At 61.9% G+C, this 57671-nt stretch carries 51 protein-coding genes (2 of these 51 cut by a window edge); 20 read left to right on the top strand and 31 right to left on the bottom strand.

The window, feature by feature from the left end; translation table 11 throughout:
- The 4 genes from VJ464_09695 to VJ464_09710 all read right to left on the bottom strand — a co-directional run.
- On the bottom strand, positions 1-19 hold the beginning of the coding sequence (locus VJ464_09695) for a hypothetical protein (GenBank protein HKQ05394.1). The gene continues 536 nt to the left of window position 1, outside the view; 19 of the gene's 555 nt are visible here — the first part of the coding sequence; its start codon is at positions 17-19; the stop codon falls past the left edge of the window.
- Positions 20-117: 98 nt separating this feature from the next.
- Positions 118-768: a VTT domain-containing protein gene (locus VJ464_09700; GenBank protein HKQ05395.1), complete on the bottom strand. Its 651-nt coding sequence runs from the start codon at positions 766-768 to the stop codon at positions 118-120.
- 97 nt (positions 769-865) lie between these two features.
- Positions 866-2077 (bottom strand): SpoIID/LytB domain-containing protein, encoded by a 1212-nt coding sequence (locus tag VJ464_09705; protein ID HKQ05396.1) that lies wholly within the window; start codon positions 2075-2077, stop codon positions 866-868.
- Between the two features lie 87 nt (positions 2078-2164).
- Positions 2165-3349 carry an AAA family ATPase gene (locus VJ464_09710; protein ID HKQ05397.1) on the bottom strand — a complete coding sequence of 395 codons (1185 nt, stop codon included), beginning with the start codon at positions 3347-3349 and terminating at the stop codon, positions 2165-2167.
- Between the two features lie 109 nt (positions 3350-3458).
- Here VJ464_09710 and VJ464_09715 point away from each other — a divergent pair, with 109 nt between their 5' ends.
- Positions 3459-3830 carry a hypothetical protein gene (locus tag VJ464_09715; GenBank protein ID HKQ05398.1) on the top strand — a complete coding sequence of 124 codons (372 nt, stop codon included), beginning with the start codon at positions 3459-3461 and terminating at the stop codon, positions 3828-3830.
- Here VJ464_09715 and VJ464_09720 read toward each other — a convergent pair.
- The 5 genes from VJ464_09720 to VJ464_09740 form a co-directional block, all read right to left on the bottom strand.
- Positions 3811-4239 (bottom strand): hypothetical protein, encoded by a 429-nt coding sequence (locus tag VJ464_09720; GenBank protein ID HKQ05399.1) that lies wholly within the window; start codon positions 4237-4239, stop codon positions 3811-3813. The genes VJ464_09715 and VJ464_09720 overlap by 20 nt on opposite strands.
- 170 nt (positions 4240-4409) lie before the next feature.
- Positions 4410-5483, bottom strand: coding sequence for an alpha/beta hydrolase (locus VJ464_09725; protein HKQ05400.1), 1074 nt, complete (start codon positions 5481-5483; stop codon positions 4410-4412).
- 204 nt (positions 5484-5687) lie between these two features.
- The gene (locus VJ464_09730) at positions 5688-5819 is read right to left on the bottom strand and encodes a hypothetical protein (GenBank protein HKQ05401.1); all 132 of its coding nucleotides are present in this window, start codon (positions 5817-5819) and stop codon (positions 5688-5690) included.
- Between the two features lie 31 nt (positions 5820-5850).
- Positions 5851-6915 carry a TIGR03118 family protein gene (locus tag VJ464_09735; GenBank protein HKQ05402.1) on the bottom strand — a complete coding sequence of 355 codons (1065 nt, stop codon included), beginning with the start codon at positions 6913-6915 and terminating at the stop codon, positions 5851-5853.
- Between the two features lie 332 nt (positions 6916-7247).
- Positions 7248-8093 carry a DUF5602 domain-containing protein gene (locus VJ464_09740; protein ID HKQ05403.1) on the bottom strand — a complete coding sequence of 282 codons (846 nt, stop codon included), beginning with the start codon at positions 8091-8093 and terminating at the stop codon, positions 7248-7250.
- A gap of 126 nt (positions 8094-8219) precedes the next feature.
- On the opposite strand from VJ464_09740, the gene VJ464_09745 reads away from it, so the two are divergent.
- Positions 8220-9041 carry a DUF1206 domain-containing protein gene (locus VJ464_09745; GenBank protein HKQ05404.1) on the top strand — a complete coding sequence of 274 codons (822 nt, stop codon included), beginning with the start codon at positions 8220-8222 and terminating at the stop codon, positions 9039-9041.
- Positions 9042-9229: 188 nt separating this feature from the next.
- Positions 9230-10753, top strand: a complete 1524-nt coding sequence (locus VJ464_09750; protein HKQ05405.1) for a transporter substrate-binding domain-containing protein — start codon at positions 9230-9232, stop codon at positions 10751-10753.
- A 141-nt stretch (positions 10754-10894) separates the two neighbouring features.
- Here the strand turns inward: VJ464_09750 and VJ464_09755 are convergent, their stop codons facing one another.
- Positions 10895-13549, bottom strand: coding sequence for an ABC transporter permease (locus VJ464_09755; GenBank protein ID HKQ05406.1), 2655 nt, complete (start codon positions 13547-13549; stop codon positions 10895-10897).
- A 3-nt stretch (positions 13550-13552) separates the two neighbouring features.
- Positions 13553-13894, bottom strand: a complete 342-nt coding sequence (locus VJ464_09760) for a PadR family transcriptional regulator (GenBank protein ID HKQ05407.1) — start codon at positions 13892-13894, stop codon at positions 13553-13555.
- A gap of 169 nt (positions 13895-14063) precedes the next feature.
- On the opposite strand from VJ464_09760, the gene VJ464_09765 reads away from it, so the two are divergent.
- The 5 genes from VJ464_09765 to VJ464_09785 all read left to right on the top strand — a co-directional run bounded on the left by VJ464_09765 (position 14064) and on the right by VJ464_09785 (position 22940).
- Positions 14064-14396 carry a PadR family transcriptional regulator gene (locus VJ464_09765; protein ID HKQ05408.1) on the top strand — a complete coding sequence of 111 codons (333 nt, stop codon included), beginning with the start codon at positions 14064-14066 and terminating at the stop codon, positions 14394-14396.
- A gap of 13 nt (positions 14397-14409) precedes the next feature.
- A complete protein-coding gene (locus VJ464_09770; GenBank protein ID HKQ05409.1) occupies positions 14410-17073 on the top strand; it encodes an ABC transporter permease in 2664 nt (887 codons plus the stop codon).
- Positions 17074-17377: 304 nt separating this feature from the next.
- Positions 17378-20596 carry an amidohydrolase family protein gene (locus VJ464_09775; GenBank protein HKQ05410.1) on the top strand — a complete coding sequence of 1073 codons (3219 nt, stop codon included), beginning with the start codon at positions 17378-17380 and terminating at the stop codon, positions 20594-20596.
- Positions 20597-20738: 142 nt separating this feature from the next.
- A complete protein-coding gene (locus VJ464_09780; GenBank protein ID HKQ05411.1) occupies positions 20739-21137 on the top strand; it encodes a response regulator in 399 nt (132 codons plus the stop codon).
- Between the two features lie 126 nt (positions 21138-21263).
- Positions 21264-22940: a M20/M25/M40 family metallo-hydrolase gene (locus VJ464_09785; protein ID HKQ05412.1), complete on the top strand. Its 1677-nt coding sequence runs from the start codon at positions 21264-21266 to the stop codon at positions 22938-22940.
- 102 nt (positions 22941-23042) lie between these two features.
- Here VJ464_09785 and VJ464_09790 read toward each other — a convergent pair whose 3' ends face one another.
- Complete coding sequence (locus VJ464_09790; protein HKQ05413.1) at positions 23043-24446, bottom strand: NAD-dependent succinate-semialdehyde dehydrogenase; 1404 nt, start codon at positions 24444-24446, stop codon at positions 23043-23045.
- A 228-nt stretch (positions 24447-24674) separates the two neighbouring features.
- Between VJ464_09790 and VJ464_09795 the strand changes: the two genes are divergently transcribed.
- The gene (locus VJ464_09795) at positions 24675-25523 is read left to right on the top strand and encodes an amidohydrolase family protein (GenBank protein ID HKQ05414.1); all 849 of its coding nucleotides are present in this window, start codon (positions 24675-24677) and stop codon (positions 25521-25523) included.
- A 71-nt stretch (positions 25524-25594) separates the two neighbouring features.
- Here VJ464_09795 and VJ464_09800 read toward each other — a convergent pair whose 3' ends face one another.
- From VJ464_09800 to VJ464_09815, 4 genes are read right to left on the bottom strand one after another with little or no spacing between them, the layout of a single operon-like run.
- Positions 25595-26077 carry a hypothetical protein gene (locus VJ464_09800; GenBank protein ID HKQ05415.1) on the bottom strand — a complete coding sequence of 161 codons (483 nt, stop codon included), beginning with the start codon at positions 26075-26077 and terminating at the stop codon, positions 25595-25597.
- A 46-nt stretch (positions 26078-26123) separates the two neighbouring features.
- The gene (locus tag VJ464_09805; protein HKQ05416.1) at positions 26124-27110 is read right to left on the bottom strand and encodes a Rad52/Rad22 family DNA repair protein; all 987 of its coding nucleotides are present in this window, start codon (positions 27108-27110) and stop codon (positions 26124-26126) included.
- Positions 27107-27289 (bottom strand): hypothetical protein, encoded by a 183-nt coding sequence (locus VJ464_09810; GenBank protein ID HKQ05417.1) that lies wholly within the window; start codon positions 27287-27289, stop codon positions 27107-27109. Before VJ464_09810 ends, VJ464_09805 begins: the two co-directional genes overlap by 4 nt.
- A complete protein-coding gene (locus tag VJ464_09815; GenBank protein ID HKQ05418.1) occupies positions 27273-27467 on the bottom strand; it encodes a hypothetical protein in 195 nt (64 codons plus the stop codon). Before VJ464_09815 ends, VJ464_09810 begins: the two co-directional genes overlap by 17 nt.
- A 133-nt stretch (positions 27468-27600) precedes the next feature.
- Between VJ464_09815 and VJ464_09820 the strand changes: the two genes are divergently transcribed.
- Complete coding sequence (locus tag VJ464_09820; GenBank protein ID HKQ05419.1) at positions 27601-28029, top strand: helix-turn-helix transcriptional regulator; 429 nt, start codon at positions 27601-27603, stop codon at positions 28027-28029.
- A complete protein-coding gene (locus VJ464_09825) occupies positions 28022-28654 on the top strand; it encodes an ImmA/IrrE family metallo-endopeptidase (protein HKQ05420.1) in 633 nt (210 codons plus the stop codon). The genes VJ464_09820 and VJ464_09825 overlap by 8 nt, the downstream gene beginning before the upstream one ends.
- 439 nt (positions 28655-29093) lie before the next feature.
- On the opposite strand, the gene VJ464_09830 is transcribed toward VJ464_09825, so the two are convergent.
- The 6 genes from VJ464_09830 to VJ464_09855 all read right to left on the bottom strand — a co-directional run bounded on the left by VJ464_09830 (position 29094) and on the right by VJ464_09855 (position 33913).
- Positions 29094-29363, bottom strand: a complete 270-nt coding sequence (locus VJ464_09830; GenBank protein HKQ05421.1) for a CopG family antitoxin — start codon at positions 29361-29363, stop codon at positions 29094-29096.
- Positions 29350-29634, bottom strand: a complete 285-nt coding sequence (locus tag VJ464_09835) for a BrnT family toxin (protein ID HKQ05422.1) — start codon at positions 29632-29634, stop codon at positions 29350-29352. The genes VJ464_09830 and VJ464_09835 overlap by 14 nt, the downstream gene beginning before the upstream one ends.
- A gap of 79 nt (positions 29635-29713) precedes the next feature.
- Positions 29714-31087: a Gfo/Idh/MocA family oxidoreductase gene (locus VJ464_09840; protein HKQ05423.1), complete on the bottom strand. Its 1374-nt coding sequence runs from the start codon at positions 31085-31087 to the stop codon at positions 29714-29716.
- A gap of 45 nt (positions 31088-31132) precedes the next feature.
- The gene (locus VJ464_09845; protein HKQ05424.1) at positions 31133-32182 is read right to left on the bottom strand and encodes an amidohydrolase family protein; all 1050 of its coding nucleotides are present in this window, start codon (positions 32180-32182) and stop codon (positions 31133-31135) included.
- Between the two features lie 79 nt (positions 32183-32261).
- A complete protein-coding gene (locus tag VJ464_09850) occupies positions 32262-32414 on the bottom strand; it encodes a hypothetical protein (GenBank protein HKQ05425.1) in 153 nt (50 codons plus the stop codon).
- Positions 32411-33913 (bottom strand): sodium:solute symporter family protein, encoded by a 1503-nt coding sequence (locus VJ464_09855; protein ID HKQ05426.1) that lies wholly within the window; start codon positions 33911-33913, stop codon positions 32411-32413. The genes VJ464_09850 and VJ464_09855 overlap by 4 nt, the downstream gene beginning before the upstream one ends.
- A gap of 299 nt (positions 33914-34212) precedes the next feature.
- On the opposite strand from VJ464_09855, the gene VJ464_09860 reads away from it, so the two are divergent.
- Both VJ464_09860 and VJ464_09865 read left to right on the top strand, forming a co-directional pair.
- The gene (locus VJ464_09860; protein ID HKQ05427.1) at positions 34213-35280 is read left to right on the top strand and encodes an alpha/beta hydrolase-fold protein; all 1068 of its coding nucleotides are present in this window, start codon (positions 34213-34215) and stop codon (positions 35278-35280) included.
- 108 nt (positions 35281-35388) lie between these two features.
- Positions 35389-35799: a nuclear transport factor 2 family protein gene (locus VJ464_09865; protein HKQ05428.1), complete on the top strand. Its 411-nt coding sequence runs from the start codon at positions 35389-35391 to the stop codon at positions 35797-35799.
- A 74-nt stretch (positions 35800-35873) separates the two neighbouring features.
- On the opposite strand, the gene VJ464_09870 is transcribed toward VJ464_09865, so the two are convergent.
- From VJ464_09870 to VJ464_09890, 5 genes are all read right to left on the bottom strand, one after another.
- Positions 35874-39320, bottom strand: a complete 3447-nt coding sequence (locus tag VJ464_09870; GenBank protein HKQ05429.1) for a TonB-dependent receptor — start codon at positions 39318-39320, stop codon at positions 35874-35876.
- 112 nt (positions 39321-39432) lie between these two features.
- On the bottom strand, positions 39433-41913 hold the full coding sequence (locus VJ464_09875) for an exo-beta-N-acetylmuramidase NamZ domain-containing protein (protein HKQ05430.1): 2481 nt from the start codon (positions 41911-41913) through the stop codon (positions 39433-39435).
- A 5-nt stretch (positions 41914-41918) separates the two neighbouring features.
- Positions 41919-43439: a sodium:solute symporter gene (locus VJ464_09880; GenBank protein ID HKQ05431.1), complete on the bottom strand. Its 1521-nt coding sequence runs from the start codon at positions 43437-43439 to the stop codon at positions 41919-41921.
- Positions 43440-43645: 206 nt separating this feature from the next.
- Positions 43646-44659, bottom strand: a complete 1014-nt coding sequence (locus tag VJ464_09885; protein HKQ05432.1) for a BadF/BadG/BcrA/BcrD ATPase family protein — start codon at positions 44657-44659, stop codon at positions 43646-43648.
- Positions 44660-45006: 347 nt separating this feature from the next.
- Positions 45007-45768: a hypothetical protein gene (locus tag VJ464_09890; protein HKQ05433.1), complete on the bottom strand. Its 762-nt coding sequence runs from the start codon at positions 45766-45768 to the stop codon at positions 45007-45009.
- A gap of 325 nt (positions 45769-46093) precedes the next feature.
- On the opposite strand from VJ464_09890, the gene VJ464_09895 reads away from it, so the two are divergent.
- Positions 46094-47125 (top strand): hypothetical protein, encoded by a 1032-nt coding sequence (locus tag VJ464_09895; GenBank protein HKQ05434.1) that lies wholly within the window; start codon positions 46094-46096, stop codon positions 47123-47125.
- Between the two features lie 40 nt (positions 47126-47165).
- Here VJ464_09895 and VJ464_09900 read toward each other — a convergent pair whose 3' ends face one another.
- On the bottom strand, positions 47166-48854 hold the full coding sequence (locus tag VJ464_09900) for an ATP-binding protein (GenBank protein HKQ05435.1): 1689 nt from the start codon (positions 48852-48854) through the stop codon (positions 47166-47168).
- Positions 48855-48945: 91 nt separating this feature from the next.
- Here VJ464_09900 and hutI point away from each other — a divergent pair, with 91 nt between their 5' ends.
- On the top strand, positions 48946-50220 hold the full coding sequence (gene hutI, locus VJ464_09905; protein ID HKQ05436.1) for an imidazolonepropionase: 1275 nt from the start codon (positions 48946-48948) through the stop codon (positions 50218-50220).
- 112 nt (positions 50221-50332) lie between these two features.
- On the top strand, positions 50333-50947 hold the full coding sequence (locus VJ464_09910; protein ID HKQ05437.1) for an RDD family protein: 615 nt from the start codon (positions 50333-50335) through the stop codon (positions 50945-50947).
- Here the strand turns inward: VJ464_09910 and VJ464_09915 are convergent.
- Positions 50935-51078 carry a hypothetical protein gene (locus tag VJ464_09915; protein ID HKQ05438.1) on the bottom strand — a complete coding sequence of 48 codons (144 nt, stop codon included), beginning with the start codon at positions 51076-51078 and terminating at the stop codon, positions 50935-50937. The genes VJ464_09910 and VJ464_09915 overlap by 13 nt on opposite strands.
- Before the next feature lie 25 nt (positions 51079-51103).
- Here VJ464_09915 and VJ464_09920 point away from each other — a divergent pair, with 25 nt between their 5' ends.
- From VJ464_09920 to VJ464_09935, 4 genes are all read left to right on the top strand, one after another.
- Positions 51104-51598: a hypothetical protein gene (locus VJ464_09920; protein ID HKQ05439.1), complete on the top strand. Its 495-nt coding sequence runs from the start codon at positions 51104-51106 to the stop codon at positions 51596-51598.
- A 266-nt stretch (positions 51599-51864) separates the two neighbouring features.
- Positions 51865-52479 carry an RNA polymerase sigma factor gene (locus VJ464_09925; protein ID HKQ05440.1) on the top strand — a complete coding sequence of 205 codons (615 nt, stop codon included), beginning with the start codon at positions 51865-51867 and terminating at the stop codon, positions 52477-52479.
- A complete protein-coding gene (locus tag VJ464_09930; GenBank protein ID HKQ05441.1) occupies positions 52476-53282 on the top strand; it encodes a hypothetical protein in 807 nt (268 codons plus the stop codon). The genes VJ464_09925 and VJ464_09930 overlap by 4 nt, the downstream gene beginning before the upstream one ends.
- Positions 53283-53366: 84 nt before the next feature.
- Positions 53367-54446 (top strand): hypothetical protein, encoded by a 1080-nt coding sequence (locus VJ464_09935; GenBank protein ID HKQ05442.1) that lies wholly within the window; start codon positions 53367-53369, stop codon positions 54444-54446.
- A gap of 156 nt (positions 54447-54602) precedes the next feature.
- On the opposite strand, the gene VJ464_09940 is transcribed toward VJ464_09935, so the two are convergent.
- Positions 54603-57050: a beta-propeller fold lactonase family protein gene (locus tag VJ464_09940; protein ID HKQ05443.1), complete on the bottom strand. Its 2448-nt coding sequence runs from the start codon at positions 57048-57050 to the stop codon at positions 54603-54605.
- 42 nt (positions 57051-57092) lie between these two features.
- Positions 57093-57671, bottom strand: partial view of an FAD-dependent oxidoreductase gene (locus VJ464_09945; GenBank protein ID HKQ05444.1) — the end only. The gene runs 1050 nt beyond the window's last position; only the last 579 of its 1629 coding nucleotides appear in the window; its start codon lies off the right edge, out of view — the gene reads right to left on this strand; its stop codon occupies positions 57093-57095.

The following is a 57671-nucleotide window of genomic DNA, read 5'->3' on the forward strand; positions in this document are numbered from 1 at the left end:
AGACGATTGCGTTTCTCATGTATGGGCCAGTTACTCCTCCCCAAAGTTACCAATGCTAACACACGCCTTGCGGCGGACGGAAGTTCCTTTTTATCCGCTAATTCATGGGCCCCACGATTATTCGATTGGCGGCTGAAGCTCCGGGGCCGTAAGGCCGCGAGCGCGGCGTGATCGTAGGATGTTGAAGACAATCAGCAAGGTTGCAACAATGGCAACCGCCAGCAGGACTTTCAAGCCATGCCGCTTGATCTGTTCACCCGCTGCCTCGCCAAACGCGATGGCCAGCAGGCCTTCAATCGAGAAGCGCACCAGGCGGCCCGCGAAGACGGCGATGATGAAGCGCGACAGCCTCAGCTTGAAGACGCCCGCCGACAGCACAAACGGCTTAAACGGGAATGGCGGCGGCAGAATCGCTGTCGCCATAATGGCCAGCATATCATAGCGCCCAAGCAGGTTTTCGATGCGGGCGCGGCGCGCCGGCTCGATCTTGCGGAGCGCCAGCATCCCTGCGCGCCGCGCCACCCAGTACATGACCGTGCAGCCGATGGTCGAGCCGAAGCTCGCGGCGACGGCGTAAAGCGGCACCAGCGCATGGCTTCTGGCGCTCAATAGAATCATCACGGCGTCCGGCCCGCCCGGCAGCGGCAGGCCCGCCGAATCGATCAGCGAGATGGCAAACAGGCCGAACGGCCCCAGCGTCACCAGCCATTCGCCGAACGTCTGCAAGCTCTGTTTGATCCCCAGCAGGTTAAAAAGAAATTTGTTCATTCGTCAGTCTATCTTGATGACCTGGGAGCGCGGGTGTCTCGCCCGCAATCTCTCACAGGCGTCAACCCGGCGGGCAGGATGCCCGCGCTCCCAGGCATCATTCAGTTTGCGAGCGGCGGCTGACCTGCGCCTGCGGAAAGTAGAAGCGCAGGATTTCTTCATAGCGCCGCCCGCTGCGCGCCTGCGCCACCGCGCCGGCCAGACACAAGCCGACCTGGCTGCCGAAGCCGCGGCCACTAAAAATCATCTGAGCGCCGCGCCGCGTCACGGTGAAGCTGCCGCTCAGGACCACGTTCCAGCCGAGCCGTCGCCCGGTGGCGCGGCGAAATTCGTCGCCGCTCATCGTCCACCCGCGCCCGCTGTCGCGTATGCTCACACCGCGCACAAAGCCGGCGTCGTCGCCGTCAACCGCGACCTCTGTGCTCGGTGAAAGCGGCGCGCCTATAGCCGCTGCCAGCGCGTTGATAATCGCCCGCGCATCGATCTGCCGCGCCCAGCGGTAATGGCTCGAAGCGCGGCACCACTGACAGCGTTGCCGGCGGTAAGGGTAAGCACACGCGCCGCCCCAGACCATCCGCGGCGTCGCCGTCCATCCGCCGCACGAGGCGCTGAAGTAAGTTTCAACGGGCTCGCCCGCAAAGCTCAGATGCTCACCGGCGGTCGCGGCGACGGCGCTCAAAACCACGGGGCGCGCGGCTTCGGCGGCCAGGTCGCTTTCGCCGCGATAGAGCTGGCAGTGCGTCGTGTCACAAAAATCAAAACCGTCGGCGGCGTGCCGGCCCGTGTGCGAAAGCATGTAAGTGCGCACGACGATGGCCAGCGCCTTTAAGGCTTCGGGCGCGCGCGCCTCGGTCTCAGCGGCGACGATGGAAGCGACTGCCGCTTCGCGCTCGGTCGTCAGGACGATCTTCAACGCGCCGCGCAGACTCTTGTCGCCTGCGGTGACTATTAGATCGCCACGCACCGTGCGGCGCAGCTTGCCCGGCAGGGTTAACTCCAGCGTCGCTTCCGAGCCGGCGCGCAGCCGCGCTTCCGCGGCATTGAAGGTTTGCCGGATGCCGCCCCGCGCATCGCTGATGGTTATCTGCAACTGCTCGCCAACCAGCTGCAAGCGCACGCGGCTGCCGGCGCTAAGCTGGCGACTGCCGGTCAGGCGATTAAGGTCCATCGCCACGCCGTCGCCCGAAACCACCCGTGCTTCGACGACCTGCGGCTTAAACAGGCCGAACAGCCCCATGCGCACGGTCTCGGCGCGCCCGTGGGGCGCGGCCAGGATCATCAACGCAATGGCGACAAGCAGTCTCGGCATGAGCGATAATCGGCCCCGCAAGCAACAAGCCCGGCGAGATCACCGTCTGCCGGGCTTGACGCTTGCAGAAACGTTGAGTTATTCGGGTTACTTTTCGATGGCCTTCAACGGCGCGGTGGTCAACCCGCCATCACTGGCCGCGGCCTCGGCGGCGCGCTCGCCCTCTTCCGAGTCCCACATCTCTTTGTAGCGCTCGCGATACGGATCAACCAGCGCCCCGCCTTCCTCTTTGGTGAAGACGAGCTTGCCGGTGGCGCCGTCGAAATCGATGACCACGAGGTCGCCGGTCGCCACCTGCTTGGTCGCCACCAAATTCGAAATCGGGTAGACCAGGAAGCGCTCGATGGCGCGCTTTAAGTGACGCGCGCCGTACTTGAAGTCTATGCCCTCGTCGAGCAGAAAGCTCTTGGCTTCGTTCGTGCAGTTGAAGACGAACTTCTCGCCGGTGCCGCGCATGATGCGGCTCTGCACCTGCGACAGCTCAAGCTCAAGAATCTGCCGCAGGTGATGTTCCTTGAGGCTGCGGAAGACCACCACTTTATCGATGCGGTTCATGAATTCGGGCGAGAATTTGCGCTTGGCGGCCTCCGAAGCGGTGCGGTAGATCTTCTGATCAACGTCATCTTCGATCATGCCTTTGCCGCGCGCCGGCGCAAAGCCAATCGAGCCGGTGATCAATTCGCTCATCTCTTTCGCGCCCAGGTTCGAGGTCAGAAAGATCATGCAGCGCGAAAAGTCGACGCGGCGGTTGTCACCCAAGGTCAGCGTCGCTTTGTCGAGGATGCCCAAAAGCAACTGCCAGAGCGCGTCGCTCGCTTTTTCGATCTCGTCAAACAGCACAAAGGTCAGCTTGTCGTTGTCCGTGTGGTACTTGTCGAGGTTCTCTTGCGTCAGCATCGGCGCGGTCTCGCGGTGACCGAGATAGCCCGGCGGCGAGCCGATCAGCTTGGCAATCTCGTGCGAGTGCTGAAACTCCGCGCAATCGATCTTGACGACGGCGTTGTTGTCATTGAACAGCACTTCGGCAGCCGCTTCGACAACGCGCGTCTTGCCCGAACCCGTCGGCCCCAGAAACAGCATCGTGCCGATGGGGCGGCCAGGGTTCTGCATTCCCGCGAGGTAAATCTGATAGAGGCCGGAGATGCGGCGCACGGCGCGCTCCTGACCGACGATCAGCCCCGCCAGCTTGGTTTCGAATTCCTGTGCGCGGGGGCTTTTCAGATCGGGATTCAGCGGTACGCGATTATTTGTATTCGTTCTTAGTTCTTGCACGTCCATCACTCCGTTGACCAGACGAGAACCGTCCCCGGCGACACGCGCGGCAAACGGCCGGCGGCAACCACAGGCGAAATTCTCGGTTGGCAAACAACAATTGATTCTTATGGATGCGACACAGCTTTCAAGACGCTGGAGTATCGTCTCAGGAATAATTATAACCCTGGACTTGCACGGCCTGCCACAAACGATGTCGCTACGTTTTCGGGGCTACTCTCTCCCTGCCTTTTATGCCATTGCGTCGGGGTTTGTCAAGAAGATTGTGACGATTGTGACCTGCACTCTGTTTTCAACAGTTGTATTCAACCTGAATCCCAGGGTTTTATACGGCTTCACCCAAAACGGCGACCCAACCGTGTCCTACAAAGCGATGCGCAAGGCAAAGACGATCAGCATCAAAGGCGATGCGGCGGCGGCCTATGAGCAATTGCGTCGCGGCGGTCCACTGTGGCGATATCTCATCGCGCTGGGCCCTTGAGCCGGCCAACATCGAGCAGCAGCCCCACGACCAGGGGAACGACCTGCGTCACCGCCGCGGAGACGCCGAGCTGCGTGCCGAGGATAGGGATGCGTAGCAGGACGAGCACAAACTGCGTGAGTCCGGCGACGAGCAGCGCCCACCACGCCCAGCGCTCGCCGCGCCGGTACGGTCCGAGCACGATGGCCAGGAACAGGACGCCGTAGGCCACCCCGTAGGCGGCAGAGGTGCCGCGAATCCCGCGCAGGGCCGTTTCGAGGCTGGCATCGCCGCCGGCGACCTTGGAAACCCTCAAGCCCCCAATGCCATAGTCATCACTCGTCCGGTACGCGTGGACAGCCGAAATCAGGCTCAAGAGCGTGACTGCGACGCCGACGACGGCGAGCAGTATCCAGCTTATCTTCTTCATCGAGACCTCCGTAATCGCTCTAGCGCTTCATTCGCTTCATTGTTTCCTCTTGTGGCCCAACGCTCACCATCAGCGGCGAGCGCCAAAGCGCCTGTGCATGAAGGCAACGCTATGGCGCGAGTCCGCCGCATGCCGTTGTTAGCCTGCGGCTTATTTTAGTGGGGCTAAAACTACAAAATCCCGATTTCCTTGAGCCAGTTCTCCACGAGCGAAGGCCACATCGCCACCGGATGTTCGGTGCGCCTCAGGCCGAAGGCGTGCCCGCCCTTGGCAAAGAGATGGACCTCTGCCGGGACGCCCGCGTCATCAAGGGCACGCGCATAAACCGTGCTGTTGCAGATGTCGTCCACCGGGTCATTCCACGCTTGCAACAGGAACGTCGGCGGCGTTTGCTTTGTGATGTGTATGCCGGGATCGAGCGTCGCGCCGGCGCGGCACAGGTGACCCGGATAAAGCGCGACGGCGAAGTCGGGGCGGCTGCTTAGCTTGTCGGCTTCATCGACCGGCTTGTATGTCGGCTTGAAGATGTTGCTGGTCTGCGCGACCAGATAGCCGCCTGCCGAGAAGCCTATTACACCAATCTTGTTGGGGTCTAGGTTCAACTCCTTCACCCTCGCACGAACGAGCCTGATTGTTCTTTGCGCGTCCTGAAGTGCGCGGGGGACTTTGGGTGTGATGGCGCAATTGCAATCCTTGTCCCAGGAGTGATTACTTTTGGGAACGCGATACTTGAGCAAGACGCATGTAATGCCTTTGGCTGTCATCCAGTCACATATTTCAGTTCCTTCAAGGTCCATCGCCAAAAGCTGGAATCCACCGCCGGGGAAAACCACCATTGACGCGCCGGTATTCTTACCCCTGGGCGGAAAGACCGTCATGGTTGGAGAGGTTACGTCATAGACTACGGTGTAAGGCTGGCCCGCGACGACATCCGGAGCCTTCGTGACCTCAACTCTCTCGGCTGGTTGAGCGATATCCGCCATATCCGGCGCGCCGTTCGGCCAGATCGGGATTTGTTTCAATCCTGAAGGCGGCTGCCAAACGCCGACCTTCCTGACATCTGCTTGTTGCTGATTTGATCTCGTCGGCCTATTCGCTTGCGCCGACTCGGCGACGCCGGCCGCCAAGCCCGACAATCCCAAGGCGCATACAAGCATTAGCAAAGTTCGGCGCACTATCGATTCCTCCCTGACTAAATGGACATTGGCGGCGATCCCCCGATGATTCGCAAAGAACAATCGCAAGGGATGCTATTCCGCAGGCTAACGCCGCACGTCACCGGGCGCGCGAACGGCAGCATATTGCAAGTCACATTGCATTGCAAACCGGGCCGCGCGGCGTAGGTCCTGCCACGCGGCCCAGCTGTGGGCATCGCTGCCCTGATTATCACTTCCACCGCCTGTGGCTCGTGCGGCCCTGATTGCGGTAGGCGAGAAAGCAGCGCGGCGTCACGGCTTCGCCTCGCTGTCGGTTCTGGCTCTGGCGAAGGCGTCGAGGATCGCCCTGGCGTTCGCCTTGAGCCTGTTGGCTTCCACGTCGCCGCCGTTGTCGATCACGTCCAGCCCTCTGCTCGCAGGCAATCAAGGCCGCTCGGCGCAGTTCTCGTCATACTTACGGGACAGGCGTGATCGTGCCGAACAGCCCATGCTGTTCGTCGTCGATGCCGGCGGTGAAATAGAGGGTGTTTGTCGGCCCGGCGCTGCCTCCATTGCCGAAGCCCAGAGCCCAGAGCCCATCAATGGTTATCGGCTGGTTGCTGGTATTGAGCAGAAAGCCGCGGAAGTTTCCGGTCTTCAGATCGAAGACGGCAATCTGGCCGCTGCCGAACTGGCCGATCAACACTTCGTTGCTGACGCCGAACGCGCCCGGCCCGCCGACGGCGGGGCCGCCGCTGAAACCCGGCGGCGGAATTACCACGCCCCAGGGCGCATTCATCCACATGCCGGATTGCAGGCGCAGCAACAGATGACCCGCCGAGTCGAAGGCATCGACATAGCCGAGTCCCGGCCCGGCAACCTCGTCCTCTTTATCGGCGTCCTGTTTGGCATAGGTGACAAAGAGCATGCCGCCCGCCGCTTGCACGTTGAAGGGGGCGAAGCCTGCCGGCACCGCCGGGTCGGAAAAGGCCCCTGCCGGCAGCGTCACCAGCATATAGTTCCGATCAAAGACTTCGACCGTGCCCGCGTAAAAATTGGCGGCATAAAGGTAGTTGACGCCATTGATTTGCGCGATGGTGATTCCCTTATAGATCGCTGAACCGTTGCGGTTCACCCGCAAGACGGCGCTGGTGCCGCTGCTCCAACCGGAGATCGTTCCCTCTTCGGTGTCAAAGATGAAGCGGTCGCCAAAGAAGTCTGAGCTGGTGCCGTTGAAGACGACGCCTGTAGGCGAAGCCGGCGGCGTCCCTCCGGGTTGCACAGGGATCGTCACGACCAGCGGCACAATGCCGCCCGAGCCGTTATACAGCGTCGAAACCCCTGTGCCGTTATCGGCCACCCACCACGGGCTGCTTGAGCTGCGCGCCAATCCCCAGGGATTAACCAGGTTCGGATCGGTCGTCGGGGCCATTCCGGGCACGTCCGAAACCAGGTTGGTCTGTTGATAATGCTGCGCCGCGGCGTTCGTTGAAAGACAGAGCGTCATTCCAACCGTCAGCGCAAAGGTGATGACGGTCATCAGAAACCTTCGGGTCGAAGATAACCGATTTGCTTTGTGATCTACGGTAACTTGTTCAGGTGAGCGGAAAAGGTTGGTGGACATAGAGGTCCCTCGACTTTCGATTGACGAAATCAAGCGTCCACCGATAGTGAGGAAAGAAAATTTTCTCTCTAACCCAATGGCAAGTCAATGTAATGCGGAATTCTTTGCTGAACACGCGCCGAGATCATCAACATGAAACACGCGCCGGGCACGCATAGCTTTTGGGTTATGCGTGCCCGGCGCGGTGGATTCTCACTTGCGTCCTTGCTAGTCTCAAGCGTTCAACGATACAGCCATTCTTATCGCCCTTAGCGCCGGGTCATGCCTTCAATAGAAACCGTGTATTCCTTCTTCTCCGCGTCGTACTTGATGCTGTACTGCGTCGGGTAGTAACCCGGCTTTGCGTAGCGCGCCGGCAGCTTGATCGGCTCGGTCATATTCGGCTTCGTCAACAGGTAAGCCCTGGTGATCATCGGCTCGACAAAGATGATTCGCCCGTCATAGCTGCCGTAGAGCATGGTCTTGGTGAACGCCTGCCCGTGGAACTCGTGCGATAGGGGATCGATCCAGTGCGCCCCCATCTGCGGCACTTCCGAATCGGGCGCGTAGACATAGCCTTCGGGCACAAACTCGGCTGACGGACGTCGCTTTGTCTTGATCAGGTCGTCGCCCTGTGCCGTGATGCTGGTGCGCTCCTGCTCGCTGATCAAGTAAAAGTGAAAGTCAAAGTGTTGGACCGTGTAGATATTGTCGGGCTCGTGCCCGTGCGGGTTCCAATTGATCATGATGTGATCGAACGGCGCGGCCTGCGGCGGCAGCGCAAGCACGTGCTCCGTGCCGTGCTGGCCATGCGGAAGGTCTGTGGGCAGGCCGTCGAGCGCCGCTTCATCGAAGGTCACGCCGATGGCCGTCGGGTTGCCGTCACGGTCGAGCTTTACCCAGGGGCGTGCCGCACCCTTGCCCAGAGGCCGGGCGGCGCCGGCCACGAAAGCCGGCGCTCCCGGCATTGCTCCCTTACCGGCATCGGCGCTCATTGCATACACCGGAGAAGCCGTAGCCCGCTGGTTCCCTGCGCTCTGCCCAAGAGCCATCGGGCTGATGGCGAATAGGATCAGAGGCACACTCAAAATTTCTATCACTCTGTAAGTCATCATTCTCTACCTCCTTCACCTGATAACGCGCATTTCTTAGCCGAAAGGTATCAGGGCGTTCGCGAGCGCAGCCGGCGGCGCGCCAGCCGGCGGTGCGCCGCGCTCGCGGTCTGCGGTATGCTATTTCCTATGGCAAAAGGCAAGACTTCAAGAAAGCCCGTGCAGTCATGGATCGAGCGCCTCGCGCGTTTCGGCTATGCGACGAAGGGCGCGGTTTACATCCTGATTGGCGTGCTCGCCGTGTTCGCCGCGCTCAGTTCGGGCGGGCAGGTGACCGACACGCGCGGCGCGTTCCACGCCATCTACTCAGAGCCATTTGGACAGGCGTTGCTCGGCGCGGTGGCCGTCGGGCTTGCGGCCTACGCCCTCTGGCGGATTGCCCAGGCCATCGCCGACGCCGAAGGCAAGGGCAAAGATTTGAAGGGCATGGCGATACGATTCGGCTACGCATGCAGCGGCCTGCTGCACGCCGGACTGGCCTTCAGCGCCGCGCGGCTCCTGTTCGGCGAGCATCAGCAGAATAGCGAGCAAGAGCACAAGGAGCGCGCCGCGCAGGTCATTCACCTGCCTTTCGGAGCCTTGCTCGTCGGCCTGGCCGGCGCGGGCTTTATCGGCTTCGGGGCCTACCAGATTTACAAAGGTTACAAATGCAAGTTCCGCAAGCGGCTCGAAGTCAGCGCCATGAGCAAACGTGAAGAGCGATGGGTGATGCGCGTCGGCCAGTACGGGCTGGCGGCGCGTGGCGTCGTCTTCGGCATCATCGGTTATTACCTGATCCACGCGGCGCTGCAATACGACCCTGCCGAAGTGCGCGGCATCAGCGGCGCGTTACAAACGCTCGCCGCGCAGCCATTCGGCAAGGTGTTGCTCGGCGTCACCGCTGCCGGGCTGGCCTTCTACGGACTCTACATGCTGGTCGAAGCCAAGTATCATCGCATCCGCACGAGCTGAGCCTGCAAGGCTTGAGGCGAATGCCGAGCCGACACCGCCGCGGGCCGGCGATTGGCTCATGCAGTTGACCATCGGTTGACCGCCTGTTTAAACTTACCCATCCAATCGCTTTGCCAACGGACGCGCAATCGGCTGAGTGCCATCGATCTTCTTCCAACTTTAATCCTGTAGACCTGGAACGGTTGCTAATGAAGAGATACCAAAGCCTGTTGCCGTTGATCCTGGCGGCACTCGCCTGTGGCTTCTGCGCCGGCTGCAAGCGTCACCCGTCCACACCGACCCTGGAAGCTCTCGACCCGATAGACCGGCGTTCCGACTTACCCATCAGCGCGCCCATTCAGAGGGACCTGGCCGACATCCAGGCCGGCGGCACACTGACCGTCCTCGCCCCCTACAATTCGACCTCCTATTTCATCTACCGGGGCGAGCCGTTCGGCTACGAATACGAGTTGCTTCAGCAATTCACCAGAGAGCAGGGCTTGCAGTTGAAGATGGTCGTCGTGACCGACATGAAGAGCATCTATTCGCTGCTCAACAGCGGCGACGGCGACATCGCCGCCGGGCGGCTGGTGCCGACCCCTGAAGACGCAGGCCGGGTCGCTTTCACGCATGCGCTCTACCGCACAGAGCCGGCGCTGGTGCAGCAAGAAGCGCCACCGGCGCGGGCCGGCAAGGGCGCCGAGAAGGCACTCGAACCGGGACCCGCGGACCCGACCCCTGAGATAGACATACAGGCGCGTCTGGTCAACCAGCCATCGGAGCTGGCCGGGCAGAAGGTCACGGTGCCTGAGAAGTCACCCTACCACCGGACGCTGGTCGAGCTGGCCGATCAAATCTCCGGCGACATCACCGTCGTCGAGATGGGCGGCGAGATTCAGGACGAGGCGCTGGCGCAGAAGGTGGCGCGCGGCGAGGTGCAGTTCACGGTCATGCAAAATAACCTGGCCGAGCTGAAAGAAGCCGAGTTCAAGAACCTCAAGGTGCGCCCCATCATCGGGCGCTCGCACAGCGTCACCTGGGCAGTGCGGAAAAACGCGCCGGCCTTATTGAGCAGGCTGAACGACTGGATCGAGCGGAAGCAGAACGGCTCGCTGTTCGACCGTCTCTACCAGAAATATTTCATTGATCGCCGCAGCTACCTGGAGCGCGTCCAGAGTAAGTACCTGACCTCGCAGACCGGCAAGCTCTGCGAATACGACGACCTGTTGAAGCACTATGGGGCAGAGCTGAACTGGGACTGGCGGATGCTGGCCTCGCAAGCCTTCCAGGAGTCGCGCTTCAAGCCCGACGCGCGCTCCTGGGCGGGCGCGACCGGGCTGCTGCAACTGATGCCGGCAACGGCTAAACAGTATGGCGTACAGAACCTGCTCGACCCGGAGGAGAACGTGCAGGGGGCCGTCAAGTTCCTCAAGTGGCTGGCGCACTACTGGGAGGACCGCATCCCGGACGAGCAGGAGCGGCTGAAGTTCATCCTGGCGTCCTACAACTGCGGCCCCGGCCACGTTGACGACGCGCAACGCCTGACCGAAAAGTACGGCGGCAACCCGAAGTCGTGGGAAGATGTCTCTTACTGGCTGCTACAGAAGTCGTCGCACCAATACTCGACCGACCCGGTGGTGCGGTTCGGCTTCTGTCGCGGGCTTGAGCCGGTCAATTACGTGACCTTCATTCTCGAACGTTACAATCATTACAAACAGTTCGTTACCGGCTGAGACGTTCTTCTTCCATGCCAGCGGGCATTGTAAGCCGGATTTCAATCGGGTGTAGCGCAATCTGTTAGATTGCTCATTGGCTCGCGCAATCTAACAGATTGCGCTACACGGCAAACGCAATCGAAATCCGCTGTAGGCCGTCTACTCTGCCCGCAAGGTGATCGCCGGGTCGACACGCGCCGCGCGCCACGCCGGCACCCAGCAAGCGATTGCCGAAACGCTCGCCAGCAGCGCCATGACGCCGAGGTAGGTGAGCGGGTCGAGACGCGAGACGCCGAACAACAGCGACACCAGCGCCTGGCTGGCGGCCACCGCGCCGCTCACGCCGATGACGATGCCTATCATCGTCATGGTCATCCCCTGGCGAATGACCAGCGCCAGGATGTTGCCGCGGGTCGCGCCCAGCGCCAGGCGCACGCCGATCTCGCGCACCCGCTCGGTGACGCTGCCCGATAGCACACCGTAGATGCCCGTCGCCGCCAGCACCAGCGCCACGAGGCCGAACGCTTCAAAGAGGGTCAGCGCGAAGCGGCGCACGGCTGCCGAAGCGGCAAGCAGATCACTTAGGGTTACGACCCGCACGATGGGCTGATCTTTATCCACAGACCAGATCGCTCGTCTGACGGCGGGCGCGAGCGCCGCCGCATCGCCGTGGGTGCGAACCACCAACCACCGCGCCTTATCCACGAAGAGCCACCACTGCGCCGGCGGCACGTAAACGGCGGCGGTTTGATCGACGGCGAGTGAGGTCTGTCTGACATTGCCGACGACGCCGACGATGGTAAACCATGGCCCCTGGTTCGGGCCCATACGCAAGCGCTGGCCGATGGGGTCTTGATCGAGGAATTTGTTTTGCGCCAACGACTCGCTGATCATCACAACGGGTGCCGCCGAGGCGGTGTCGTGCTCGTCGAGCAGCCGGCCACGCCGCAGCGGGATTGACATGGCTTCGAAGTAGCCGGGGCTGACCGCATAGCGCAGGCCGCTGAACTCGGCTTCGGAATCGGCGGTCGGGCTCGACTCGAAGTGGACGCCATAGCCATCTTCCAGGTCGCCGCTCAATGGCAACTGGCTGGTGAAGGCTGCCGCGGTGACGCCGGGGAGCTGGCGCAGGGCTTCCAGCGACTGCTCGAAGAAGCGCTGCGTCGTCTCCGCGTCGAAGCGCGGGCCGGCGGTCTGCACTTGCATGGCGAGCACGTGCGAGGTGTCGAATCCGGGATCAATCGCAAACAGACGTTGCATGCTGCGCAACAGCAGCCCGGCGCCGACCAGCAGCACCAAGGCCAGCGCGACCTCGGCGACGACCAGCGTGCGGCGCGTCAACTGATGGCCGCTGGCCGTCCGCCTTGAGCTTTGCTGCAAGCTGCCGTGCAGGTCGCTGCGCGAAGCCTGTAGCGCCGGAACCAGCCCGATCACCAGCCCGATCAACGTCGTGACGGCGAAGGCGAAAGCGAAGACGCTGCCGTCGACGCCAATCGCCTCGGCGCGCGGCAACCCCGGCGGGCTGAGCGCGACTAACGCCTGCACGCCGACTTCGGCCACCGCCATGCCGAGCACCCCGCCGATCAAGGCGAGCAGCAGGCTCTCGGTCAACAGTTGCCGCAGCAGCCGCGTGCGGCCCGCACCGAGCGCGACGCGCATGGCGAATTCGCCGCGCCGCTGTGCGCCGCGCGCCAAGAGCAGATTCGTCACGTTGACGCAGGCAATCACCAACACCAGCAAGACCGCGCCGACGACGGCCAGCAGCGCCGGTCGGACGCTGCCCGTGATGTCGTTTTGTAGCGAATTCACCATCAGCCCATTGCTAAGCGCGGCGTACGGCGGCCTGGCGAACTCCCGCACAGGTTCCTGAGCAATCGAATCCATTTCGCGCTTGGCCTGCTCGACTTCGACGCCCGGCCGCAGCCGCCCGACCATGCGCAGGTGATGGCCCCATTCCCGACTGTCGGGCGGCAACGCCTTGTCGTACTGCAACGGCGACCAAATTTCCGCCGTCGGCGTCAGCAGATTCTCGAAGCCGCCCGGCATCACGCCGATGACGGTGTAGAGGTTGCTGTCGAGCGTCACCTGCTGGCCGACGATCTGCGGATCGCCGCCGAAGCGCCGCCGCCACAGCGCGTCGTTGAGGATCACCTCGCGTGGGCCGCCGATTTGATCCTCCGCCGCCTCGAAGTCTCTACCGAGCGCAGGCTTTACGCCGAGCACGCGGAAGTAGTCGGCGCTGACGCGCTGCCCATTGAATCGTTCGGGCTCGGTCGTGCCGGTCAAGGTCGGCTGCCACGGCCGCATCACCGCCAGGTAATCGAAAGAGCGACTGCGCTCGGCCAGCTCACGATAGGTGCCGAAGGTGACGTAGAGGCGCGAGCCTTCGGCGCCGAAATCCCAGATCATCGCGATGCGGTCGGCATGCGGGTAAGGCAGCGGCTTGAAGAGGATCGGGTTGACGGCGCTGAAGATCGCCGTGCAAGCGCCAATGCCGAGCGCCAGCGTGACGACCGCCACGGCGGTGAACCCCGGAGACTTGGCGAGCACGCGCCCGGCGTAGCGCAAGTCCTGTAGCGTCGTCTCAATGAACGGCAAGCCGCGCCGTTCACGGTAGCGCTCCTTCACCTGCTCGACGCCGCCGAACTGGCGCAGGGCGGCGCGGCGCGCTTCGACGGGACTCATGCCGCGCCGCAGGTTCTCTTCGGTTTCCATCTCCAGGTGCGCGCTGATCTCTTCGTCTAGCTCACGCTCCAGCCGGGTCCTGAATAGCACCGCCCGCAGACGGTGAAAGAAGATGCGCAGTCCGTTCATCGCTTAGCCCTCCGACGGTGCCAGGAACCGTTCGATGATGTCCGCCGCCCGCCGCCAGGTCTTCTCTTCTTCGGCAAGCTGTTTACGCCCGGCGCGGGTGATCGAGTAATACTTCGCCCGGCGGTTGTTGTCCGAAACGCCCCACTCGGTAGCGATCCAGCCCATCTGCTCCAACTGTAAGAGCGCCGGGTAGATCGTCCCCTGGTTGAGCTGCAAGAGGTCGCCACTGGTCTGCTCGATGCGCCGGGCGATGCCATAGCCATGCAGCGGCCCGAGGCTGTCGAGCGTCTTCAGCACCATCAGGTTGAGGGTGCCCGGCAGAATGTCGTGCTTGTCCTGTCCCATACGCCTCCTGTTGATGAGCAACACGAGTCTATCTTATCTCCTGTAGGCAGTCAACACGAAAATGCAGCTCGCCTCGGAGGCTCTTCGGCCAAGCCTTGACATTCTAGGCATCCCTTCTTATGATGCTTTGGCATTCTAGGCATCAACGAATCGGAGAGGAGAACGGCGATTGACACGACAGAAGGCCGACCTGTTACAGGGCACACTCGACATGCTGATCCTGAAAGCGGTCAGTTTAGGGCCGCTGCACGGCTATGGCATCATCCAGCGCATCCGCCAGATGTCGGACGAGATGCTCCACGTCGAGCAAGGCTCGCTCTACCCGGCGCTCTACCGCATCGAGCAGAAGGGCTGGGTGACTTCCGACTGGGACACGCACGAGACCGGTCGCCGCGCCAAGTTCTACAAGCTGACGCGGGCCGGGCGCAAACAGCTCGAAGCCGAAGAGGCGAGTTGGGATCGCCTGGTGCTGGCCGTCACCAAGGTGCGGCAGGCCACCTGAAGGGCAGGCGCAGATGAAGTGGTTCAATATTCTTTCAGACCGCCTGCGCGCGCTGCGCGGGCGCGAGGCGCTGCTCAGCGACATTGACGAAGAGATGCGCCTGCACGTCGAGATGGAAGTCGAGGCCAACATCGCGCGCGGCATGGCGCCGGACGAAGCGCGGCGCGCGGCGCGCCGCGCCTTCGGCAACCTCGGCGTCATCAGGGACACGGCTTACGAGGTCAGGGGAGGAGGCTTCATGGAAACGCTATTGCAAGACATTCGCTATGGCGCGCGCGTGCTGATCAAGCACAGAGGGTTCACGGCGGTCGCCGTGATCACGCTCGCTTTAGGGATTGGCGCGAACACAGCGATCTTCTCTGTGGTCAACGAGCTGCTATTGCGCCCGCTGCCGTTTCGCGACGCCGACCGGTTGGTGATGCTGTGGGAAGTAACGCCGGAAGGCCGGCACCAGAACTCCACCTCGCGCGGCAACTATCTCGGCTGGCGCGAGCAGAACACGGTCTTCGAGAACATGGCGACCTTCTCCGACCAGCGCGTCGGCCTGACCGGCACTGGCGAGCCGGAGGAAGTCTCTATGCAGATGGCCACGCCCGAGCTGTTCGACGTACTGGGCGTCCAGCCGAGCCTCGGGCGCGGCTTCACTCAGGAGGACGCACAGCCGCGCGCGTCCAACGTCGTGGTCTTGAGCTATGGCCTGTGGCGGCGGCGCTACGGCGGCGACCCCGGCATTATCGGTCAGAAGGTTCAGCTCAACACCCTGCCCTGCACGGTGATCGGCGTGATGCCGGCGAATTTCGAGTGGCACATCCGCAAGCGCTCAGGCACGGGCAAGCCCGCGGAAATCTGGACGATCCTGGCGATGCCGAAAGAAGGGCCGGCCCTGATTGGCCGCTTCCTCTCGACGGTGGCGCGCTTGAAGCCCGGCGTCTCGATGGCGCAGGCGCAGGCCGAGATGACAGCCATCGCCGCACGCCGCGAACAGGATGCGCCGCAGTACAACAAGGGGTGGAGCGCCGAGGTCGTGCCGCTGCGCGAGCAGTTCGTCGGCAATGTCCGGCCCGCGCTCTTGATCCTGCTCGGCGCGGTGGCTTTTGTATTGTTAATCGCATGCGCCAACGTCGCCAACCTCTTGCTTGCGAGAGCCGCGGCGCGCGAGAAAGAGATCGCCGTGCGCACGGCGCTCGGCGCGGGTCGCCGGCGCATCGTCCGCCAGTTGTTAACCGAAAGCCTGCTGCTCGCCTTGATGGGCAGCGCACTCGGATTGGTCTTGGCGTGGTGGGGCACAAGGGCACTGGTGGCGATCAGCCCGCGCGACGTCGTCAACCTGCAAGGCGTCGGCATCAATCTGACGGTGCTCGCCTGGACGCTGCTGATTTCGCTTTTGACCGGCATCATCTTCGGCCTGGCGCCGGCGATGGAAGCGACGCGATTAAATCTCAACGACGCGCTTAAAGAAGGCGGCAAGGGCGCTGAAGGACAGGGCACCCGCAGCCGCCGCCTGCGCAGCGCCCTGGTGATTGCCGAAGTCGCGCTGGCGCTCGTGCTGCTAGTCAGCGCCGGGCTGCTGATAAAGAGCTTCAGTCACCTGCGCCACATTGACACGGGCTTCGACACCGACAACGTCTTGACGATGGTCGTCAACCTGCCGGCCCGCAAATACAAGGAAGACCCACAAGTCATTACTTTCTTCCAGCAGACGATGGAGCGCGTACGGGCGCTGCCCGGCGTGCGCGCCGCCGGCATGGTGAACTACCTGCCGCTGTACGGCGGGCTGGGTTCGGCGACCGGCTTCACCGTCGAAGGCCGTCCCGCGCCGCCGCCGGGCGAAGAGCCTTCGACCAACGTGCGCGTCGCCGACGCCGATTACTTCGCCGCGATGAAGATTCCGCTGCTGCGCGGTCGCCTCTTCAGTGAGGCCGAAGACAGCCAGGCGCGGCACGTCGTCCTCATCAGCGACTCCATGGCGCGGCAGCACTTTCCCGGCGAAGATCCCATCGGCAAGACGATCAGCGTCGAGATGTTCGATAATCCCTACCCGACGCAGATTATCGGCGTCGTCGGCGACGCGCGCTACGACAGCTTGACCGACGCGGTGGAGCCGATGGTCTATTTCGCGCTGCCGGACCTCACCTACTCGGTTATGACGCTCGCGGTTCGCACAGACAATGACCCGGCGGCGATAACCCCGGCGGTGCGCGACGTGATCCGCAACATAGACCCGGAGCAGCCAGTCTCCGACGTGCGCACGCTGAATCAAGTGATGGCCGCCACGCTGGGCCGCGCCCGCTTTAACACGCTGCTGCTGGGATTATTCGCGGGGCTGGCGACGCTGCTTGCAGGCGTAGGCATCTTCGGCGTGATGAACTACTCGGTGACGCTGCGGACGCGCGAGATCGGCATTCGCATGGCGCTCGGCGCACAGCCCGGCCAGGTGCTGATGCTCGTGCTCAAGCAAGGTCTTCTGCTGACCACGCTCGGCATCGGCATCGGACTCGGCGGCGCGCTGCTGCTGACGCGACTCATATCAGGGTTGCTTTTCGGAGTGGCGGCCACCGACCCGATGACCTTTGCCGCCATCGTCGTGCTGCTCGCGGTCGTGTCGCTGATCGCCTGCTACATCCCTGCGCGCCGAGCGACGCGCGTAGACCCGCTGATCGGCTTACGCTATGAGTAAGGAATCACAGACACGCACAGGTGAACACGGATAAGCGTCTGAATCTATCCGTGTTCACCTGTGCGCCAGGGCCTATTCATTCTCGAATAACCATGGGGATATAAACCGCCAAGACGCCAAGACCGCCAAGAAAAGCTCTGTGTTCTCTTGGCGTCCTTGGCGTCTTGGCGGTTCAAGTCCGGAGAATGAATAGACCCTGACCTGTGCGCCTCTGTGGTTTCATTTCCCGCCGCCGTTTCGCTATACTCCTCTTTCAAAGAAACCCCGCAAGGCGTGCCCGAAAAAAATGCTCCGAGGTAGAACTGTGTTGCGCAAGATCGCCGTTTGCCTGTTGATCCTTTCATTCGCCTTCTCTGTTCAAGCTCAACCGCCGCAGGCGAAGCCTGACGCGCCGAAAGACGCGGCAAAGAAGCCCGAAGCCTGGGACGTCGAAGGCGACCACGGCCCGTCGAGGCTCGTCGAATTCGACACGGACGAGGGCACCTGGATGAGCTGCGACGTGTCGCCCGATGGCCAGTGGGTCGTCTTCGACTTGCTCGGCGACATCTACAAAATGCCGATCACGGGCGGCAAGGCCGAGCTGCTCGCGGGCGGCCAGTCGTGGGAAGCGCAGCCACGCTTCAGCCCCGATGGCCGCCTTATCGCCTTCACGTCGGACCGCGACGGCGGCGACAACATCTGGGTGATGGACACGGATGGCAAGAACCGTCGGCAGGTGACGAAAGAGACTTACCGGCTGGTCAACTCGCCTGCATGGACGCCCGACGGTCAGTACATCGTCGTGCGCAAGCACTTCGTTGACCAGCGCTCGCTGGGTGCGGGCGAAATCTGGATGTATCACGTCACCGGCGGCAATGGAGTTCAGCTTACAGAGAAGCCGAACTGGACGGCGAACGGCGGCGAGCCGGCGGTTGACCCCAAAGGCCGCTTCGTCTACTTCGTGCAGAGCACGGCCTTCGACTACAACAAGAACGTCTACGACGCGATCTACTGGATCGAGCGTTACGACACGACCAGCGGGCGGCGCGCAGTCTTCGTGCGCGGCTCGGGCGGCGCGATCCGCCCGCAGGTCTCGCCCGATGGCCGTTATCTCTCGTTCATCCGCCGCGACGGCTTGAAGACCGTGCTCTACCTGCGCGAGATCAGTAGCGGACGCGAGTGGCCGGTCTACGACAACCTGACGCGCGACCAGCAGGAGACCTGGGCGGTCTTCGGCACCTACCCCGGCTACAATTGGACACCCGACGGTCAGAGCATCGTCATCACCGCGCAAGGCAAGTTCGTGCGCGTTGACGTGAACCGCAAGCAGGCGACGCCGATTCCCTTCACCGCGCACGTCGCGCAGAAAGTTACAGAGGCCGTGCGCTTCGCACAAACGGTCGCGCCCGACCGCGACCATGCCCGACTGCTGCGCTGGGCGAAGAAGAATAACGAGCGGATCATCTACAGCGCCCTCGGCAAGCTCTACGTCAAGGAAGGCGACGCCGCGCCGCGCCGCTTGCTAAACACCGCGGCCCTCGAATACGCGCCGAGCTTCAGCGCCGACGGCAGCCGAATCACCTACGTCACCTGGACGGATGCCGACAAGGGCGCGGTCTGGGTGGCGAACGCCGATGGCTCGAACGCGCGCAAGATCACGACCGTGGGGGATCAGTACGCGAATCCGGTTTTCTCGCCCGACGGCGCGAAGGTCGCGTACCTGAAAGGCCGCGGCAGCGTCTACCACGAAGAAGACCTGGCGAGCGAATCCACCTTCGAGATTCATTACTGGGACGGCAGCGCGCACCATTACGTCATTGACGTCTTCAGCCGCGGCTCGAACGCGCGCATGCCCATCCTGAGCTTCGACCCGGCCGGCGAGCGCATTAATTTCATGGAGTCGAAGCCTCTGCCCACGGGCGGCGCGACCACTTACCTGAGCAGCGTCAAGCTGACGGGCGACGATTACAAACAGCACATCGAGTCGAAGTACGCGGCGGAACTTATCCCGTCGCCGGATGGCCGATGGGTGGCGTTCAAGGAACTGCACAAGCTCTACGTCGCGCCGCTGCCGCAGACCGGCAAGCTATTGAAACTGTCGGCGACCGAAACCGTCGTGCCGGTGAAGACGCTGTCGAATGCTTCGGGCGACTGGCTCGCGTGGTCGCGCGACAGCCGCAGCGTACAGTGGACAGCGGGCGAGAACTTCTTCGAGCAGTCGCTCGAAAACGTCACGCGCCCGCTGGCCAAAGACGAGAAAGCGCCGGAACCGCGCGCCGTGAAGATCGGGTTCGAGTTCGAGACGGCGCGACCGCGCGGTTTGGTGGCGCTCACCAACGCGCGCCTCATCACGATGCGCGGCGACGAGGTCATCGAGCGCGGCACGATCCTCATCGAAGACAACCGCATCAAAGCCATCGGCGCGAACGTCAACATTCCGGCCACGGCGCGGCGCATCGACATGGCCGGCAAGACGATCATGCCCGGCCTCGTAGATGTTCACTCGCACATGGGCTACAACACGCTCGACATCATGCCCGAACGCCAGTGGCCGTATTACGCCAACCTCGCCTATGGCGTGACGACGACGCACGACCCGTCGGCCTCGACGCAACTGGTCTTTGCGCAGTCCGAGATGGTCAAGGCGGGCGCGATGGTCGGGCCGCGCGTCTTCTCGACGGGCTACATCCTCTATGGCGCGGAGAACGTCGAGAAGACGGTCATCAACGGCTACGACGACGCGAAGGCGGCGCTTGAACGCATGAAGGCGGTCGGCGCGTTCAGCGTGAAAAGTTATAACCAGCCGCGTCGCAACCAGCGGCAGCAGATCATCAAGGCGGCGCGCGACCTACACATGATGGTGGTGCCCGAAGGCGGCTCGACTTACTTCTACAACATGACCGAAATTCTCGACGGTCACACGGGCATCGAGCATGCCGTGCCGGTCGCGCCGCTCTACAAAGACGCGATCCAGCTTTTCGCCAAGAGTAAGACGGGCTACACGCCGACGTTGATCGTCGGCTACGGCGGCATCTGGGGCGAGAACTACTGGTATCAGCACTCGAACGTCTGGGAGAACGAGCACCTGATGCGCTTTACGCCGCGCGCCGTCGTTGACGAGCGCGCACGCCGCCGCATGATGGTGCCCGAAGACGACTTTTACCACTTCGAGCTGGCGAAGTCTGCCAAAGACGTGCTGCGCGCCGGCGGCCACGTGCAACTCGGCGCGCACGGCCAGCTTCAGGGGATGGGCGCGCACTGGGAGCTGTGGATGTTGCAGCAGGGCGGCATGACGCCGATGGAGGCGATCCGTTGCGGCACCCTCTACGGCGCGCAGTACCTCGGCCTTGATAAAGACATCGGCTCGCTCGAAGTCGGCAAGCTCGCCGACCTGATGGTGACGGATAAGAACCCGCTCGACAACATCCGCAACAGCGAGACGATCCGTTTCGTGATGATCAACGGCGCGCTCTACGACACCAGCAACATGGACGAGGTCTATCCCGAAGCCAGGGCGCGGGCCAAATTCTTCTGGGAGCGTTGAGCACCGGGAGCCATTCTTCACAGCAGAGGATGGCCCTCAGGGCTTCCCATAATTGCGCGGCGCGGCACGCAAATTCCTGTTGCACAAAGCCTAAACGCTGTGTCAGCATTAAGCAGGCTCTATCAAGTCTGGAGGTTTGACGATGGAGACCGAGTCGCCTACGGTGCTTCTGATTGAAGATCACGAAGACACGCGAAAGATGCTTTCACTGCTGTTCGACGAATGGGGTTATCGGGCAACAATCGCGCCGAGCGCCACCGAAGGCTTGAAACACCTGCTCGAACAAGGCTTCGACCTGATTATTCTCGACAACTGGCTTCCCGACCTCGACGGCGTCGAGCTCTGTCGACAGGTGCGCACCGTTGACCGGCAGACGCCCATCATCTTTTACTCGGCCGCCGGCATGGGCAGCGAAGACCGCGAGGCGATGGATTCGGGCGCCAACGCCTTCGTCTCGAAGAGCGGCAGCCTCGGCGAGCTGCGCGAGACCATGACCGCACAGTTAAAGCGGACCAACGGCAAAGTCTTCAAGCACGCCTGAGCTGGCGCTACGGCTACGCGGCCTGAAAAGAAAAAAGTAACCGGCGGCATTGCCCGCCAGTACATGAAGCTTCCAAGCCTTTCACGCACGATTGCACGAATACCGCATCTACTTAGGAGGACAGCCATGCAAAAACATCGATTCATGACGCTGCTGCTGGTCATCAGCTTGCTGACCACAGGCACGGCGGCGCTCGCCCAGCCGCCGCAAGAAAAGTTTGACGAAGCGGCGATCAATAAGATCAAGGAAGAAGGATTACAGCACTCGCAGGTGATGGACACCTTGAGCTACATCACCGACGTGACGGGTGCGCGCCTGACCGGCTCGCCCAACCTTCGCGCCGCGCAGGAGTGGGCGAAGAATAAGCTCGCCTCGTGGGGACTGGCGAACGCCCACCTCGAAGCCTGGGGGCCGTTCGGGCGCGGCTGGTCGCTGGAAGGCTTTGCCGCGAACCAGGTGAAGCCCTATTACGCGCCGCTGATCGCTTACCCGAAAGCCTGGTCGCCTTCGACCAACGGCGCGGTGCGCGGCGAAGTCGTCTATCTGAACGCCGCGAGCGCCGACGAGCTTGAAAAGTACAAGGGCAAGCTGAAAGGCGCCATCGTCCTGATCGATAAGCCGCGCGAAGTCAAAGCGCACTTCGAGCCCGAAGGCCACCGCCTGAGCGACAGCGACCTGTGGAAGCTCGCCAACGCCGACGCGCCGGGCACGACGCCGGGCGGCCGCCCCGCTTTCCGTCTCACCGACGAACAGCGCGCCGCGATGGAGATGCTGAATAAGAAATGGCAATTCGTCGCCGCCGAAGGCGCAGCCGTCGTGCTGGAGCCGGGACGCGGCGATGGCGGCAACATGATCGTCAGCGCCGTCAACATCCCCGCGCCGGTTGATACGCCATTTGACCGCCGCCCGCGCGCCTGGGCCAAAGACGTCACCGGCGTCGTGCCGCAGGCCGTCGTCGCCGCCGAGCATTACAACCGGCTGGTGCGCATGATCGAGCGCGGCGCGCGGCCCGAGCTTGAGATCAACATCAACACGCGCTTTCTCGATCAGGATTTGATGAGCCACAACGTCATCGCCGAAATCCCCGGCACCGACCTGAAAGACGAAGTGGTCATGCTGGGCGCGCACTTCGATTCGTGGCATTCGGGCACCGGCGCGACCGACAACGCCGCCGGCTCGGCGGTCATGATGGAAGCCGTGCGCATCCTGCAAACCCTTGGCCTGAAGCCGCGCCGCACGATTCGCATCGGGCTGTGGAGCGGCGAAGAAGAAGGGCTGCTAGGCTCGCGCGCTTACGTCGCCGAACATTTTGCCAAGCGCACGGACGCCAACCCGCAGCCGGGCAGCAACACCGCGCCGCAGTTCGAGTTCAAGCCGGAGTGGGATAAAGTCGCGGGTTACTTCAACATTGACAACGGCACGGGCAAGATTCGCGGCATCTACCTGCAAGGCAACGAAGCGGTGCGCCCGATCTTCCGCGCATGGTTTGCGCCGTTCAAAGACATGGTCGGCACCACCAAAGAGAACAGCATCGCGACGTTGTCAATCGCCAACACCGGCGGCACCGATCACCTGTCATTTGACGCGGTCGGGTTGCCGGGCTTCCAGTTCATCCAGGATACGATTGAATACGACTCGCGCACGCACCACTACAACATGGACGTGTACGACCGCATTCAAGAAGACGACATGAAGCAGATGGCGGTTATCGTCGCCGCCTTCGTTTACAACACCGCCATGCGCGACCAGAAGCTGCCGCGCAAGGCGACGCCGGGCCAGCCCAACGCCCGCGCCGGGCAATAAAAGATCAGGAGGCAGGAGGCGGTAGGCAGTTAGGTATCGCTCGGCGACTGCCTCCTGCTTCCTGCTTCCTGCCTCCTGCCTCCTGCCTCCTGCCTCCTGGCGTTATTCCGTCTCGCTGCGGTGGCATCCCGCCGCTTCATTGTCTTTGATCCACACGGTCTTGATGTTGACGAATTCGCGGATGCCGAAGACGCTCAGCTCGCGCCCGTAGCCGCTGCGTTTGACGCCGCCGAACGGCAGGCGCGGGTCGCTCGCCACCATGCCGTTGATGAAGACGCATCCCGCCTCGATCTCTTCGATAAACTGCTGCCGCTCGGCTTCATCATTCGTCCAGGCGCTGCTGCCGAGGCCGAATTCTGTGGCGTTGGCCAGGCGAATCGCTTCGTCAATGTCGCGGACGCGAAACAGCGAAGCCACCGGGCCGAAGAGTTCTTCGCAATAAGCCGGCGCGTTTTCGGGGATACCGGCCAGCGCCGTCGGCGCGTAAAAGTTGCCGGGGCGATCCAGTCGCTTGCCGCCGGTTAGAAGCCGCGCGCCGGCTTCGACCGAATTGCGCACCTGCGCGTCGAGGTCTTCGAGAATGTCTGCCGTCGCCAGCGGCCCGATGTCGGTCGCTTCATCGAGCGGGTCACCGATTACCAGCGCCTCCATTTCGCGGACGAAGCGCTGTTCGAATTCATCAGCGATCCGTTCGTGAATGATGAAGCGTTTCGCGGCGATGCAAGACTGGCCGTTGTTGATCGTGCGCGCCTTGACGGCGGTGGTCGCGGCTTCGTCAAGGTCGGCGCTCGGCATGACGATAAACGGATCGCTGCCGCCTAGCTCAAGCACCGTCTTCTTGATGCGCTTGCCGGCCTGCTCGGCGACGCGGCTGCCCGCAGGCTCGCTGCCGGTCAACGTCGCCGCCACGACGCGGGGGTCATCAAGCACCCGCGCCACCTGGTCCGAGCCGACGAGCAAGGTTTGAAATGTGCCTTCGACGAAACCGGCGCGGCAAAAAACCTCTTCGATGGCCAGCGCGCATTGCGGCACGTTCGAAGCGTGCTTGAGCAACCCGACATTGCCGGCCATCAAGGCCGGCGCGGCAAACCGAAAGACCTGCCAGAACGGAAAGTTCCACGGCATCACCGCCAGCACCGGCCCGAGCGGTTGGTAATGAATATAACTTTTGCTCGCGTTGGTCTCGACCATTTCATCGGCAAGAAACGCCTCGGCATTCTCGGCGTAGTAGCGACAGACCCAGGCGCATTTTTCGGCCTCGGAGATGGCCGCCTTGATCGGTTTGCCCATCTCGATGGTCATCACGCGCGCGAAGCGGCCTTTGTCTGATTCGAGCACCTCGGCGGCGCGCATCATCTTCTCGCGGCGTTCTTGAAAGGGCGTGCGCCGGTGGGCGCGGAAGGTGTCAGCGGCGAGTCGCAGCTTGCGCTCAATGTCTGCGTCGGTCAGCGGCTCGAAGGACTTCAAGGTTTCGCCGGTCGCGGGATTGATCGTTGCGATTGCCATGAGAATCAACCTCGTAGGAATGGGAGTAGAGCCAGGCAGCGACTCACTACAGAAGCCTAGCACAGGCGCAAGCGGTTGATCACTCGCTTGCAGTAGGGGATTGCCACAAAGTCACAAAGCCACGAAGGAACACGAAGAGCATAGTGATGCTTCGTGGCTTCGTGGCTTTGTGGCAGTTTTCTTGATTTGTTACGATGGCGACAAGATTTTTCGACAAAGGATCAAGCAATGGCGAAAGCGATTGACATGCATGTGCATCTGCCGACGGCGAGCTTTCTCGACGGCGCGATCAAACCGTTTCGCGCCGCCGCCGAGACTTTCTTTCGCACCACTGTGCCGGTGCGCCGGATGGACGAGGTCGCCCGCCTCTACGAAGAACTCGACATCATCGGCGTGCTGCTGGCCTGGGATGCCGAGACCGCTACGGGCATGCCGCCGCTGACGAATGATGAAGTCGCCGAGGTCGTCAAAGCCTACCCGGGCCGCTTCATCGGCTTTGCCTGCGTTGATCCGTGGAAAGGCGAGCGGGCGGTTGCCGAGATGGAACGCGCCATCGCCGAGCTAGGGATGAGCGGCGCGAAGTTTCATCCCGGCGTGCAGGCGTTCTATCCGAACGACGCGCGCTTTTATCCGCTCTATGAAAGGATCACCGAGTTGAAAGTCCCTGCGCTCTTCCACACAGGCACGAACGCTCTGGGCGCGGGCACCCCCGGCGGCCTCGGCGTGCGCATGGATTACACGCGCCCGATCTATCTGGATCACGTCGCCGTGGATTTTCCCGAGCTGACGATCATCGGCGCGCACCCGGCATGGCCGTGGCACGAAGAGATGCTGGCGATCATCGCTCACAAAGCGAACGTCTTCATGGATCTGTCGGGCTGGTCGCCGAAGTATATCCCGAAGGCGATTATGGACGAAGCGCGCACGCGCTTGCAGGATCGCATCCTCTTCGGCAGCGATTACCCATTTATCACGCCGTCGCGCTGGCTTGCGGATTTTGATTCGCTGGAAGGATTCAAGCCGGAAGTGCGGCGGAAGATTCTCTACGACAACGCCGCACGTCTCTTGAAGTTGTAGCGTCTCCACGAATGAGCGCGAATTTCATTCCCCCATCCGCGCTCATTCGCAGAGAGTAAGAAACTTTACAATCAGTGATTGAACAGCCACTCCTCGAAGATGCGTGACTCTTCCTTCTTGCCGCTGAAGCGGGCGCGGTTGCGACCCGTCAGCGCCAGCACTTCGGCGTGGTGCTGGCCGGCGCGGTCGCCGATGCGCTCGAAATACTTGTAGAGCCGCGCAATCTGCTCGACCGATTCCTGCGCCGCTTCGACCGTCTTGAAGCTCAGGGCGTTGCGAAAGAAACGGCTGTAGGTGTTCTGGTCGCGCGCCGTCGTCGTGTACAGGTCGAAGTAGCCTTGAATCAATCCGGCGCTCTGCAAAACGCCGGCGACGTAGCTCGGACGTGTGCCGACCTGGCGGGCGATTTCGCCGATGTCTACGGTGCCCGCGCGGTGCAGTTCGAGAATGCGGTTCTTCTTTGAGTCTTTGCGCGTCGCGCGTTTTGGCTGCCGACCTTCGACCGGCGGCGCAAACGGCAGCGGCGCGGTTTCGTTAAACAATATTTCCTGCATGATTAATCCTCCTACTGCTCACAGGAAAGCGATGGCGGCAGACGCTTCAGCCGGCGTGGCGGATTTCCACCTCGTCAGGCGTCTTCGATTTCAGATAATCGATGAAGGTGCTGGCCGCCTTGCGCGATAATTCTTCGGGACGGCACTTCAACTGCTCAAGGCACTGCGCCTCGGCGTTGATGCCGTGGGCGTTGGCAATCGCGCGAATCGCTACGAGCTGTTTGGGCGTCACCAGATCGGCCATAGTCTTCGCCACAGGGTCGCGCGGGAATTGCGACTGCGCGAGCGCGGCACTCGGCTTCTTCTGCGATGCCGCCTCTTCTTCCTTGCGATAGAGCTCGCGGGCGATGCCGAATTTGACCGCGGCGCGCTTCAACGCGTCGTGCTCGGCCTTCTTGATCCCCTTCTCGTCATAAGCCGAGCCGGTGCCGACGCCCTGGCGGGTGACGCCTTGAATGGTGATCGAAGCCGTCACCGCGACGAAATCGCCGATCTGCTTAATCGAAATCACCTCGTGCGACCAGTCGGGGCAGATGCGGTCAAGCAAGTCCGCGACGACATGCCACTCGACGTAATCCACTTCATGCTCGCGGCCCGCGCGGTCTGTCCAGCCGACGCGCTGGCGGATCAATTCCGGCGACAGGGCATGCGACAGCTCTTTCAAGGTTTCGGCAAACGGCATCGCAATCACCTGTCCGCCATCGCCGTTGCGGTGGTCTGCGTCAACCGCTTCGATCTCAGGCTGCGGCTCGGCGGTCACTTCGCCGGTGAATTCGTCGGGCGGCTCAAGGTGAAACTTCACCGCCAGGATGTGCTCACAACGGTAGCGCGGCTCCGTTTCGACGCGCTCTTCATAATCGGCGCAGGAACAGCGCACGCGGCCCTCTTCGTCGCGCCAGACGCGGAACGTCTCTTTGCGGATGCCGGGGCTAGAGACGTTAAAGCCTTCGTAGTCGCGCTCGACCATGCCCATTGCGGCAATCGTCTTGGCGCGATTGATCGCCAGATTGGTTTGCTCAACTGCTGCGCTCATCTTCCGACCTCGCTTTCGTAAATCGCTTTTGCTGGTTGCTCGCTCATAACGGCGGCGGCCCGTGATTCAGATTCGACGGCCCCAAGCCGCGCTTCCAGCTCGCGCACCTGGCGGCTCAGCTCCTGCACACGCCGCCACAGTGCCTCAAAGTCTTCCCATACTTCAGAAGGGCAGGACATCGCTTTTGCCTTCCTGCGCCGGCAAAGGCGCGGCACCTATCGCTTCCTGCAACTCGGAGATGAACTCCATCTCCGCTTCCAACTGCGCCGACCAGAACTCGTAGCCCTGCCAGGCGCTCCAGTCGGCCCACTCATCCATGTCTATGCGATAGCTCGTTTTTTCTTCCTGGTTCTTCATAGCTATCCCCTTCTTTGTTTCATACGTGAAACATTGTATCACGGTTCCGAAATTTGTTTCAAGTATAAAATAATATGTTGCATCTGTGATACAGGCTGTGTTATAAGTATGATAGGTAAGGAGGGTCTTATCGATGACCGAACCCGCATTGAATATTGTTGAGTTAGGGGAGTACGTGAAGCGCAAGAGGTTGGAAGAGAAGCTATCGCTGCGGCAGGTGGCGACCAACATCAGTGTCAGCGCCTCGACGCTTTCGCGAATTGAGAATGGCATTGGCGTGCCCGACAGCGCGACGCTGGCGCGGCTGGCGGCGTGGCTGGGCATCCCGCTTGAGCGGCTGATGCGCGGCTCGCTGGTCGAGACCGGCGAGGCCGCCGCCACGGCCTACGTCGAGCCGGTGATCTATTACCCGACCGAGTCCATGCCGAGCATCGTCGAAGCCCACCTCAGGGCCGACCGCAATCTGAAGCCAGACATGGCGAAAGCCCTGGCCGAGTTGTTCCGCGTCGCTTATACTCAATTCGCCACGAAGCCGAACGAGACGACTGAGACGAATGAATAGTCAAGAGCCGCAGCCGACTCAACCGATAGATGAGCTGCTACCGCCGACGGCCAAGCGCCGCGTCTATGAGCGCATCGCGCTCAAGGTGCGCGAATTCGCCGGCGCCCCCCTGGATCAGCCGCTCGACCCCTGGAAACTGGCGCCCTTTGTGAAGATTCGCGTGATGAGCCTGCGCGACGTGCAGGGCTTATCGATGGAGAGCCGGCGCGTGCTGTTGGGCGATAACGGCAAGGCGTGGTCGGGCGGCGCCAGCCGCCCGCTGCCCGACGGCTCGCGATTGGTTTTCTTGAATCCAAACCACACGCGCGAGCGCCAGGCGGCGACCTTGATGGAAGAGATTTGCCACGTCCTGCTCGGCCATTCGCCGACCCGATTGATGCATGAAGAAGAGACCACCAAGGGCGTGCGCTTCCGCAACTTTGACAAGAATCAGGAAGAGGTCGCTTACGCGGTCGGCGCGGCGTCGCTGATTCCCTACTTTCCGCTCAAGCACGCGGTGCTGGCCGGACTGACTTCCGACGTCATCGCCCGACGCTTCGGGGTCAGCCGCGATCTGGTCGAATACCGCATCAAAGTCTGCCGCCTCTGGACCGACTACAAATCCCGCCGCGTCCAGGCCAGCTGACCAGTAGTTATACCGCCCAGAATACGAATGTTATGTTGGAGGATGATTGAGCCATGCCAACGCCAGGTCCAAGGACAAATTCCGGCAGCAACTTGAATCGCCAGTGGAATGTGGGTGCGGCTCACGCGCTCTATCACCAGCATGGGAAGTGGTTCATGCCTCTCCAACACTTCCCCGGCGCGTACTTTGATCCGAATGGGTATGTCCAGTTCGAAACAGAGGGGGAATACCGCAAGTCTCCCCACTTGAACATTGGACGGCGAGTAAACGTCAGAGAAGGCATTAAGAATATGCCAGAATACCAACCCGTGAAATAGGGCGTAGGAGAAAGGGTGGTATAGCAATACATTCCAGCGGACGCCCTGTGGGATGCGTTTTCGCTTGTGTACGCATCATCCGTGGCCCACAGGGCGTCCGCTGAATTTGATCGTTGATCCCCCTATTTTGCAGCCGTCTCTTCACCAATCTTCTCTTGCAGCCACAGATTCAACAGAGTCTCTCGTGATACTCCCCTGCGCCTAGCTAGCTTAGTTATTTGTGCTGACAGCTTTCTCTCTACAGGGTAGTAGATTGCCTCTGATTGAATATCTACTTCGAACTCGACCGGTTTCGTCTGCTCCCAATACTCGCTTAGGTCGTGGGTATCCCAGAATTCGCCAATCTCCTGGTAGGAGTTTGCCTTCGAAATTGAGCTTTTACTTTTTCCCATATCTCTTCCGTTCCGGCCTAGTCATATCTCGCGCTGAAAGGATCAAGGCACGGTTATCCCTCTTCAAGACAAAGAAGATCACCAAATACCGGCCTGCTTCGGTTTGTCCCATCGCCGAATAAACATCTTCTCCTCGACGATGTCCTTTTTCAACAAAACGGAAGCGAGGCGAACCGGCAAGTACCTGTTTAACTTCTTCCTTTTTAACGGCATGTTTTCGCTCAAGTTTGTCTAAGATGTCCTCCAGCCAAATGATGCCGCTAATTCTCATTCACAAGTGAGTATGCTTTGGAGTTAGCTTGTCGGCAAGCTCTGGCCCGTTTTCTTTTCGGGCATATTTTCATTGACCATTAACGCGCGCGCTCCCAGCGCCCGCGCGTAAAGTCGGGGAACTTCACCGGCGCGCTGCCACGCGCCACAGACATCTCGCTGAGCGGGCCGGGGACGCTCCAGGCGGCGGCGTCATACACATCCATGTCCGGCGCTAAACCTTGACGCATGCACTCCGTTAGCCGGTAACACATAATGTAGTCCATACCGCCGTGGCCGCCGGTCTTGCGCGCCATCTCGCCTTCTTTCTTCCAGAGCGGCGGCTCGTGTTGCGCCTGGTACTTGTCGAGCGACGCCCAGTTATGACCCTCGCCCTGGCCATCAAAGAAGATGCGCGGCGGGTAGTCGCGGAAGATGCCCTTCGTGCCTTGAATCAGGTTGATGCGGTCGTAAGGGCGCGGCGTGCTGACGTTGTGTTGCAGCATGATGGTGCGCCCGCGGGCGGTCTTAATCATGCTGGTATTGTAATCGCCGCAGCGGTAGACCTCTTTCCATTTCGGGTCGCCTGCCGGCACATGATCTTTGCGGTAGGCTTCCAATCCGAGATGCGCCGAGCTCATCGACACCATGTAATCGAAGCGGTCGCCGCGATTGATGTTCATGTAGTTAGCGACCGGGCCGAGGCCATGCGTCGGGTAGAGGTTCGAGTCGCGCCGCGTATGATGCGCTCGCCGCCACAGGCCCTCGTCCTTATCTTCGAATAGAATCTCGCGCAGGTCGTGGTTGTAAGCGCACTCGCCGTGAACCAGCTCGCCGAACAGGCCGGCGCGCACCATGTTCAGCACCATCATCTCCGTGTAGCCGTAACAACAATTCTCCATAATCATGCAGTGGCGGCGGCTCTTCTCTGACGCCTCGACCAATCGCCAGCAATCTTCGACGGTGTAAGCGGCGGGGACTTCCGTGCCGCCGTGCTTACCGTTGCTCAAGGCGGCGAGCATGACGGGGACGTGCCACTCCCAGGGCGTCGCGGTGTAGACGAAATCGATGTCGTCGCGCTTGCAGAGGTTTTCGAAGTCATGGTCGCCGTTGGCATAAATGGCCGGCGGCTTCTGGCCCTTGGCTTCGATCATCTTTGCGGCGCGCTGGCACTTCTCTTTGACCACGTCACAGACGGCTGTGATGCGGACATTGTCAATGTTGAGGAATTCTCCAAGCACGCTGGTGCCGCGCAGTCCGACGCCGACGATGGCGAGCCGCATCACGTCGCGCGGCTCGAATCGTACGCCGATCATCGTGTCGTAACGGGCCTGCGGCTCTCCGGTTGGCGTATCAGTGGCAATCGCCTCTCGTTCATTGCCCGGGCCAAAGCTCGTCAGCCCCAAGGCCGCGCCTGCCATACTCACGCTTTTCAGCAAGTCGCGGCGCGATAGCTTCTTCTCTTCCCCGCTCATGGTCTTCTCCCCTCCGAATTTCAAATCGCAGAGCCACACAGTCAATCACGCTCGCGGCAATAACCGCAACGCATTCTCGCGATAGATCAGCCGCAACACCTCGTCGGGCAAGTGCAGGCCATAAATTTTCCAGCGCCCCTGCCGCGACGCGTGCGACGGGTAATCAAAATACTCATCCCTGGTTTCGAGAAAGCGGTAATGCAGCCGATACATCTCGACTTCCGGAATCAGGTCGGTGCCGAAGAGAATGCGGCGGGCGTGCTTCAGAAAAAACTCGCGCGCCGCATAAGGCTGGCGGCCAAGCTCCGCCGTCCGCGCCGCGATGTCTACATAAAGATTTTCATGCGCCGCAAGCAGACGGCTGACAGAGGCGAGATGTTCGGGCCGCTCGGCGACATGCGCCGCCACGAAGGTCGTGCGCGGGTGACGCGCAAAGACGCGGTTGCGCTGCCCTAGCAGCTCATCCTTCGAGAACTGCGCGCCGTAAAAGCTCCAGTCCGGGTGCGCCGCCAGCTCTTCGTAACGCTCGTTGAAGCGGTCAATTGGCAGAAAGAACGCGTCGGGGTCGGCGATGTGAAACATCACCGGCACACCCAGCTCGGCGGCCTTTTCAAACAGCGGCGCGAGCCGCTCATCGTCCACGCGCAGCAATTCGCCGTTCGCCTCGCGCAGCGTCAGTCCCAGGTCTTTCCAGATTTTGATTCCGCAAGCGCCGCCCTCAACCAGTCGTTCGAGCCGCTCTGCTGAGCGCGTAAAGAATCCCGGCTTATGCAGATCGCGCCAGTCCATCCACGCAATCGTCGCAAAGCGGTCGGGCGCGGCGCGCTGAAAGCGCTCCATCACCGCCAGCGCTTCATCGCCCACGCGCATCGTGATGTTGACCAGGCGCTCGATGCCGCATTCGTCCATGATCTCTAAGACGGCACGCGGCTCTTGAGCGTCGAGGTGGTTGTGATAATCGATCACCGGAAAGCGCGGACGAAGAATCTTATGCTCATCGGTGACCAGCATCGAGCGCGGCGCAAAATCGCTCAAGCGCAAATCGGTTTCTACGCGGGCCGTCACCATCGCGATGAACTTGTCGTTGTCTTTCATCAATTCGGTTGTGAACGCTTTATGTGGCGCAAGCTGTTAGCTTGCGTCTGGCCTTGCGCAAGCTAACAGCTTGCGCCACTTATTCGTGATTACTGTCGCCGCGCCGGCTCAAACGCCCGAACATCTCGCGCAGGTCTTTATAGCCGCGGACGGTCACGACCGCCGTGATGAAGGCGAAAGAGACGCCGGCCACCACCAGACTGATTGTCCAGAACATCTGCCAGTATTTCATTCCGCCTCCTGCACGGCCGGCGGCGCGGTCGAGGGCCGCCCGACGAGCGACCCGACCACCAGGCCAAGCGCTGCCAATCCGAAGGCCGCAAAGCCTGTGATGTTCTCGCTCCAGTGGAGAAAGAAGAAGGGGATGATCGCGCCGGCTGCGCCTGCAATCATCGCCAGATAACCGCCCGTGGTGTTGGCGCGTCGCCAGTAGAGCCCGCCGACGACGCAGACAAAAGCGCCGGCCAGAAAGATCGTTCCCGTGATGTTCAGGTAGAGATAGACCGCGCCGGGCGGCGTGTAGTACAAACCCCAAAACATCAGGAAGAGGCTGACGAAGAGATTGCTGATGCGATTGACGAGAATCTGGGCGCGCGAATCGAGCGGCGGCTTCCTGAGCACGCGGCGCAACGGCAGAATGACGTCTTGCGAGATGACCGCGCTCCAGCCCAGCAGGTAAGAGCTGTTCACGGACATCGTCGCCGCCAGCATGCCGGCGACCACCAGCCCTTTGACTCCCGGTCGCAGAATGGCCGCCAGCATCGCCGGCATCGCATCAATTGGCACGAGCGTCTGACCATCAACCACCGGCGCCGGCACCCCTTCCTTGATCGCGCCGGTGCCGAACATCGTCAACGCGGCGATGCCCCAGAGCATCGGCAGCATGCCGCGACCGAGGAAGATAAAACCTGTCCAGGTCATCACTCGCTTTGAGGTTTCGGCGCTGCGCGTCGCAAACATGCGCATGGCGGTCGTCTGCCAGCAGGTATGCACTGAAAACCAGAGCAGCACTTGCCAGATCAAAAAGGTCAGGCCGAATTTCGGATTGGCAATCGGGTTAAAGCCGGCCTCGCCCATCGTCGCCGTCACCTTATCAACGATGTTGCCCCAGCCGGCGTGAGCGACGGCATAGATCGTCACCAGGATGGTCGCGACCGACAATAGCACGTATTGAACGAAGTCCGTGATGACGACGGAAACCATGCCGCCCAGCACCGTGTAGAGCAATTCGAGCAGCAGGATGACGGTCATCGCCGCCACGAGGTAGCGCGAAGGGATGCCGCTCACGATGGTCAGGAACTCGCCTTCGATCTTGAGGAAAACGCCCATGTTGAGGATGCCGCCGAGGGCGACGAGCACGCCGGTCACCAGGCGCAGCCCGCGACTATACTTGACCTCGAAGAACTCCGGCACGGTCATCAGGCGCAGCTCGCGCAGGCGGCTGATGACGAAGCCCGTGCGCCCGACGAAGATCATCACCAGACCCGAAATCAGCGCCGCCGCGAACGCCGCGAAGCCGTATTTGTAGCCCAGCTCGCCGTTGTACATGTAAGTGATCGTGCCGATCTCTGTGGCCGCCAGCGTCGCGATGCCGACGTACAGGCCGAGCTCGCGGCCCGCCACCAGGAAGTGCGAGACGTTGCCGACGAAACGTTTGCCGATCAAGCCAACAGCGACCGAAACGATCAGATAGACGATGACGATCAGCCAGTCAATCCCTGTAAACCCCATGCGCGGCGCTCCCGGTTGTCGAATTCATCTGGCGCAATGCATAGACGCTGCCAATCACTTCTGCGCCGCAATGTATCGCATAGATCATCGGAGAAGATCAACAACGATTTGCGAATTTGCCGGCAGTGCATGGCTTGCCGATCACGCAATCTTTAATCCGAACGAGCCATATTGAAGAACTCGATTGGCCCGCGGGCGGCCAACTCATCTATGATCGCTTGGAGCGGGGCGAGCGTCATTGCGCCCGGCAAACCGCTTGACCTGATTAGCGGACTATTTCAAACCCGAGGAGTTTTCGAATGCGAAGAGTGGCAACCATTGCCATCAGTCTTATCCTGGCAGCGGCGGGAATCGCTCATGCTCAATCTTCCACGCAGCCGGCGGCTCCGGCACAAACCGGCGCAGCGCCGCAACCGGCGCGAAGCAATAATCAACAGCCGATGCCGCCGGGGCCGAACCCGAACTCGCAATACCGCCTGGGGCCTGATTCGTTGCCGCAAGAAGGCGTCCCGAAGGGCGAGATTCGCGGGCCGTACACGCTGCCGAGCAACGCCTATCCGGGCACACAGCACACCTACTGGGTCTATGTGCCTGCACAGTACGATCCGGCGTCACCCGCCGCCTTGATGGTTTATCAAGACGGCCAGGCTTTCAAAGATGAGAACGGCGATATGCGCGCCCAGAACGTCATGGACAACCTGATCTACCGCCGCGAGATTCCGGTGATGATCGGCGTCTTCATCAACCCTGGACGTACGCCGCAGCAGCCCGAGCCGACGCCGCAGGAATGGGGCGACCGCACGACCAACCGCCCCACCGAATACAATTCGCTCGATGACCGTTATGCGCGGGTGATCACCGAAGAGCTGCTGCCGGCGCTCTACAAGGAATACAACATTTCAAGGGACCCTGAGATGCACGGCATCGGCGGCTCAAGCTCAGGGGCTATCGCGGCCTTCACGGTCGCCTGGGAGCGCCCCGACTATTTTCGCAAGGTGTTGAGCAACGTCGGCAGCTTTGTGAATCTGCGCGGCGGCCATGTCTACCCGGAGCGCGTGCTGGCAAGCGCGAAGAAGCCGATCCGCGTCTTCCTCTGTGATGGGCGGAACGACAATCGCGGCTTTCGCAACGGCGTCTATGATGAGAAGCTCGACTGGTTTTATCAAAACGTGCGGCTGATGAAGGCGCTCACGCAGAAGGGCTACGACGTCAGCTACACCTGGGGCATGAACCTGCACGGGCAAAAATTCGGCGGCGCCGTTATGCCTGAGATGATGCGCTGGCTGTGGCGCGACGGGCCGGTGAACACCGATCCGAACGACATGGTCGAGCGCGCGTTTCGCCAGCCGGCCACGAAAAAGAATTAGCCACTATCGCCCGCTGTGGCGGTCGCGGCGCAAGCAGGACGCTTGCTTGACTTATGTCAGGCTTTGCAATAAACCTCTTTTAAAGGTGTTGGAAAAGGAGGCCACGCGATGGCAAGCCAGGCCGAGAGCACGAATTCCGCTTCAACGATCCAGGTGGAGCAACAACTGCGGCACATCAACGACGAGTGGGTGGCGGCGCTGGTCGGCGGCGATACCGCAACCCTCAACCGCCTGATGGACGAAGGCTGCATCTTCAGCTATGCCCTGGACGGCGACGACCGGGCGCAGTTCATTGCCGACATCGAATCCGGCGACCTGCAAGTCGCTTCGCTCGTCCGCGATCACGTCGAAGTCAGCATCTTTGGCGCGACCGGCGTGCTGATCGGCTTTGACACCGCCGACTGGCGCTACAAAGGCCAGCAGATGCAGCGCCATTACCGCACCATACACGTCTATGCCGAGCGCGACGGCGAGTGGCAGATCGTCGCCATCCAGGCCAGTCCGATCTCACTGAAATAGACCGCGCAAAAAGCCGACCGCCGCCCGCTGCTTGATCTCAGGCAGCGGGCGGCGGTCAATGCTTATCGGCCGTTCTAGTAATACAGCTTCAAGGCAAACTGGATCAGCCGCGGGTCGCGCGTGCTGGTGACCTGCCCGAAGGTGGTGCTGCCAAAGACCGTGCTGATGCCCAGGAAGTTGGTATGGTTCCAGACGTTGTAGGCTTCGGCGCGGAATTGCAGATTGACGTTCTCAGTAAACTTCCAGCGCTTGCTCAACGTCATGTCCCACTTCTGGTAGCCCGGCCCGATGACGACGCCGCGCGGCGCGTTGCCGGGCCGCGTCACGCCTGCCGGCACGAGCTGGAAGGCGAACGGGTTGAACCACTGGAAGCGCGTGCGGATCGCCGATGTCTGGTTCGGGTTGGCTACCTGATCCGGGCGGCCTGAGGATGGACTGGTGCCGAGGAAGCCGAGGGCTCCGGGATCGATGCCGGTCGTTGTCACCGTGAACGGCGAGCCGCTGGCGGCGCTGGTGATGCCCGATAGTTCCCAGCCGCCGAGCGTGTGGCCGAGGAAGCCCTTCTGGCTGCGGAAGAACGGCAGCTGGTAAACGTAGTTGATTGACAGGATGTGGCGACGATCAAGAGCCGATGGCCCGTAGTCGGCGGCGCGGTCATAGAGGCTCTGCGGCGCCGAGCTGCGGTCGGTCTGGTTGTCGGTCAGCGCCTTCGACCAGGTGTAAGACAGGCGCACCAGCGAGCCATCCTTGAAGGTCTTGTCTGCCGACACCTGCATCGAGTTGTAGTTCGAGTTGAACCAGTTCTGGATGCTGCCAATCGAGGAAAAGCCCTTGTACGGACGCACGGCATTCAGCCGCGGCGTGAGGGCGGCTGTCACCTGCGTGCCCGGCGTGATGATGCCGGCGGCGACCGCTGCCCCGGGCGGCACTTCGTTGAGGTCAACGATGCCCGGCAGGTGTGTGCCCTTCGAGCCGTAGTAGCCGACCGCAACGACGAAGTTCTTCGCTATTTCGCGCTGCACATCAAGGCTCCACTGCTGAATGTAGGGCATGTCACTGTTGTTGGGCGTGCCGCGGATGGCTTTCGGCGCCGCCGAGATTGATGGCAGCACCGAGGCCGGATTGTTCAGCACCGTGTTGCTGATCGTCACGTTGTTGACGTAAGGCGGGTTGCCGAAGATGTTCTGTTCGAGCACGCCCACCAGTGTCACGTCGTAGCTGATGCCATAGCCGCCGCGGATCGCCGTCTTGCCATCCTTGTACGGGTCCCAGGCGAAGCCGAAGACCGGCGCGAAGTTGTTGTTGCTTTCCGGTGCTACCTTGTCGCCGAACGGCGAGTTCTGGCCGGCGATGAGGATGCCGTTGAGCGGGTCGCCGGTGCCGGGAATGATGTTGCCGGTCGTCGGGTTGATCTGCACCGCCTTGGCCGGATCGTAGGCCGCCGGGTCAAAGTTCGTCAGATTGCCTGTCTTGTCAATCGGCTGGCGGAAGCGCGAATAGCGCACGCCGAAGTTGAGCGTCAGGTTTGACTTCCAGCGGAAGTCGTCCTGAGCGTAGAACTCGTACTGGTGCATGCGGATGTCGGGCGTCAAATCCTGGTCGGCCTGCGTAAAGGTCGACACGTTGCCGAGCAGGAAGTTGGCCCACGCCTGCTGGGTGGTGGTCGCCGTAGAGCCGGTCGGACGCGGCGCGGTGGCGAAAGCGAACGCGCCGACGTTGTTGCCGCCGGCATTTTCGGTCTTCTGGTAAAAGTTCATGCTGGTGCCGACCTTGAAGGTGTGCAGGCCGTGAATCCAGGTGACGTTGTCAAAGATATTGTGGTTACGGTTGAAGTCGTCATACGGGCCGAAGCCGGCGACGCCTGCATAACCTGGCGAGATGCTCGGAATGCGGTCGAGCGACACAGGGAACGGCAGGTGAACCGCCGCGGTGACGTTCGGCGAGTTCTCGCTCAAAGCCAGGCCGATGGGTCGGCTGACGATGGCGCCGTAAGAGAAGGCATAGCCGACTTCGTTGAGCAGCGTCGGGCGCAAGGTCTGAACGCTGCGCGCTACCCAGGAGTAGCCGGGCGAGTCAGTCTTGGTCGTCGCCACGCCGGGCACCGTAAGCCCCGTGAACAATCCGCCGGGCTCTTCGGTCGGGATGGTGTCGTGCAGGTAGCGCACGGCGAGGGTCACCTTGCTGCTGAAGTTGTGATCAACGCGCGCCAGCTCCTGGCGGTGATTGAAGACGTTGCGCACGTTGCTAATCAGCGTGTTGGTGCCCGAATTCGGCAGCGGGATGTTGGCGTAGATGTCTTGCAGGTAAGCCCGCGCCGCCGGGTTGATGTTGGTGATCGTCGTCGCCGACTGCGTGCAGGCGGTGCCGGCAGCGTTGGTCGCCACGCAGATGGGCGCTGAGAAGATGCCCTGGCGCTCGGCAGCGCTCGGCACCGTGGCGTTGAAGGTCGAGTAAGTGATGACGCGGCGGAATTCCTGCGAGAAGAAGAAGAAGGTCTTGTCGCGCTCCTTGTTGTAGAAGCCGGGAATGGTGACCGGCCCGCCGATGGTGTAGCCGAAGTTGTTGTAGCGCAGGATGGGGCGCGGCGTGCGCTCCTTGCCGGCGCGCGGGTCATTCGCGGCAACGATGACGTCGGGCGCCAGCGCCGTCGGGTCGGTCGTGAAGCGGCCCGTCAGGTTATTAAAGTAAGGGTTGGCGTTCAGCTTGTCGTTGCGGAAGAACTCGTAGAGGTCGCCATGAAAGTCATGGCCGCCCGACTTGGTGATGACGTTGACGTGGCCGCTGGCGTTGCGCCCATACTCGGCGCTGTAGTGGTTGCGCAGCACCTTGAACTCGGCGATGGCGTCAACGCTCGGGTAATTCAACAGCGTCAGGTTCGAGCCCCGGTCAACGTTGTCTGCGCCGTCAATCGTCCAGCTATTCTGGCTGGTGCGCCCGCCGTTGATCGAGATTGACACGGTGTTGGTCTGGCCGAACGGGTTGGTCGTGCCGATGTAAGCCTGGTCGGTCATGGTCGAGCTGACGCCCGGCAGCAAGGTGACCAGTTGCACAAAGTTGCGGTTATTGAGCGGCAGCTCACGCACCTCGATGTTCGAGACCAGGCTGCCGGCGGTTGCCGTCTGCAACTCGACCTGCGTGGCGCCGGCCTCGACATGCACCTCTTCGGTGATGGCGCCGGCTTCGAGCGCCACGTCAACCGACAGGCGGTCGTTGACGTTCAACTGAATGTCGGTCTTGGTGTACTTCTTGAAGCCCGCGGCCTCGACCGTGACCGAGTAGCTGCCGGCTTGCAAGAGCGGCGCTGAGTAAGCGCCTTCCTCGTTGGTCGACAGCGTGCGGGCGACGATGTTTTTCGTCGTTTCCCTGATGGTCACGGTGGCGCCGGCGACGACGCCGCCGCTACTGTCGCGGACAATGCCGACGATGCTGCCCGTGATGTCCTGCGCGTGGGCCGGGATCGCCATGACGGCGAGGCCCACGAGCAGCAACAGACTGACTGCTTTCCTGATGATCGGTGACATAGGTTGCCTCCATTCCTTATTAGTAAGCGAAACTACCGTAGCGCGCCGCTCGTGGCGGGGCGCTTCTCTGTTGTCCTTGCGCGGCGCTCGATAGCTGCCGCGTCGCGCCTTTTCAATACAGCAGGTACTTCTGCCTGACGCGGGCAAATTCCGCCAGCCCGCCTTGCCAAACCTGGGCCAGGTCGGCGGGAGCCTTGCCTTCCTTCAATGCCGCCAGCGTCGCGCGGTTGGCGAGCAGGCGCAAGTAATCGTCAACTTTCCAGGTGCCTGAATAGAGCCGGTTCAACTGATAAGCGATCTCTAAGCCAACGGTCACTGGTCGCAGCGTGGCGCGATCTGTGAGGACAAGGTTGACGCCGCCGCACTCTTCGCCGGCGAACTTCGATGACTTAGGCTTAAATCTTACGGGGACAAAGCGCACTCCGGCAAGCCCCGCGCGGTTGAGCGCGTCACTCAATTTCTGCGGCTCGATCCACGGCGCGCCGACGATCTCGAAAGGCGTGTCGGTGCCGCGCCCGACCGAAAGATTCGTCAATTCAAGCAGGCCGACGCCGGGATAGAGCATGGCTTCGGTCAGGCTGCGCATGTTCGGCGACAGGTTGACCCAGGTCAGCGATGTGCCGTCATAGTAATCGGCACGCCGCCAGCCTTCCAGCTTGATGACCGTCAGGTCAGCGCCAATCTTGCGCTCGCCGTTAAAGAGCATGGCCAGCTCACCCATCGTCATGCCGTGACGCACAGGCAGACGGTAGGGCGCGGTGTACGACAGCAGATCGGCGTCGGCCACAGGGCCTTCGATGTCGTAGCCGTTAATCGGATTTGGCCGATCCAGCACGACGAACTTGAGCTGGCGGCGGGCGGCCTCTTCCATCGCGTAGAGCATCGTCGTCGTGTAGGTGTAGAAGCGCGCGCCGACATCTTGAATGTCGAAGACCAGCGTGTCTATGCCCTTGAGCATGTCCTCTGTCGGGCGCCTCGTGGCGTTGTCATACAAGCTATAAACCGGCAGGCCGGTCTTGTCGTCTCGGCTGTTGCTGACCGGCGCATCTTCGAGGCCGCGCAAGCCGTGTTCGGGCGCAAAGAGCGCGACGAGCTTGAAGTTGGTCGCCGCCGCCAGCCGGTCAATTGTTGAATGGCCCTCGCGGTCGCGCCCCGTGTGATTGGTAATCAAGCCGACGCGGCGGCCTTCGAGCGCTTTGAAAGCGTCGCGCGCCAGCACATCGATGCCGGTCAGCACTGGATGGAGCGGCGTGGCCTGCGGCCCCGCTCGGTTGACCGAGGCGCGCGGCGCTTCAACGACCGACACCCCTGCGCCAAGCGACGCGAAGACCGGCGCGTAAGGCGGCGCGGTAATCGCTCCGGCAACAATTGAAGCGACGAACGAGCGCAGCCGCGTCACATCACCGTGGCCCGTCGGGTGGACGCGGTTGGTAAGCAAGACCACAAAGGTTTCGCTCGCAGGGTCCATCCACAGGCTGGTGCCGGTGAATCCCGTGTGGCCGAAGGTGCCGACCGGGAAGAGGTCGCCGCGATTGGATGAAAACGATGTGTTGACGTCCCAGCCGATGCCGCGCATCTGTGCAGTCGGCAAAGTGTGGGCGCTCAACATGCGCTCGATGGTGTAAGGCGCGAGCAGGCGCACGCCGTTCAGCTCGCCTTTATTCAGAATCATCTGGCAGAAGATGGCCAGATCGTCGGCGGTTGAAAAGAGGCCGGCGTGACCGGCGACGCCGCCCATCTCGTAGGAGCGCGGGTCGTGGACTTCGCCGCGCATCCAGCGCCCCTCGCGCATCTCGGTGGGCGCGATCCGCGATGTGTCGCCGTGTTGCTGCTCGCCGCTCGCCGGCTCAATCGGCAGATACGCGGTGTGCGCCATGCCGAGCGGCGCGAAGATGTTTTCGCGCGCGAACGCGTCAATGCGCTTGCCCGACACGCGGCGGACGATCTCCGCGGCGACGATGAAGCCAACATCCGAATAGACGAAGCGCGTGCCCGGCTCGTAAGACGGCTTCAGCTTATAAATCTCTTCGAGCGGCTTGATCGTGACGCCGACATAATCGGCAATCTCGTTGTCGGGCGGCAGCCCCGCCCGGTGCGTCATCAGTTGCTCGATGGTCACGCGATCTTTGCCGTTTGCGCCGAACTCAGGGATGTAGAGGGACACGGGATCGGCGAGGCTCAAGCGACCGCGCTCGACCAGCATCATCACCGCCGTCGTCGTCGCGACAACTTTGGTGAGCGACGCCAGATCGAAGATCGTGTCCACAGTCATAGCTTCGCGCTGCGGCTGAAGGGCGCGGTCGCCGAAGGCTTTGCGATAGACGATGCGGCCACGCCGCCCGACCACGACGACCGCGCCCGGCGTCTCTTTGCGCTCGATTGCGGCGCGCACCGCCTCATCAATGCGGGCGAGCCGTTCGCTCGACATGCCGACGGTTTCGGGCGCGACTTCAGCGAGCGCTGATGGCGGATGAGCGGCACTGCGGCGTTGCGCCAGCAGTGAAGGCGACAGCGAAGAGACAACAAGGGTTGCAACGATAAAATAAGCGAATCGGCGTCGGACATTCGTCATCTTGTCTTGGTTGCAGATCATATGGATTAATCGTTCGCGGCGCTGCCTACTGTCTCAACGGCCGGCTGCGGCGAAGGCTTGCCGAGCAGGCTGACGCCATAACCAACGGCCAGACAAACCGCCGTGCCCATCAGCACATACCACGTCCACGCTACCGCCGTGTAGAGTTTAATCAGCAGCATAAAAACCAGCGAGACAGCCATGCCCGTCATCACCCCTGTCTGATTGGCGCGACGGCCCAGGACGCCGAGAAGGAATGCGCCGAGCATCGGGCCATAGACCAGCGACGCAATCGTCAGCCCTACCGTGAAGACCGAGCCCCAGCCGCTCGCCAGCACCGCAATCGCAATCAGCACGACACCCCACGCGGCGGTGAACCAGCGCGACAGCTTCAACAAGCTCTCATCGCTCTTGCCGCGACCCGCCAGCGGCTTGTAGAAATCGATCACGCTGGTCGAGGCCAGCGAGTTGAGCGAGCCGCTCAGGTTCGACATCGCCGCCGCAAAGATGGCCGCGATCACCAGCCCCTTAACGACGTGCGGCAATCGCTCGACGATAAACAGCGGGAAGACGTCGTCGTTGCTCGGCGATTGCGGGTTGAGCGGATAATACCTGGCGTAGGCGAACAGCATCACGCCGATGATTAAGAAAAGCGCGAACTGAAACAGCACCACGAAGCCACTGAGGACGAGCGCCTTCTGGCTGTCGCGCTGGTCGCGGCAGGTGAGCAAACGCTGTACGAGCAACTGGTCTGTGCCGTGCGAAGCCATCGTCAAACAGGTGCCGCCGAGCAACCCCGCCCAGAAGGTGAACGGCACCTTGAAGTCCCACGCAAATGAAAAGACCTGGAATTTATTGGCGGGTGCGGCCTCGGCCACCACCGTCCCCCACCCGCCGGGTATCAGTCGCAGCAGCATATACGCCGCGAGCAGCGAACCGGCTACGTAGATCACCAGTTGAATCAAGTCTGTCCAGATGACCGCCGCGATACCGCCCTCGAAGGTGTAAATCAGTGTGAGGAATCCGACGATAAAGATTGACCAGAGCCAGAGGGATGACAGCCCCGGCAGGCTGGCGCTCAGGACCGCGCTCAACACCAGCGACGCCGCATAGACGCGCACGCCTTCCGCCAGCGCCCGCATGACCAAAAACAGGGAGGCGGCAAAGTTCTTGGTCTGCGGCCCGAAGCGCCGCTTGAGCAGCTCGTAAGCCGTCAGCAGCTCACCTTTGAAGTACGCCGGGATGAACAGCAGGCTGATGATGAAGCGGGCGACGATGTAACCGAAGACGACTTGCAGATAGGTGAGGCTGCCGCCCTGCTCAGGCCGCGCGTAAAGGGTGTAGGCCAGCGCCGGCACGCCGATCAGCGTCAGCGTGCTGGTTTCGGTGGCGACAATCGACAGGCTGATGACCACCCACGAGGTGTTCTTTGAACCGATGAAGTAGTCTTTGACGGTGCGCTGCGAGCGGCGGAAGCGCATGCCGAAGACAGTGATGCCCACAAGGTAAAGCAGCAGGACGATGTAATCTATCGCCGAGAATCCCATATCGATCAAGCCTGCCGAACGAACCGCTATCCGAAATGATGGAGGAAACGTGAGACTGCCTGACTTCAAGAAACTCGAAAATGGCTTGCCGTAAAGGCGGCCCGGCCTCAAAGCGTGGATATGGATACCGGGCCATCGGTTTGTCCGATGTCATTTAATCTATCAGAGCCATGCTCGCACATCGGCGGTCTGAATAACCGACCGCTCTAGTTTTCCACCGCGGCCTGCGCCAGCTTGATAGCGCCGATCTCGGGCGGGCGCAGCGGTGGCCCGACTTCGGCGCGCGGCGCGACCTCGCGCACGGCGGCGCGCACGGGATCAAGCACACAATCGCCAGCCTTAAAAACGCTGCCCACAAAGGCGACGCGAAACGTTTGTGATTCGAACCCCAGCTTGCGAATCACCGACGCGGCCAGCTCGCCGAGGTCGCGGCCGGCCTGCGCCAGGATGGCGCGCGCGACAGCGTCGCCTTCGGCAGCGGCATCGGCGACCAGCCGCGCCAGCGAAGCGATCTCGGTAGACTCTTCGGCGTCGTTATTATAGATGACCCCCGGCAGGTCCTTGGCGCTCGTGATGCCGAACCGCCGGCAGAGGCGCTCGGTCAAGAGGGTGCGTGGGGCGCGGCCATCGAATGATGCGGCGACGGCTTTCAGCGCCTGCCGCGCAATGTCGTAGCCGGAGCCTTCGTCGCCGAGCGTCGGCCCCCAGCCGCCTGAGCGCTCGACGGCGCGCGCGTCGTTGATCCCCATGGCAATCGAGCCGGTGCCGGCAATCAGCACCACGCCGGGCTTGCCATCGAGCGCCCCTTCAAGCGCGGCGCGCGCGTCGGTGACCAGCTCAAGGTGATCGATGCCGAGACGGCGGACGAGTCCCTTCTTCATGGTGTGATAATGAATCGGGTGGCTAATGCCGGCGATGGCCGCGCAGCCGGCGGCGAGGTCTTGCGGCGCAAGTTGCGCCTGCTCGCAGGCTTGTTCGACGGCTTCGCCGATATGCGCGACCGCCAGATCAAAGCCGACGCGCACCGGGTTGGAAGCGCCGCTGAAGCCTTCGCCGATGATCTTGTATGAAGCAGTGGTAATGACGGCGTGGGTCTTGGTGCCGCCGCCATCTATGCCGAGAAAGCATGGCGGTTCGGCGAACCCTTCACCCAGGCGTTGCGCGAAGCGTGGTGCTGGCGCAGGGCCGGACGAAGGGTGCGAGGTGAGGGTCTTCGACATAAGTCTCCGGGGCTCTCTGACCGTTGTCGGCAAATGCGGAAGCTTGCCACTTCATTATGCCGGCAGACCGGCTGGCCGAGGGTGCGGACCTTCGCATCGTCTGACCATAGGAGCCTTAACCATTGTTATAAGCGACTGCCCGGAGCTTGTAAAACGAATTGTTTTTATAGTAACTATAACAAATTCTTTGGCTTGACCTCTGAGGGCTTCGATTTAGCTTATCTTCAGTTCAAATTTTTCAGAGGTTTAACGCGATGCCGGCGGCTGATCCGCGCCCGCGCCAGGCGCACGGAGCGGAGTACCCGCATCCCCCATCCTCCAGAAACAAAAGGCATCGCCGCCCGATGCTAGCCTCCGCTATAGAGTTTGTATGCCTGCTCGTGAGTCAGCCGCCGCGCCCTGATCACGCCATTGCCTTCCCTCTCGCCGCGCACTGGATCAACGTACTCTCTGCCGGTGATTGACTTCGTTGAATCGAGACCGAATACGCCGATATTGAACATAAAGACCCGCTCGCTCACCGTCTTGAACCAGTGAATATTGGTGCGCTCGTCTGAAACCGTCGAAGCGTCGCCGGCTTTGGCCAGGAGGTCAGAGACCGGCTTGATCATCAGGTGGTGACCGTCTTCGCCGACCCTGTCATAGTGTATCGCCTGCGCTTCGCCGCTCAATACCATGTGCATCGTCGCCATGTTCTTATGGCCGTGCGGCACAATATTGGTGCCCCGCTTCATCGCGTAAAAATAAGGATTGAAGCTCAGCTCATCCTTGATCCCTTCCCGTTCGCCCAGGTCAACGTCTAGCACCGTCTCGTGAACCGGCTGGAAGATCGCTCGTTTCATCAGGGCGTCATAATCAATCGCCCGCAGCAGATCATCGAGACTGACTCTGGCCAGCAATTCCTCGATGCCCTGTTGCCAGGTCTTCTGACTGATCGAGCCTGAGCGCATCGCTTTGGTGGCGCGCTCCATCTCAAGCACCCAGGGGCGCACGACGGGCCGCAGCGGTGCGGCGAGCGCGGCGGCGTCCGACAGGCTTTTGGCGAGTGAGAAAGTTAGCAGCGACCTTATCGCGTCATGATTAAACTGGCGGCGTGAAATCTTCTCCATAAGAGCCCTCTCGGTGTGATATCGTTGCAAGCCTTCAACTCCAGCGCAATCCCACACATCATGCCACAGGTAAAACATGCAGGCCACATCAACGCCGGTCGAGCGCAGGCCAATTCAATAAATTCTTCGCACTTCACTTTTTCGTTTGCGACTGCCAAGCCCAGCGCAATGCCGATCAACGTCATGCGAATCCCCTGTCGCACTAGCAGAGTCCGACCCGCCGGCTCAACTTTGCAAGCCGGTCGGACGCGGTGTAAATTGTTGTCGTCTCGCGGTCCCGAAATTTGCCCGTCTTTTGAATTCATTTGTGAAGGAAAAACGCGCCATGAATGTCTGCCACCAACATCGTCTTTTCATCCTTGCGGTTGCGCTGCTCATCTTTTCATTGCCCGCGCTTGCCGCTCAGACCAAGAGCAAGCCGCCCAGAAACACCAATGCCGCCGGGTCACCGTCGAAGCCCGCTACTAAGCCGAAGCGCGAGACAGCGGAAGCGAAGCGCGAGGCGGCGGAGGCAAAAGCGAAAGCGGCGCGCGCCGGCGTGACCATGTTCGTCGTCGCGCAAGACCGCGGCGGCAGCCACATCGAGCCGCTCGTCGGCATCATCGAAGGGCGTTATCTTGAGCCGCCCTCCGCCGAGTCTGAACAATTCTCGGCCTTCGCGGCGCGCTACTATCACATCGGCCAGAGATACCGCCTGCTGTTCGGCGGCGGCGACGCCGGCACGGCAACCGTCCGCGCCAAGCCGGATAAAGACAGCGACTGCGCCCGCGCCCTGGCCAGCGTCGAGTTGCAGAGCGCCGCGCGCATCAACGGCCTGGTGATGGGATTGGCGACAAACTCAGAAGCGCTGGGCCGGCGCGCCGCGTCGCGGCGTTCCCCTACCCCTGCCGAGCGCACGGCAGTCAATGATCTGGCCGGGCGCATCTTTCGTCAGAAGGGCGCTGCCGCCGCCGCCGTGCAAGACATGAAGGCGATTAACATGACGGCGACCGACCTGAACGGCGACGGCAAGTGGGAGATCATTGCCAGCTTCATCGTCCGCACGCCGTCGCGCAACGAGGCCGTCCATCACCTTTTTCTCATTGCCGCGCCCGATGCCGAGGGCTTTGACATAGACCTGATGCGCTATGCCCGCACGACGAAAGGCGACCTGCCGGGAGGCGCCAGCCTCGACGACGTGCAGGAAGCCTTGTTGGCCGAGGTGCTGGTCGATCACGTTGATCTGGATGGCGATAAGATGAGCGAAGTCGTCACCATGACGACCAACTTCGAGGGCGCGACCTACAAGATTTATCACAAGCAGAAGAATCGCTGGGCGAACATCTACGAATACTACAGCTACCGCTGCGCCTTTTGAGCCGGCGGCATCCTTGCAATCGCCAACCAAAGCCGGCGGCTCAAATATCGAAGCCGCCGAGGCGCCCGCCGCTCTTGGGCTGCGGCTTGACCAGCACGGCGCGCTCTTCGTCGCGGCGCGCGCGGCTCTGCTCGCTGTGCCAGCGCGCCCACTCCAGCGGCGCATCGATGGTTTCGCCGCCATGCGTCGTCAGCCGCTTACGCACCTGACACATCACCGGCGTATTGATCGCCACGCCTGAGACGATCAACTGTCCCTTGGTCAGCGCCGGCAATTCATCGAGCATGCGTCGGCCCGCGCCTTCGACCGTTTTAGCAATCGTGTCTTGATCTATCGGGTTGACGATGCGCATGATGAACTGCGTCATGCATTGCGACAGCACGTCGGCGTCGAGCTTGCCCGGTCGCTGAGTAATCAGACCGACGCCGACGCCGAACTTGCGCCCTTCGGAAAGAATCTGCTTTAACACATTCGTAGACACGACCGTTTGCCCCGCGGGCGCGAAGCGGTGCGCCTCTTCGAGCAAAACGAACATCGGGAACGGCAGGTAACGCTCGTTGGTCGGATCGATGACTTCGCCCTTATGCGTCGCCATGCGCCCCAGGATCGCTCGCCGCAAAAGCGTCGCGACGATCACCTGCTGCTCGTTCTGCTCGATGTCTACGAGTTGCAGCACGGTACATTGGCCGGGCTGAAACAGCTCGGTCAACAGGTTGTGCTCGTGGTCGGAAAAAATCTGGTGCTTGCTGTAGCCGCGAAAGCGCCCTTCGAGCCGCCACGCCAGTCCGTCAATCGTGCTGATGTTGCCGGCGCGGTTGCCTTCGTCGTCGCCGTAACGCTGCTCTTCGACGGCGTCGAGCAAGTCCTGATAGGCGTAGTGGCCGTGCTTGCCGGCGCGCTCGCGCATGGTGCGAAAGGCGTTGCCGAGAAAGTGCCGCATCTTGTCGGTCATCTCCGGCAGCAGGTAGCAGATGTCGGCGAACTCCAATGTGTCGAATCTGACTTTCACTTTTTCGGGCCGCAGAATCTTGACCTCCGGCGCATAGCCGTCGGCGGTGAACTGGGCGCGAAACTTTTCGCCTTTGATCTCCTGTAACGTATCATACTCGCCGTGCGGGTCAACGATCAGCACCGCCGAGCGGTTCTGTGGGCGCATCAGCTCTTCGATCAGCACAGACGCCGTGTAGCTCTTGCCCGCGCCGGTCGAAGCCAGCACCGCCAGATGTGTCGAAACGACATCCTTCACAGACAGCACCACCGGCACGTCGCCAGCTTCGCGGGTCAGCAGGCTGCCGACGTGCGCCGCGCCGCGCTCGCCCGGCTGCTTCGGCGACAGCACCCGCGCCAGCAAGTCGGATGGCGCGAGGTAGACCGGCTGGCCGGGCATCGGCGGGATGCGCGGGTTGACGAAGTCTTTCAGCTCGTCGTCAAAGTAACCGATCAGCGACACAACGATCTCGAACAGCTCAGCGCTGTCGTCGTCAAAGCCGATCATCGCGGCGACCGCCGCCGGCGGCGTTTCGGGGTCGGCGAGAAAGCTGTCCGGCAGCGAGCGCGCCAGCCGTCGCTCTGTGACATTGCCGAGAATGCGGCGCGCGCTGCGGGCCGCATCGCGCACGTAGTAGACGAACTCGCCGACGCGCGTGTGGTCGTTGTCTGTGGTGATGAAGACAAACTCGCTGGGCTTTTCGCCCGGCCCCTTGACTGTGCCTACCAGTGTGTCGGACATTTCCATCTACCTTTGCCGGTGTTTTTATTATGACCTATGAAGGACGCGTCGTGACTATATCACATCGCGAATGCGCCGTGTAACCGCAACCATGAGCAATGAGCTTCTGATTACCAACGCCGCGCAACTGGTGACGCTAGCCGGCCCCGCGCGCCCGCGCCTGGGCGCGGAGCTGGGCGAGCTGGCGATCATACCCGATGGCGCATTGCTCATTCGCGGCGACACCATAGTGGCGGTGGGAGCCCGTTCCGAGGTCGAAGCCCTGGCCGCTGCCGACGCCATACGCCTCGACGCCGAGGGCCGCGTGGTGATGCCCGGCTTCGTTGACGCGCACACCCACCCGGTCTTTGCCGGCACCCGCGAAGACGAATACGAGATGCGCGCCGCCGGCGTGACTTATCAAGAGATCGCGGCGCGCGGCGGCGGCATTCGCGCCACCGTGCGACGGACGCGCGCCGCAAGCGAAGATGAGCTCTTTGACATGGCGCTGCCGCGCGTCCGCTGGCTGCTTGAGTATGGCACGACGACCGTCGAAGCCAAGAGCGGCTACGGCTTGACGCTCGCAGACGAGTTAAAAATCCTGCGAGTCATCCGCCGATTGAATCAAGAGACGCCGCTCACACTGGTTCCGACTTTCCTCGGCGCGCACGAAATTCCTGACGAGTATCGCGGCGCGGCAGAGGGCTCGCGGCGGGCTGATTATCTCCGCCTGCTGATGGACGAGATGCTGCCGCGCGTCGCCTCGGAACGGCTGGCGCGCTTTGCCGACATCTTCTGCGAATCGCATGTCTTCACGGTCGCCGAATCGCGGCACATCTTATCGCGTGCCAAACAACTGGGGCTTGGCCTGCGCCTGCACGCCGAGCAACTGACGCTTTCGGGCGGCGGGCGGCTCGCCGCAGAGCTTGGCGCCGTGACCGCCGATCACCTGGAATGGATCGATGATGACGGCATCCGTTTGCTTGCCGATGCCAGGGTCACAGCAGTGCTACTGCCGGGAGCCGTCTTCAACCTCGGGCTAACGCGCTACGCGCCGGCGCGGCGGCTGATCGGAGCCGGCGTGGCGGTCGCCATCGCGACAGATTTTAATCCCGGCAGCTCGCCGACCGCTTCCATGCAGATGGCGCTTTCAATCGCCTGCGCGCAGATGCGCCTGACGCCCGCGGAAGCCATCTCAGCAGCGACCATCAACGCGGCGTACACGCTCGACCTCGGCCAGCGCATCGGCTCGCTCGAACCCGGCAAGCAGGCGGACGTGGTTGTTTTCGAGGTTACCGATTATCGGCAGATTCCCTACTTTTTCGGCATGAATCACGCATTGGTGACGATCAAAGCGGGCCGCGTCGTGAGCGACCGCCGCGTTTGAAAAAGGGAATTGCGCAAGCCGTGTGCGCTCTGTATAATCCGCCTGCTGCACTGGCCTCTCTCATTCGCAATCAATGTAACGCAGCGATTCAGGAATCTAGGAGGAAGCGTTTATGTCATACGGAGGGAATCAACCGCCCGGTTATCCGCCATCAGATTATCCGCCCGGCTATCCGCCGCCCGGTTACCCGCAGCCCGGCGGCTATCAGCCCGGTGGCTACCAGCCCGGCGGTTATCCGCCCGGCGGTTACGGAGCCATGCCGGCACCGCATTATGCGAGCATCGGCAAGCGCTTCGGCGCATGGTTTTGTGATGCGCTGATCGGCTTTGTGGCAACCATCCCCGGCTGGGTGGTCTTTGGCATCGCCATCGCCATCGGCGCTGCCAACGCCGATTCTCAGGGCCGCGTACGCGATAGCGAGGCCGGCGCTTTCATCGGCTTGATGTTTCTCGGCTACGGGCTGCTGTTCCTCGGCCTGATGGCTGTCGGCATCTACAACATCTACCTGCTCGGCAAGACCGGCTCAACGCTCGGCAAGCGCTGGATGAAGATCAGAGTACTCGATCCGTCGGGCCAGCCGCTCGGCTTCTGGAAAGCCTTCGCGCGCGAGCTGGTCAAGGGCCTCATCGGCAACGTCTGCTTCATCCTCTGGCTCTGGCCGCTGTGGGATGAGCAAAAGCAGGGCCTCTACGACAAGGTCTTCAACACGCACGTCTACGAGGCGTGATCGGCAGTCAAGACTTCATAGCGCCGGGCGGCGCGCTCGCTGCCGTGCCGCCCGGTAGCCGCATAACGCGCTCCCCCAAGGCTCATCATCCGGCGCGCCCGACAGTGCGCCACGATTTTCGTTTGCTTCACAAGCAATCCACAACAAGGAGAAGGAATGTATTTTCGATTCGCAAAAACACTCGGCCTGCTCATCGCTTTGACCATGCTGGCGTCGTTCGCTTCGGCGCAAGATCATGTCATGACTCACAAGGAGGGCGGCATTCAATTCGCGCTGCCCGCCGGCTGGACCTCAGACGCTGAAGGCGACCGCCTGCTCGTCCACTCACCCGACAAGACCGTGGCGATTGTTTTCTTTGTCGCTACCGAAGACAACTTCGAGGCCGCCATTGACGCCATGACCAGCGAAGTGGACAAGATTATCGATAACGTCAAAGTGACCAATAAAGGCAAGGAAGGCGAGCATAACGGCATGCCGATGTATTCGATATCGGGCAACGGCACCATAGACGATAAGCCGATTGCCTGGGACGTGACGCTGCTGGCGGCCAAGCGGCCCGTCATCGTCATGGGCTTTGCCGAGCCGGCAAGCTTGAAAAAGAACGCCGCCGCTTATCTCCAGCTCGTCGAGAGCATCCACAAAACCGAGTAAGCGCGCACCAATCACCTGACGGCGAGCGGCGGGCGATCCTGCGATTGCCCGCCGCTTCTATTTTGCCCCGCCTTCCGCGACCTCGACCGAAACCAGGCAGTAAGAAAAGATTGCTTGAACGGTGGTGATGCGGACCGCCGCTTGCCGTATGATGGCAAGCGGCGGTCTTATTTATTCGGCGGGTGGTCTGGCAGCCGCCGCAAGTTCTGGAACTTTTCTGGCCGCTCAAGCGAATCCTCAATGTCAGCCGTCGGCTGGCCGTTGCGATGATGAACCTCGACGCGCTCAACGACGAAGACTTGCTGCGGCTGGCGCTGGCCGGCGGCGAAGCGGCGTTCACGGCGCTCTACCGCCGTCGGCAGCCGAGCGTTTACCGCTTTGCTTTGCAAATGTGCGGCTCGCCGTCGGTCGCCGAAGATGTGACCCAGGAAGCCTTTCTGACGCTGGTGCGCGACGGCCAGCGCTTCGACCCGGAGCGCGGGCGGCTGCTGGGGTTTCTGTTCGGCATTGCGCGCCACCATGTGCTGCGCCGCCTGGCACGCGAGCGCTCTTTCATTCAGATGGGCGAAACCGACGACGACAGCCAGTTCAACATGGCCTTGACGGCCGAAGGCGACCCGCTCAGCGAGCTGACGCGCGGCGAGATGATCGAGCGGGTGCGCGCCGCTGTGCTGGCGCTGCCGGCGCATTACCGCGAAGCCATTGTGCTATGCGACCTGCATGAGATGAGCTACGCGGAAGCGGCGGAAGTGATCGGTTGCGCCATCGGCACGGTGCGCTCGCGGCTGCACCGGGGGCGGCTGATGTTGATTGACAAGCTGCGCGGCGCACATGACGAGACGGCTTCACGAGCCGTCAACCCGACGGGGTGTTTTGCATGAATTGCAACGACTTTGAAACGAAAGTGACCGATCTGGCGCGCGTCCAGGCGATGGATGCCGGCGCGCGCGACCGCGCCCTGGCGCACGCCGCCGACTGCCGGCGCTGTGCCGCGCGTCTCGAAGACGAGCAGCGATTGACGGCAGGGTTGCGCGCAATGGCCGCGACCTTCGACCGTGAGCAGATGCCTGCACGCGCTGAAGCGCAACTGCTCGCCGCATTTCGCGCTGCAAACCAGCTTGCGCCCGCCGCGAAACCTGCGCGCCGCAGGCTGGCATGGGCAGCGGCGGCGGCAATCCTCATCGGCCTGGCGGCGTTCGCCGCCGTGCGCTTTGTCGAACGCGACAAGCCGCGGCCCATCGCCGAGCGGCAAACGGCGACGCCACAAGAAACGACGCCGTCACCGGTTGCGCCTGCCGTGCCGCAGCAGGTCATTCAACCATCGGCGCCGCCGGAACAGGCCGTTGCGACGCCGCATCACAAGCGGCCTGCGCATAGAGCGACGCCGCAAGCAGTAGCTCAGAAGCCAGCCGGTGTTGTCGGCCCGGCAACCCCGGCGGCCGTTCAGGCAGAGGCGGCGAGCGGCGATGAGCAGGCGAGTGAGATTGCCACGTCATTCATTCCGCTGTCGGGGACGCGCAGTTTGGCTACCGACAATCTGCAACTGGTGCGCGTCGAGCTGCCAAGGTCGGCGCTGCTGTCGTTCGGCTTGCCGATGAATGTCGAGCGCGCCGACGAGCGTGTCAAAGCCGACGTGCTGGTCGGCAACGATGGCGTCGCGCGCGCTATTCGCTTCGTGCGATGAACCGAGTTGGTGATTGCTGGCAGGCCCTGGCCAGAGATCAGGAACCCGGAACGAGAAACCTAAAATCAAACTTCGGAGGAACGTATGAAATCTTATAGACGATGGATGATAGTATCGCTGCTGCTGGCCCTGGTGGCGACCGGCGCGGTTGTTTCGGCCCAGGACAAACAGTCGGACAAACAATCGGAAAAGCAGGCGGAAAAAGCGGGCACGGCCGGCAAGCCGGGACGCGACGTGCTCATACAGAGCGGCAGCCAGTTCAGATTTGACAGGCAGGACGGCGGCCCCGGCGGGCGCGTCTGGTTCGGCGATCCCGACACCTCGCTTTTCGTCTCTTCAGAGATGCTGAGCACCGATCATGCCACCAAGGGCGCGCCGTATTCGGCACAGGCGGTGACCGAGTCGATCCAGACGCTCGCCGATGGCAACCGCATCGTCCACCGGACGACAGCCAGCGTTTACCGCGACAGCGAAGGCCGCACGCGCCGTGATCAGAGCATCGGCGATGTCGCTCCGTACGCCACCGCGATGGGCGAGCCGTCGCAGGTCATCAGCATCAGTGATCCGGTTACCAGCACTCACTACATGCTCGACCCGCGCTCGAAGACGGCGCGCAAGATGACCTTCATGTTCAACAAGACCGGCGATGGCAAAGACGTGGTGACGGTTCAAACCGCGCCGGTGCTGGTCCCCGGGCAGATGGCCGAAGGGGCGATGAAGCGGCACATCGAAGTCCGCGCCGCCAGCGGCGACCTCCTGACCGATAACATCGTCGGCGAGGTCAACACGTTCAACACCAAAGTCCGCGAGCCGAAGATCGAGCAACTGGGCAAACAGATGATCGAAGGCGTCGAAGCCGAGGGCCGGCGCGCGACCATCACCATCCCGGCAGGCGAGATCGGCAACGAGCAGCCCATCCAGATTGTTTCCGAGAGCTGGTACTCGCCCGATCTCAAGGTGACGGTGATGACCCGCCAAAGCGACCCGCGCATGGGCGAAACGATTTATCGGCTGATCAACATCAACCGCGCAGAGCCGGCGCACTCGCTCTTTGAAGTGCCGTCGGATTACACGGTCAAAGAGAGCGTCGCGCCGAAGATGAAGATGATGATCGAGCGCGAAAAGCAGCGCTCGGGCAAGCCTGCCGACAAGCAGGAGAACTAACGCCTGCGGCCTTGCGCCGGCAGCGCGACCATTCATCCTTGCGCTAGACGGCGCGGAGCCTCACACGTGTGAGGCTCCGCGCTGTTTTTTCTTTAATCGGCTGACGCCGCGCCGGTTGGGGAATTTGCGCCAGTCCGATTTTTACCAAACCCACATTTATCGCCCGCGCAGATATTCGAGCGCCGCCATCTGCCGCGGGCTTGGATAAGCCACGTCGTCGCCTTTGATCGCCCGCCAGAGGACGCGGTTGAACAGCGCCATGTCGGCGCGGTCTTCTTTGCTGAAGTCGAGCCGCAGCGAATCCTGCGCGTTATGGCCGCGCGGCGGGTTCAGCTCGTCGAGCGGCTGCGCCGGCTTCAAGGCGTCATAAGCTCGCAGGTCAGGCTCCGCCGCGAAAATCTCGCGCAACGGTCGCCCGTAGTAATCAAACTGCGAGAGCGGCGCTAGCCCCAGTATCTCTTCCATCGTCGCAATCACGTCGGTGGTGTTGACGAAGCGGTGCAGCGTTCCGGCGTGGTTGTAAGGCGAGAGGACCATCAGCACAGAGCGGTGCGAATCGACATGGTCCGGGCCGTCCTGCGCATCGTCTTCGAGAACGAAGAAGACCGTGTCTTTCCAGAAAGCCGATTTCGACACCGCCTCGACCATGCGCCCAAGCGCGAAATCATTGTCGGCGACGTAAGCCGCGGGCGTGCGCCACCACGGGCGCGCGCCGCCGGTGTGATCGCACGGCAGGTGAACAATCTCCAGCGCCGGCAGCGTCCCTTTGGCGGCGAACTCCTGAAACTCCTTGAGCCAGACCGCGACGCGCGTCTGATCCGTAATCGACATATCAAACGACGGATAATCGGGGTTGGTGTGCGGGGCCAGCGCCGTCTTCACGGCGCGATAGCGCGGCGCCGCCTTAGGCTTGCCTTTGGGCGCTTCGACCGGCAAGGCGAACTCGCCATAGTTGCGCAGCGTGATGCCTTTGCGCAACGCCGCGTCCCAGAGATAGCCGCTGACCGGCTCGTCTACCTCGCCAACGTCGTCAGGCTCGCCGCGCCGGCTCGAATAAGACGACGGCGTTATCTTCTCTGTGTAGTCGGTCGAGTAGGCGGACGTAGACCACTGGTGGCCCTGCGAGCTGACTTCGGCGGTGACGAAGAAGCGGTCGAAGAGTCCGAAGCGCTCGGCCAGCGCCCGGTGATTCGGGGTCACTCTTTGCGGGAAGAACAACAGCGCCGGGTCGCCATCGCCGGCCTTCAGGTCGCCGAATATCTGGTCATAGGTGCGGTTCTCTTTGATGACATAAATCACATGCTTGAACGGCGGGTAGCGCGGGGCGGCTGGCCGCCGGCCCCAGTTATTCAATTCGGCGACGTGCGCCGTCAGCCGATTCAACTTGGCGCCGGCTACGGGCAATGGCAGCTCGGTGATCGTGCCGTTGAGCTGGCCGAGCACATAACTGGTCTTCGGGCCTTCGGCGTTCGTGCCGGGCTTGCGCCGGTCAGGGTTGGCCATCGTCCCGCGCCCTTTGCCGTTCAGCACCCAGAGCGCGTTGGGCGAAGCAACCAGCGCCGTCGGATACCAGCCGACAGGGATGCGCCCGGCGAGGCGATCCTGTGCGCGCTTGGTCGGCTGCCCCGCGCTGGCGCTGCTGAGGTCGAAGACCGCAACGGCGTTGTTATCGGCTTCGGCGACAAACAACTGCCCGCCGCTGGGCGCCAGCGCCAGCGCGTCGGGCGTGCTGCCCTCGCGCGGCCCGGCGGGCGGCGAATCCAACAGCTCTTTGATGACCCGGCGTTTTGTCGTGTCAACTACAATCACCCGGTCGTTGCTCGCCGAAGCGACGAAGAGTCTTGTGCCCTGTGTGTTCAACACCAGCGCCGACGGGTGGCGTCCGACGACGATCTTGCCGGCGTCTGTAAGCCCGCCGTCCGCCGCGCTGAAGACCGCGACGCTGTCGCCGCCCCAGGCCGAAACATAGACTTTGGCATCGGCGGCAACCGCGACGTTGTATGGGTAACGGTCGGTCTTCAATCGCTGTATGATGCGCTTGCTCGCCGTATCGATGACGGCGAGCGTGTCAGCGAGATTTTCGGCGACATAGAGATAACGGCCATCGCGCGACATGGCCAGCCCCGCGGGAAAGCGCGTGCCATCCTTCTTCGGCGCTTTCTCGGCCAGCGCGATGTGATCAATGAGCGTGGCGCGGCCATCGCGCCAGCTATAACGATAGACGGCGTCTTCGTTGCCGCCCGACGCATACAGCGTCTTACCATCCGGCGAAAAGACGAGGCCGAGAAAGGCCGCCGGCTGCGCGAGCGTTTGCACGACGCGCCCCGTGGCGCGCTCGACCACCTGCACGCCCTGTTCGCGCCAGCCATTGAGCGACAGGATCAAGTATTCGCCTTCGGGCGCGAGCAGCATCCCGAGCGGCATATTGCCGACATCGAACGAGCGCCCTTCAGGGTCGAGCCGCGCTCCCGTAGGCAGCCGCGGCGACGCATCGGTGTCATCGGCGGCGCGCGAAGCCGGCAGCGTGTTATTCAATGTCGCAAAGGTTAGAGTGATCGCAATACAACAAGGGGTAAGGCGAGCGAGCAATGTCTTGATGTGCATGCGCTGATTGAATCAAAACGCGCACGTTATGGCAAAGGATTCTCAAGCTTTCATGGATTTTTGCGTATTTTCTTGCTGGCGCGTCTCCATGACGTTTTCGAGCGTTTCGCGCACCTGCGGCAGGTAAGCCGTCAGCAATCCAAACTCGCGCTTCGGCAGCGCAATCGTATTCATCGGCGCAGTACAGCGCACGGTTGCGCCGCGCGTCGTCTGTTTGAGCAAGGCCATCTCGCCGAAATATTCGCCCGCCCCGAGCTGCGCCAATATGTGTTCTGCGCCCTCGTCTTCGCGCACGACTTCGGCCTGCCCGCTGACGATCATGTAAATTCGATCACCAAGATCGCCTTGATGGAAGACCTCTTCGCCCGGCTCGAAGTGTTCCTGCGTGATGCCCATCGAAGTGTTGAGCTTCAACTGCACCAGCTCTGCCGGCAACAGCAGGTCGAGCGTCCACGACGAAGCGACCTTGAGGCGGCGGCCCCAGCCCGGCAGCTTCATCAGGTAGATCGTTCGCCAGATCCACCAGGCGAGGAATCCCGAAATCTTGATGCCGAAAATCTGCGCCACCGCCGAGCGGTGGCCGAGCGCGCCCATCTGGCCAAGCTCATTAAACGCGAAAGT

It is taken from the genome of Blastocatellia bacterium, from assembly GCA_035275065.1.
Classification (GTDB): Bacteria; Acidobacteriota; Blastocatellia; order UBA7656; family UBA7656; genus DATENM01.

Bases quoted from the DNA above. Each gene is read 5' to 3' on its own strand.
- VJ464_09700 (HKQ05395.1), bottom strand. From the start codon at position 768: ATGAACAAATTTCTTTTTAACCTGCTGGGGATCAAACAGAGCTTGCAG.
- VJ464_09705 (HKQ05396.1), bottom strand. From the start codon at position 2,077: ATGCCGAGACTGCTTGTCGCCATTGCGTTGATGATCCTGGCCGCGCCC.
- VJ464_09715 (HKQ05398.1), top strand. From the start codon at position 3,459: ATGGATGCGACACAGCTTTCAAGACGCTGGAGTATCGTCTCAGGAATA.
- VJ464_09720 (HKQ05399.1), bottom strand. From the start codon at position 4,239: ATGAAGAAGATAAGCTGGATACTGCTCGCCGTCGTCGGCGTCGCAGTC.
- VJ464_09735 (HKQ05402.1), bottom strand. From the start codon at position 6,915: ATGACCGTCATCACCTTTGCGCTGACGGTTGGAATGACGCTCTGTCTT.
- VJ464_09740 (HKQ05403.1), bottom strand. From the start codon at position 8,093: ATGATGACTTACAGAGTGATAGAAATTTTGAGTGTGCCTCTGATCCTA.
- VJ464_09745 (HKQ05404.1), top strand. From the start codon at position 8,220: ATGGCAAAAGGCAAGACTTCAAGAAAGCCCGTGCAGTCATGGATCGAG.
- VJ464_09750 (HKQ05405.1), top strand. From the start codon at position 9,230: ATGAAGAGATACCAAAGCCTGTTGCCGTTGATCCTGGCGGCACTCGCC.
- VJ464_09755 (HKQ05406.1), bottom strand. From the start codon at position 13,549: ATGAACGGACTGCGCATCTTCTTTCACCGTCTGCGGGCGGTGCTATTC.
- VJ464_09760 (HKQ05407.1), bottom strand. From the start codon at position 13,894: ATGGGACAGGACAAGCACGACATTCTGCCGGGCACCCTCAACCTGATG.
- VJ464_09770 (HKQ05409.1), top strand. From the start codon at position 14,410: ATGAAGTGGTTCAATATTCTTTCAGACCGCCTGCGCGCGCTGCGCGGG.
- VJ464_09780 (HKQ05411.1), top strand. From the start codon at position 20,739: ATGGAGACCGAGTCGCCTACGGTGCTTCTGATTGAAGATCACGAAGAC.
- VJ464_09785 (HKQ05412.1), top strand. From the start codon at position 21,264: ATGCAAAAACATCGATTCATGACGCTGCTGCTGGTCATCAGCTTGCTG.
- VJ464_09790 (HKQ05413.1), bottom strand. From the start codon at position 24,446: ATGGCAATCGCAACGATCAATCCCGCGACCGGCGAAACCTTGAAGTCC.
- VJ464_09795 (HKQ05414.1), top strand. From the start codon at position 24,675: ATGGCGAAAGCGATTGACATGCATGTGCATCTGCCGACGGCGAGCTTT.
- VJ464_09800 (HKQ05415.1), bottom strand. From the start codon at position 26,077: ATGCAGGAAATATTGTTTAACGAAACCGCGCCGCTGCCGTTTGCGCCG.
- VJ464_09805 (HKQ05416.1), bottom strand. From the start codon at position 27,110: ATGAGCGCAGCAGTTGAGCAAACCAATCTGGCGATCAATCGCGCCAAG.
- VJ464_09810 (HKQ05417.1), bottom strand. From the start codon at position 27,289: ATGTCCTGCCCTTCTGAAGTATGGGAAGACTTTGAGGCACTGTGGCGG.
- VJ464_09815 (HKQ05418.1), bottom strand. From the start codon at position 27,467: ATGAAGAACCAGGAAGAAAAAACGAGCTATCGCATAGACATGGATGAG.
- VJ464_09820 (HKQ05419.1), top strand. From the start codon at position 27,601: ATGACCGAACCCGCATTGAATATTGTTGAGTTAGGGGAGTACGTGAAG.
- VJ464_09825 (HKQ05420.1), top strand. From the start codon at position 28,022: ATGAATAGTCAAGAGCCGCAGCCGACTCAACCGATAGATGAGCTGCTA.
- VJ464_09830 (HKQ05421.1), bottom strand. From the start codon at position 29,363: ATGGGAAAAAGTAAAAGCTCAATTTCGAAGGCAAACTCCTACCAGGAG.
- VJ464_09835 (HKQ05422.1), bottom strand. From the start codon at position 29,634: ATGAGAATTAGCGGCATCATTTGGCTGGAGGACATCTTAGACAAACTT.
- VJ464_09840 (HKQ05423.1), bottom strand. From the start codon at position 31,087: ATGAGCGGGGAAGAGAAGAAGCTATCGCGCCGCGACTTGCTGAAAAGC.
- VJ464_09845 (HKQ05424.1), bottom strand. From the start codon at position 32,182: ATGAAAGACAACGACAAGTTCATCGCGATGGTGACGGCCCGCGTAGAA.
- VJ464_09850 (HKQ05425.1), bottom strand. From the start codon at position 32,414: ATGAAATACTGGCAGATGTTCTGGACAATCAGTCTGGTGGTGGCCGGC.
- VJ464_09855 (HKQ05426.1), bottom strand. From the start codon at position 33,913: ATGGGGTTTACAGGGATTGACTGGCTGATCGTCATCGTCTATCTGATC.
- VJ464_09860 (HKQ05427.1), top strand. From the start codon at position 34,213: ATGCGAAGAGTGGCAACCATTGCCATCAGTCTTATCCTGGCAGCGGCG.
- VJ464_09865 (HKQ05428.1), top strand. From the start codon at position 35,389: ATGGCAAGCCAGGCCGAGAGCACGAATTCCGCTTCAACGATCCAGGTG.
- VJ464_09870 (HKQ05429.1), bottom strand. From the start codon at position 39,320: ATGTCACCGATCATCAGGAAAGCAGTCAGTCTGTTGCTGCTCGTGGGC.
- VJ464_09875 (HKQ05430.1), bottom strand. From the start codon at position 41,913: ATGATCTGCAACCAAGACAAGATGACGAATGTCCGACGCCGATTCGCT.
- VJ464_09880 (HKQ05431.1), bottom strand. From the start codon at position 43,439: ATGGGATTCTCGGCGATAGATTACATCGTCCTGCTGCTTTACCTTGTG.
- VJ464_09885 (HKQ05432.1), bottom strand. From the start codon at position 44,659: ATGTCGAAGACCCTCACCTCGCACCCTTCGTCCGGCCCTGCGCCAGCA.
- VJ464_09890 (HKQ05433.1), bottom strand. From the start codon at position 45,768: ATGGAGAAGATTTCACGCCGCCAGTTTAATCATGACGCGATAAGGTCG.
- VJ464_09895 (HKQ05434.1), top strand. From the start codon at position 46,094: ATGAATGTCTGCCACCAACATCGTCTTTTCATCCTTGCGGTTGCGCTG.
- VJ464_09900 (HKQ05435.1), bottom strand. From the start codon at position 48,854: ATGTCCGACACACTGGTAGGCACAGTCAAGGGGCCGGGCGAAAAGCCC.
- hutI (HKQ05436.1), top strand. From the start codon at position 48,946: ATGAGCAATGAGCTTCTGATTACCAACGCCGCGCAACTGGTGACGCTA.
- VJ464_09910 (HKQ05437.1), top strand. From the start codon at position 50,333: ATGTCATACGGAGGGAATCAACCGCCCGGTTATCCGCCATCAGATTAT.
- VJ464_09920 (HKQ05439.1), top strand. From the start codon at position 51,104: ATGTATTTTCGATTCGCAAAAACACTCGGCCTGCTCATCGCTTTGACC.
- VJ464_09925 (HKQ05440.1), top strand. From the start codon at position 51,865: ATGATGAACCTCGACGCGCTCAACGACGAAGACTTGCTGCGGCTGGCG.
- VJ464_09930 (HKQ05441.1), top strand. From the start codon at position 52,476: ATGAATTGCAACGACTTTGAAACGAAAGTGACCGATCTGGCGCGCGTC.
- VJ464_09935 (HKQ05442.1), top strand. From the start codon at position 53,367: ATGAAATCTTATAGACGATGGATGATAGTATCGCTGCTGCTGGCCCTG.
- VJ464_09940 (HKQ05443.1), bottom strand. From the start codon at position 57,050: ATGCACATCAAGACATTGCTCGCTCGCCTTACCCCTTGTTGTATTGCG.